This is a genomic window from Micromonospora sp. NPDC000663, assembly GCF_042898105.1.
In the GTDB taxonomy this organism is placed as follows: Bacteria; Actinomycetota; Actinomycetes; order Mycobacteriales; family Micromonosporaceae; genus Micromonospora.
Genome location: NZ_JBIAYR010000014.1, coordinates 1 through 56,141 on the forward strand (window position 1 = coordinate 1; position 56,141 = coordinate 56,141).

Sequence of the window (56,141 nt, forward strand, 5' to 3'; positions counted from 1 at the left end):
CCCGCATCCGCAGCGAACGACAACGACGCTGGGGCCAACCCGCCACCCGAGCAGCCTGACCCCAACACCGTCAACGTTCGTGGTCACGGCACTAGCACCTAGCGTCCGCGGCATGACCAGTCACACGACGCACACGCCGTTCGGCGCCCACAGCACGGCCGGTGACGTCCTCGCCGGAATCGACCTCACCGGCACGACCTCTGTCGTCACGGGTGGCTCCTCCGGCCTCGGTCTCGCCACGACCCTCGCCCTCGCCCGGGCCGGCGCTCGGGTTGTCGTACCGGCACGGCGGCCGGACGTCGCGCAGCGGGCGCTCGCCGGTGTGACAGGGGTCGAGGTCGACCAGCTCGACCTTGCCGACCTCGACTCGGTCCACGCGTTCGCCGACCGTTTCCTGAGCAGGCATCGTGCCCTGGACATCCTGATCACGGGCGCCGGAATCATGGCCTGCCCACTGACCCGTGTGGGGCCCGGGTGGGAGGCGCACTTCGCGACCAACCACCTCGGCCACCACGCGTTGACGAACCTGCTGTGGCCGGCGCTCACCACTCCCGGCGCGGCCCGTGTCGTATCGGTCAGCTCCGGGCGCAACCCGACCTGGCGTATCCGGTGGGACGACGTGCAGTTCGAGCGCGGCTACGACAAGTGGGAGGCGTACACCCAGTCGAAGTTCGCGAACATCCTGTTCGCGCGCCACCTCGACCTGCTCGGCAGGCCGCACGGGGTCCGCGCCTTCTCGGTCGACCCCGGCTGGATCCTCACCGGCCTGCAACGACACCTCGACGTCGAGGAGATGGTCGCCGCCGGCTGGATCGACACGCACGGGACGCCCCGACCGGGCCTGTTCAAGACCGCCGAGCAGGGCGCGGCGACGCAGGTGTGGGCCGCCACGTCACCGCAGCTCGCCGCGAACGGCGGCGACTACTGCGTGGACTGCCGGATCGTCGGGAGCACCCCCACCGACAGCGCTGACGCGGCCCGCCTCTGGTCGCTCTCGGCGGACCTGACGGGTCTCGACCTCATCGGCAGGGGCTGAGCGCCCTTGGCGCACCGCCAGACCGCCTGACCGTACGGAGGGCCGGCGGTCGTGGGGATCGGGGCGCCGCGCCGTCGAACGCCCGTCAGGTCCGTTTCCGGAACGGGGCGAGGGTGGCCCGGATGTGATCGGCCGCGCCCCAGTCGTCGTCGAACTGGGCGAGCACGGCGAGGTGTTGGCGCAGTTGGACGATCGGCATGCGAGCCGGCCAGTCCTCGTCGAGCGCGGTCAGCTCCGCGTAGACCTCGAAGAACCGCTGCGCCTCCGGCGGTGGCGAGGTGGACCACACGTGGGCGAGATCGACCTCGGCCCAGGTGTAGGACACGGCCGGGTCGATGAGCGCGGGCCGTCCGTCCGGTCTGGCGAGGATGTTCTGCGCCCACAGGTCGCCGTGCGTCAGACACGCCGGCCGCTCCGGCAGCAGGTCGGGCAGCCTGTGACACAGCCGCTCCAACGCGGCCCGGTCCGCGGCGTCCAGTGCCGCCTCGACGCGAGGCTGCCCGAGCCACCGGAGCAGCCGATGCTGGGCGAAGAACGCGAAGCCGTCGTCATTCCAGGTGTTGATCTGCCGGCGGCGGCCCAGCCAGTTGTCGTGGTGCCAGCCGAAGCGGGTATGCGTCGTACCCATGTGCATGCGGGCCAACTCGTGCGCGAACCGCTCCCAGAAGGCCTCGCTGCGCGGCCTGGGCTCCAGCAGGGACAGCACGAGCAGTTCGCGCTCGGCCAGGATCACCTCCGGAGTCGCCACCCTGCCCAGTTCACGCAGCGCGGCCAGCCCTTCGGCCTCCGCGACGAACACGTCGTCGCCCGGCGCCTCGGCGAAGGCCTTGACGAACACCGGCGGTGCGTCCCGTCGTGTGGCGGTGCCGGCGAGCGCCGCGAGCCCGCCCGACGCCGGCTCCACCGTGACGATCTCCCGCATCCCCGCCCGGAGCAGGCGTTCCCGCAGCAACGTGGTCGAGCGCATCAGGATGGGTCTCCTTCGCTCCGGGGTGCCAGTGGTGGCCTCGGCGGTGCCGAGAGGCGCACCGGCCGAGGAGGAGGCCACCGTATCCGGCCCACCGCCATCGTGATCACCCGACCTTGATGATCGTCTTGCCGGGCGTACGGCGGTCGCGGGCGAACGCGGCGGGCGCTTCGGCCAGTGGTCGCTCGGCACCGACGATGGGCTTGAGCCGCCCGCTCCGGACGCGCTCGGCAAGGTCGGTGAGCCGGGCGCGATCGGGTTCGACGACGAAGAAGACGGCCCGTCCGTCCCTCGGCTGCACGGTCGGTGGCGTGGCGATGGTGACGACCGTGCCGCCCGGGCGTACCAGCGCCGTCGATCGTTCGAGGATGTCCCCGCCGATGACGTCGAACACCACATCGACCTCGCCGACGTCCCGCAGGTCGTCGGCGCCCAGGTCGAGGAAGGTATGCGCGCCCAGGGCCAGCGCGAGGTCACGGTCCCCGGCTCGTCCGGCACCGATCACGTGGGCGCCCACCTCCCGAGCGAGCTGTACGGCGATCGAGCCGACCCCGCCGGTGGCGCCGTGCACGAGGACGGTCTGACCGGTGGTGAGGCGGCCGTGGTCGAAGAGCCCCTGCCAGGCGGTCAGCCCGGAGATGGGCAGCGTGGCGGCCACGGTGTGGTCGATGTCGGCCGCGAGGGGGGCCAGGTTGCGCGCCTCCACCGCTGTGTACTCGGCCAGCGACCCGTTGCGGGCCCAGTCGGTCAGCCCGAACACCCGTTGACCCACGGTGAGGCCCGTGGTTCCGTAGCCCAGCTCGGCCACGACTCCGGACAGCTCGTGCCCTGGGATGGTGGGCGTCCGGTCCCGGCCGGCCCGATCGGTCCAGGTGGCGGGCCAGTCGAGTTCGCCCGGCGTGAACCCGGCGGCGTGCACCCGGACGATGACGTCGTTCTCCGCGGCGTGGGGATACGGCATGTCGGTGAGGGCGAGACCACTGACACCCGCGTCCCGGTCTCGCACGACTATCGCCCGCATGATCAAAACCTTTCAGGAGGTACGTCGGATCGGGTCAGCTCGGCCAGGGCGAACCGGTGATGCGCTCGACAGTCGTCACCCGTCGCAGGCCGGGGATGAAGTGCTCGAGGATGTCGGAGTTCACTGTGCCGTTGGTGGTTTCGGGGCGGCCCTTCAACCCGGCGACCGTTGCTCGCAGAAACTCGTTCGTGAAATCCCCGCGCGGATGGGTGGCCAGGATCTCGGCCAGCTGATCGCTGTCCAGTCCGTCCAGGCCGAGACCGAGCACGTCGGTCAGGACACCGAGGTACGTGGTCGCGATTTCCGGGCCCATCCGGTCGGGGATGCCAGGCGTGGTGTGCAGCGCGATCGCCGTCCAGACTGTCTCGGCGGCGGCGGCGGAGAAACCCCGGTCCAGGAGGAACCGGCGCGCGTGGTCGGCGCCGTCGACCTCGAAGCGCTGCTCGACATCGGAGAAGGGCGTCAGGAGGCCGCTGTCGTGGAACATGGCCGCCAGGTAGAGCAGTTCCGGATCCGGTTTCACCCCGAGCCTGGCGGCGTGGATCAGGCCGAACAGGTAGACCCGGCGCGAGTGGTGGTAGATGAGGGAGTTGGTCGTCTCCTGGATGTGCCGTGTCGCTTCCGCGACCGCCGCTGTCTCAGGAATCTCCCACCCCGCGATGACCTCTGGCATGGTGCATGGCCCTTCCGGAAAATGCGCGGACTCTGCTTCCACGCCCATGCTGCCCACTGATCCTCGTCCGTCGCCGCCTTTGTCTGGCCGGGTTCCCCTCAGATCAGGACAGGAGGCGTGCTACCAATAGACGGTGTCCACGCCGCCTGGTTCGCCGACGCGGTCGGGGGCCGCGGTGAACGCAGGTCCGCACAGCGTGGCGATCCTGGTGTACGACGGGGTGACCCTGCTGGACGTCGCCGGCCCGGCCGAGGTGTTCAAGGAGGCGAATCGGTTCGGTGCCGACTACCGAATCACGCTGCTCTCCCCGAACGGCGCGGACGTCACGTCGAACCTCGGGATCCGGATGGCGGTCGACGGCGCCGTCGTCCCGGCACCGGCGGTCGACACGTTCCTGGTGGCCGGCTCCGACCGGTACCCGCGGGTCGGTGTCCCCGCCGACCTGGCCGACGCCGCGCGGGCTCCGGCTGCCCGTGCCGGTCGGGTCGCGTCGATCTGCACAGGCGCGTTCGTCCTCGCCGCTGCCGGCCTCCTCGACGGCAAGCGTGCCACCACGCACTGGAGGGTCGCGCACGAGCTGGCCGTCCGTTATCCGACGAGCCGCGTGGAACCGGACGCGATCTACGTTCGCGACGGTGCCACGTACACCTCGGCGGGGGTGACGGCCGGTATCGACCTGGCGCTCGCGCTCGTCGAGGAGGACCACGGGCCCGACGTGGCACGAGACGTCGCGCGCGCCCTCGTGGTGTACATGCAGCGGGCGGGCGGACAGTCCCAGTTCTCGGCGCCGTTGCAGGGACCGCCGCCCCGCTCGCCGGCGCTGCGTTCGATCATCGACCTGGTGACGGCGAACCCCCGGGCCGACCATTCGCTCGGCGAACTCGCGAAGCATCTCAACGTGAGTACCCGGCACCTCACCCGGCTCTTCCACGACGAGCTGGCCACGACACCCGCCCGGTACGTGGAGAACATTCGATTCGATCTGGCCCGGGCGTTGCTCGACCAGGGGCACACGGCAACGCAGGCCGCGACCCTCGCCGGGTTCCCCAGCTACGAGAGCCTGCGGCGGGTCTTCGCCCGTCAGTTGTCGATCAGCCCCGCCGCCTACCAGCGCCGGTTCAGCACCACCCGCCGCGCCGACCCGAGGTCCTGACCGGCGCTCACCTGTGAGCGATAACAAGGTAGGTCCAGGTGCGGTCGGCGCGGCCCGGCGACGGGGGAGCGAGGTTCGGAGCGGGAAAGCGAGCATATCGAAGGCATCGATATGGCTCGTTCGTTACGTCTTGACGAACAGCATGTTATCGCTCACTCTCGATGGAGAGGACGGCGGCGCCGGTGGCTCACCGGGCGAGCCACGCCGGCCGCACCTCGGAGCACGGCGTCCCCCTGGGCATGTGGACGTCGCCTCAGGGCTCTCCGCAGTCGCCGGCGACACCCCGCCGGACCGCGTGCGTCAGTGCGAGATGGCCAGGATGACCGTCCCGGATTCCTCGGTCCAGCGAGCGTCGGCCGCACCGAACGGCTTCTTCCGGTCCTGGGTGAAGTGGCACCTCACCACCACCGATGCAACCACTGAGAAGGAACAACATGAGACCCAAGAGAACGCTGCTGGCGACGGCGACCCTCGCGGTCGCCCTGACCGCGGGCATGACGATGGCGTTGGCCCCGACGGCCAGTGCCGGGACGACCCTCGGGGCGTCGGCCGCCGAGAAGGGCCGCTACTTCGGTGCCGCGGTCGCGACGGGCAAGCTCTCCGACAGTCAGTACGTCGGAATCCTGAACCGCGAGTTCAACAGTGTCGTGGCCGAGAACGAGATGAAGTGGGATGCCACCGAGCCGCAGCAGGGGCGGTTCAGTTATACCGGTGGTGATCGTCTGGTGAGTCATGCCCGTGCGAATGGGATGAGTGTGCGGGGTCATGCGCTGTTGTGGCATCAGCAGCAGCCGGGGTGGGCGCAGGGTTTGTCGGGTTCGGCGTTGCGGAGTGCGGCGATCAATCATGTGACGCAGGTGGCGACGCATTTTCGAGGGCAGATCTATGCCTGGGATGTGGTGAACGAGGCGTTCGCTGATGGTGGTGGTGGCGGTCGGCGTGACTCGAATCTGCAGCGGACGGGTAATGACTGGATCGAGGCGGCGTTCCGGGCGGCGCGGGCGGCGGATCCGGGTGCGAAGTTGTGTTACAACGACTACAACACCGATGGGATCAACGCGAAGTCGACGGGTATCTACAACATGGTGCGGGACTTCAAGTCTCGTGGTGTGCCGATCGACTGTGTGGGGTTCCAGTCGCATCTGGGTACGACGTTGGCTGGTGACTATCAGGCGAATCTGCAGCGGTTCGCTGATCTGGGTGTGGACGTGCAGATCACCGAGCTGGACGTGATGACCGGCTCCAACCAGGCGAACATCTTCGCCTCGGTCACCCGGGCCTGCCTGGCTGTCTCGCGCTGCACCGGCATCACCGTCTGGGGCGTGCGGGACAGCGACTCGTGGCGAGGCTCCGACAACGCGCTGCTGTTCGACAGGTCGGGTAACAAGAAGGCCGCGTACACCGCGGTCCTCAACGCCCTGAACGAGGGATCGAACCCGCCGTCGACGCCCCCGCCGGGCACCCCGGTGGACACCACCGCCTGGTACGTGCTGGTGAACAGGAACAGCGGCAAGGCGCTCGACGTGTACGAGCGGGCGACAGCTGACGGCGCGCGGATCACCCAGTGGTCCCGTAACGACGGCGCGTGGCAGCAGTGGCAGTTCGTGGACTCCGGCGGTGGCTACTACCGGCTGAAGTCCCGCAACTCGGGCAAGGTGCTGGACGTCTACAACTTCTCCACCTCCGACGGTGGCGCGATCGTCCAGTGGAGCGACGGCAACGGTACGAACCAGCAGTTCCGCATCGCCGAATCGAGCGGCGGTTACCTGCGTCTGATCAACCGCAACAGCGGCAAGGCGGTCGAGGTCCAGGGCGCGTCCACCGCCGACGGCGGGAACATCGTCCAGTACACCGACTGGGGTGGCAACAACCAGCAGTGGCAGCTGGTCCGCATCGGGTAGACCACCAGTCACCTGCGGCGCGACCGCTCGAAGTGATACCGGCAGCGGTGGCGCGGACGCACCCGTCCGCGCCACCGTCGCCACCGCCCACGGCGGCGGCACCGCAGTCGGCCAGATCGAGCCCCTATAGTCGCCAGGTGAACGTGGAACGGGTCCGGCAGGCGTACTCAGCGGTCGCGGAGCTCTACATCGGGCTGTTCGGCAGCCGCGAGCAGGTACACCCCGACGACCTCGCGTTCATCGGGCGGCATCTGGCGGGCCGGCCCGGCGCGGTGCTCGACCTGGGCTGCGGGCCCGGCCACCTCACCGACCACCTCCGTTCGCTGGGGGTCGACGCGAGGGGACTCGACATGGTCCCGGAGTTCATCGACCACGCCCGGGCGACCCACCCGGGTGGCAGGTACCAGCTCGGGACCATCGACACCCTCGACGTCGCCGACGGGTCCCTCTCCGGGCTCCTGGCCTGGTATTCACTGATCCACCTTCCGCCGCCGGACCTCGACGGCGTGCTCGCGCGGCTCCGGCGGGCTGTGGCCCCGGGCGGGACGGTGGTGATCGGTTTCTTCGACGCCGACGAGGTTGGCGCGTTCGACCACAAGGTCGTTACCGCCTATCGCTGGCCGGTCGACGAATTCTCCGCGCGGCTGGCGCGAGCCGGCTTCACCGAAGTGGAACGCCTTCAGCGGCCCGGCGATGACACTCAGCGGCCGCACGCAGTCATCGCGGCCACCGCGACCGCCTGAGGATCGCCGACGACGCCCCGCGTCCATCGACGTTTGTGGCACCCGAGTGTCGGGCAACACCACTCGCCATGACGAATGAACGAGTCAGGTCCCTCGGCGGCTACTTCATGCGACTTCTCGGGGGAGTGGCGGTCATCGTGGGCATTCTGGGTTTCTTCGCCACGTTGACCGAGGGCAATCTGGTCGGGTTGGTCCTCAGCGTCATCTTCGTCGTCGGCGGGGCCGTCGCCCTCAAGCGTTCCGGCGGGACGCGTCGCGCCAGAGAGATCGCGTGAGGTATCGCCTCAGGTGACGGCCGGTCGTCAGATCGCGCGGGTGGGACCGTCGTCCAGCATGTGGTTACGGGCCGGACGCCAGGTCCACCGGTGGCATCCTGGGCGGGGAGCACTGTCGCTCTCCCCGTGCCACTCGCACGGTGCGCCGACGATCGGAGCAACAGCCCATGGGTGGCTCACGCATTCTCGCGCTCGGTCACTACCAGCCGGCCGCCGTGCTCACGAACGACGACCTGGCGCGCATGGTCGACACCAGCGACGAGTGGATCCGCAGTCGGGTGGGGATCCGTACCCGCCACATCGCCGACAAGACCGAGTCCGTCGACCTGATGGCGACCCAGGCGGCCCGGCACGCTCTGGAGAACGCCGGCGTACGGGCCGAGGACGTCGACTACGTCCTGGTCGCCACCTGCACCGCCGAGGACCGGTCGCCCAACATCGCCGCCCGGGTGGCCGCGCGGCTGGGCCTGCCGAGTCCGGCCGCGCTTGATCTCAACGTCGCCTGCGCCGGCTTCACGCACGCCCTCGCCACCGCCGACCACGCCATCCGCGCGGGAGCGGCGCGCACGGCCGTCGTCGTCGGCGCGGAGAGACTCTCCGACTGGACGGACTGGTCGGACCGGAGCACCTGCGTGCTCATCGGTGACGGTGCGGGCGCCGCGGTCCTCACCGCCGCCGAGCAGCCGGAGGTCGGGCCCGTCGTGTGGGGCTCGGTGCCGGAGATGTCCGACGCCGTCCGCATCGAGGGACGCGACGGGACGTTCCAGCAGGCGGGGCAGACGGTCTTCAGGTGGACGACGACCGCCCTTCCGCGCATCGCCATCTCGGTCTGCGAGCGTGCCGGCATCGACCCGTCGGAACTGGCGGCGATCGTCCCGCACCAGGCCAACCTGCGCATCGTCGAGCCACTGGCCCAACGGATCGGCGCCGAGAACGCGGTGATCGCCCGGGACGTCGTCGACTCGGGCAACACCTCGGCGGCTAGCATCCCGCTGGCGCTGTCCAAGATGGTCGCGCGTGGTGAAATCCCCTCCGGGGGCTGGGTGCTGCTGTTCGGGTTCGGCGGTGGCCTGTCCTACGCCGGCCAGGTGGTGCGCTGCCCCTGATCAGCCCGGCTCCGCTCACCGCGCGCGAGCCGTGCCGCGACGCTCAGAGCTGCGCGATCACCGCTTCGGTGGCCAGGGCTATGAGGGCGTCGTCGGGGGTGGCGTCCTTCTCGTCGCGGCTGGACAGCACGACGAGGACGATCGGGGCGCGATCCGGCGGCCAGATCACGGCGATGTCGTTGCGGGTGCCGTACCCGCCGGTGCCGGTCTTGTCACCGACGATCCAGCCGTCCGGAACGCCGGCCCGGATCAGGGTGCCGCCTGTGGTGTTGCCCCTCAGCCAGCCGATGAGGGTGTCGCGGTCGGTGGGTTCGAGGGCGTCGGCGACGGCGTACGCCCGCAGGTCGTCGGCCAGTGCCGTAGGGCTGCTGGTGTCCCGCCTGTCGCCGGGCGTCGCCTCGTTGAGGCTTGTCTCGTACCGGGAAGCGTCGGTGACCGTGTCGCCGATCTTCCGCAGTTCGGCCTCGAACCGCTTCGGTCCACCCAGGTGCCGCAGCAGCAGGTTGCCGGCGGTGTTGTCGCTGTACCGGACTGCGGCGTCGGCGATGGCGCGCAACGTCATCCCGTCGGCGACGTGCCGCTCGGTGATCGGCGAGTGCGTCACCAGGTCGCTCGCCGAGTACCGCACCACCCGGTCCAGTTCCGCGTCGGTGGTCGCGTCGAGGACCTCGGCGGCGGCGAGCGCCTTGTACGTCGAGGCGTGGGCGAACCGCTCGTCGGCGCGGTAGCGCACCGTCCGACCCGTGCCTGTGTCGATGGCGTGGACGCCCAGCCGTGCCCCGTACGTCTTCTCCAGCCGGGGGAAGTCCTGGCTGCGATCGGGGGTGGGGGAGGCGCTGACCGGTGCCTCATCGCGGTCGCGTACCGGTGCCTCGGCCGGCTCGGGGACGCTGCTGCAGGCGGCCAGGGCGACCACTGCCGCCGCGGCGGCGGCCGCCGTCGTCAGACGTCCTGTCGGCCCGGCGTCGGCGCGGGAACGGAGCATGACCCGAAACCTCCATTTGTGCTGGTGGCTGACGCTCGCGGACAGGGAGACGGCGGCCATAGTATCGCCCCCGCCAGCCGGGGTACCTGTCAGTGAGACTGCTGATGGGAGCGGACATGACGAAGGTTCTGATGGTGTTGACCTCGCACGACCAGCTGGGGGACACCGGAAACAAGACTGGCTTCTGGTTGGAGGAGCTGGCGACGCCCTACTACCGCTTTCGGGACGCCGGATGGGACGTGACGCTCGCCTCACCCAAGGGTGGGCGGGCGCCCCTGGACCCCAAGAGCAGGGAGCCGGATTTCCAGACGGATGAGACCCGCCGGTTCGAGGCGGATGCCGAGGCGGAACGCCAGCTCGATTCGACGGTACGGCTCGACTCGGTGTCGGTCGAGGAGTTCGACACCGTCTTCTACCCGGGCGGCCACGGCCCGCTGTGGGATCTCGCCGAGGACGACACATCTGTCGAGCTGATCGAGCGGGTCGTCGCGGCGGGCAGGCCCATCGCGCTTGTGTGCCACGCACCGGGAGTGTTGCGGCGCTGTACGACGCCAGGTGGTGAGCCGCTGGTCGCCGGACGGCGGGTCACCGGTTTCACCGACAGCGAGGAGGAGGAGATGGGCCTGACGAAGGTCGTGCCCTTCCTCGTCGAGAGTGAGTTGACCGCCAAGGGGGCGGAGTTCTCCAAGGCCGGCAACTTCGAGCCGTACGTGGTGACCGACGGTCTGCTCGTCACCGGTCAGAACCCGGCCTCGTCGGGTCCGGCCGCGGACCAGCTGATCTCCCTGGTCGCCCGGAACGGCTGACAGCAGCGCCACCTCCATCCGGTGGGGCCACGACCAGTGGTCCCGCCGGACGGAGTCGCTGCACCTGACGACTGTGACATCTGATGTATGCGCGTGGCGCTATGCGTGTCGGCACCGCCCGCCTCTGCGGCCGCCAGCGAATCTCCTCTGAATCTTCCTGGTCACTGTGCTGCGGACGACAAGGTCCACATCGATCGATCGTTGCCTATCTCGCGACCCCGGTGTAACGTTCGCGAAACACATCGTATGTTTGTCCGTCGATGGGTGCCCAGGGCCCCACGGGGCGACGTCGTGTTGTGGCACCACCGAGCGGATCCACTGTGGCTCTCATTCCTGTCGCGCGCGCGGGGTGGCCGGATCGGTCACCGTTTGGAGGATCGATGTCAGACCTGACCCGACGGCAGGCCCTGAAGATGGGCGCGGCCGGCGCGGGCGGCGCCCTGCTGCCGCTACCGTGGACGGCGGTGGCCCGAGGTGAATCCGCGGCGCCTCCAGCGGTGCTGGCGGCCGGGGATCTGGCGCTCTGGTACGACGAGTCGGCCGGCACCGACTGGCTCCGGGCGCTACCGATCGGAAACGGCCGGCTCGGCGCCATGGTGTTCGGAAACGTCGACTCGGAGCGGCTACAGCTCAACGAGGACACCGTCTGGGCCGGCGGCCCGCACGATCCCAGCAACACCAGGGGTGCGGGAGCGCTGGCGGAGATCCGACGACTGGTCTTCGCGAACCAGTGGACCCAGGCCCAGAACCTCATCAACCAGAACATGCTCGGTAACCCGGTGGGGCAGTTGGCCTACCAGACCGTGGGCAACCTCCGGCTGACCTTTCCCACCTCGGGCTCCGCCTCGCAGTACGACAGGCAACTGGACCTGACCACCGCGACCACGTCGGTGACGTACGTGATGAACGGTGTGCGTTACCAGCGTGAGGTGTTCGCGAGCGCGCCCGACCAGGTCATCGCGATGCGCCTGACCGCCGACCGGGCCGGGTCGGTCACGTTCACCGCGACCTTCGACAGCCCGCAACGGACGTCGGTGGCCAGCCCGGACGGCACCACCATCTCGCTCGACGGCGTCTCCGGCAACCAGGAGGGGATCAACGGTTCGGTCCGCTTCCTCGCGCTGGCCAACGCCACAGTCAGCGGCGGCACCGTGTCCAGCTCCGGCGGCACACTGCGGGTCACCAACGCCACAAGCGTGACCTTGTTGATTTCCATCGGCTCCAGCTACGTCAACTACCGCAACGTCGGGGGTGACTACCAGGGTCTCGCGCGGGGGCGCCTCACCGCGGCGCGGGCGAGCAGCTACGACCAGTTGCGCGGCCGGCACGTGGCCGACTACCAGGCGCTGTTCGGTCGGGTCAGCCTGGACCTCGGCCGTACCTCCGCCGCCGACCAGCCGACCGACGTGCGGATCGCCCAGCACAACAGCGTCAACGATCCGCAGTTCTCCGCGCTGCTGTTCCAGTTCGGCAGGTACCTGTTGATCTCGTCGTCGCGGCCCGGCACCCAGCCGGCCAACCTCCAGGGCATCTGGAACGACTCGTTGACCCCGTCGTGGGACTCCAAGTACACGATCAACGCCAACCTGCCGATGAACTACTGGCTGGCCAACACGACGAACCTGTCGGAGTGTCACAGCCCGGTGTTCGACATGATCCGGGACCTCGCGGTTGCCGGCACCCGTACGGCGCAGGTGCAGTACGGCGCGGCGGGCGGCTGGGTCACCCACCACAACACCGACGCGTGGCGGGCCACCTCGGTGGTGGACGGCGCCTTCTGGGGCATGTGGCAGACCGGTGGAGCCTGGCTGAGCACCCTGATCTGGGACCACTACCTGTTCACCGGCGACATCGAGTTCCTGCGGGCGAACTATCCGGCGATGAAGGGTGCCGCGCAGTTCTTCCTCAACACCCTGGTGACCGAGCCGACCCTCGGCTATTTGGTCACGAACCCGTCGAACTCGCCGGAGCTGAGCCACCACACGGACGCCAGCGTCTGCGCCGGCCCCACGATGGACAACCAGATCCTGCGGGACCTGTTCGACGGCTGCGCCCGGGCCAGCGAGATCCTCGGCGTCGACGAGACGTTCCGCGCCCAGGCGCGCGCCAGCCGCGACAGGCTTCCCCCGATGAAGATCGGATCTCGGGGCAACATCCAGGAATGGCTCTACGACTGGGTGGAGACCGAGCGCAACCACAGGCACATCTCCCATCTGTACGGGCTGGCCCCGAGCAACCAGATCACCAAGCGGGGTACGCCACAGTTGTTCGAGGCCGCGCGCAGGACGCTGGAGCTGCGTGGCGACGACGGCACGGGCTGGTCGCTGGCCTGGAAAATCAACTTCTGGGCGCGGATGGAGGAGGGCAAGCGGGCCCACGACCTGATCCGCTACCTCGCGACCACCGCACGCCTCGCGCCCAACATGTTCGACCTGCACCCGCCGTTCCAGATCGACGGCAACTTCGGCGCCACCGCCGGCATCGCGGAGATGCTGTTGCAGAGCCACGCCGGTGAGCTGCACGTCCTGCCGGCGCTGCCGCCGGCGTGGCCGAGCGGCCGGGTGGCCGGCCTGCGCGGCCGGGGCGGGCACACGGTCGGCATCACCTGGGCCAACGGGCAGGCCACCGAGATTCTCCTGCGGCCGGACCGCGCCGGTACGGTCCGCCTGCGGTCGCGGATCCTGACCGGCACCGTCACGGTTGTCGACACCGCCGACGGCACGGCAGCCCGGACCACGCGGATCGACGGCGACCTGATCGACGTCACCGTGCAGGCCGGACGCACCTACCGGGTCACCAGTTCCGGCGCCACCACACCGACGTTGGAGCAGAGCTTCACCAACGCGGGCATCACCAACGACACCAACACGGGCGTCGGTAACTTCGACGGCAACGGGGCCACGCTCTCCGCGCAGGCGCTGGCGCAGGCCGGCGTCACCCCGGGCAGCACGGTGAGCCGCGACGGGGCCACCTTTCGCTGGCCCAACGTCAGCCCCGGAGTCGCCGACAACGCCATCGCCTCGGGCCAGTCGATAAGCGTGACAGGCACCGGTCGTACTCTCGGGTTTCTCCTGGCCGGCACGTACGGCGCGGTGTCGGGGACCGCGGCGGTGGTCTACGCCGACGGCACCCGTCAGACGTTCACCCTGAGTTCTCCCGACTGGTACGGGGGACCGAATTCCGCTGGTACGGCGGCCATCGTGACCGCGTACCAGAACCGGCCCGGCAACCAGCGTCAGGCCACGGCCGCCTGCATCTACTACGTGGGCGTGGCGTTGCAGAGCAAGGCGGTGGCCCGGGTGGAGTTGCCGAACATCAGTGCCCGACCCGCATCCGGGGTGCCGACCATGCACATCTTCGCCATCGCGATCGGCGCCTGACGGCGTCCGTACGCACCTGCCGACCACCCGGCCCCGCGCGTGTCCCGTCCGGACGCGAGCGGGACCGGATGGCGCTTGACGGGCGACGGATCCATCGGCGCGACGGGAAGATCGCACTGGTGATCCTCAACCGGTCGAACAGCGCGGTGAACAACGCGGTGATCCAGGCGCCGCAGAACGTCACCCGGGCGCAGCAGCACGCCCTGATCGTGGTCCCGCCGGGGTGGGAGCGGCACCTCTCCGTCCCACACTCCACAGCGATATTTAGTGAGGATCGTCGATATTGACGTGAGCCGTCGGCGGCGACAGGATCTTGGCACCACCCCCACCGTGATCCCGTCTGTGAGGCGTCATGACCCGTCCCCGCCTTCCGTTCCTGCGCGCAGCCGCACGCCTGGCCGCACTCGCCACGGCCACCGCCGGCGTGCTGCTCACCGTCGCCACACCCGCGAGCGCCGCCGTGCCCACCGGCCGCTACGTCGCTCTGGGTGACTCGTACACCTCCGGCCCGCTGGTTCCGACGCAGATCGACCTGAACTGCCTGCGGTCCAGCCGCAACTACCCGGCCGTGGTGGCCGCGTCGGCCGGCTCCTCGTCGTTCGCCGACGTGAGCTGCTCCGGCGCCACCACCGACGACGTCCTCTACGGCGGCAGTGGCAGTCTGGGCATCGCGCTCCCGCCGCAGCTCAACGCGGTCACGTCGAACACCGCCCTGGTCACCGTGCAGATCGGCGGCAACGACATCGGCTTCGCCGGCATCATCGGCGACTGCGCCGAGGCCAGCCTCAGCAGCCCGCTCGGGCAGCCTTGCAAGGACCGCTACACCGCCGGAGGCGTCGACCAGTTGCAGGCCCGGATCACCGCCACGGCGCCGAAGGTGACGAGCGTGCTCCAGGGGATCCGCCGGGCCGCGCCGGGCGCGCGGGTCGTGGTGCTCGGCTACCCGGCGATCGTGCCGGACAGCGGATACGGCTGCTGGCCCGTCGTCCCGATCGCCTACCAGGACGTGCCGTACCTGCGTGCCGTCGAGAAGTCGCTGAACGCGATGCTTGCCAACACCGCGGCCGCGAACGGCGCCACCTACGCCGACGTGTACACCCCGTCGATCGGCCGCGACGCGTGCAAGAGCAGCAGCACCCGGTGGGTCGAGGGACTCGTGCCGCAGAACGCGGCCGCCCCGTTCCACCCGAACGCCCGCGGTGAGCAGGGCATGGCCACCGCGCTGCTCGCCCGCCTCAACAGCTGACCGGACACGCGGTCGCCCGAGCCGGCCCCCCTCTTTCGCGAAGGCGGGCCGGCTCGGCCGCGTCGGCGCTGGTTCGGGCGATCAGGCGGGTGCGGGCAGGCTGTCCATGAACGAGCTGACCGAGAAGACGGCTCGACCCGCACCGGCCGGCCCGTAACCGGGAGGGCTGGAGAGGCCGTGGGCGTCCATCGTCGCCCGGTAGACCTCCAGCAGGCGGACGTGGTATTCCAGCGGCGCGCCCTCGGGGTTGGCCCGTCCGAGCGGCGTGGTGGGCTCCGGGCACCAGGTGGTGAACCGGGGCGTGATCCCGCGCGACATGAAGTACTCCAGCCCTTCGGCCGTGGAGTCGATCGCCTCGTCGACGCTCGTGAAGCCGTGCGGGGCGGCCATCTCGACGCCCGCCACGAAATTCGGGATCACGTTGCGCGGGCCGAACACCTCCGCGGAGTCGAGGATCCGGCGATGCCACTCCTCCCGGCCGACGTACCGCTCCTTGCCCGGGCAGTACAACTCGAACAACCGCTTGTCCCACACCTCGTAGTTGGGGTGGTAGATGCGGATCCCGTAGTCGTGGAACCGTTGCACGTCGGCTCGGGGGAGTGCCTGTGCGACGACCTTGCCGATCCACCGCCCCGGGAACCGTTCCTCGATCGCCTGCGCGTACTGGCCGTAGAAGTCCGCCTCGGCCAGCCCGCCGACGTGCGACGTGATGCTGCCGCCGGTGAGGGTGTACGCCTGCGAGACCTGCTCGGTGTCGTACCGGTCGATGATCTCCAGGGCCTCCAGCACCTCGTCGACGGGCTTGACGCCGGTGTAGGGACGACCCGCCTGCTTGTGCTGCCGCCAGTTGTGGTTGATGTCGCAGTACTGGCACTCCTCCTTCGCCCCGAAGTACTGGCAGACCCGGAACGCGGTCAGGTAGATGAGGTAGCCCCACTGGATGGTCGGGGCGACCTCCATCACCGACTTCCCGTTGGCGAGGGTGTGCCGGTAGTAGTTGGGCATCGGCGGTAGTCCGACGTCGGCGATCGGCCGTCCGTCCAGGAACAGCCGCAGCCGCCCGTCACTGTCGGTGCGGACGCGGTACGGAGAGCCGGGATTGGTCCGGACCGAGACGACCGTCCGGCGCAGCTCGTACGGCCCACCGGTGAGAACGATCTCCTCGGGCGGCCGGCGCAGCGCGGCGGTCCCCAGTTCCGGAAGCGTCCGGTGGTCGAAGGAGAAGATGAAGTACGACTTCGGCTTGACGTCGCCGTTCTCGTTGTCGGTCAACGCCGCGTCGTCGAAGGCGAGGCCGCCACGCAGCAGGTCCTCCTTGATGACCGCCTCGCGGGGCACCTGCGGGAATCGGCTCATCAGTTCTTCGACGAGGTCGGTAAGCGACGTCATGCGGGTCCTTCCGATCGGGTGTGCCGGACCGGGTGGCGCGCGGCCACCCGGTCTCGACGGCTCAGCTCTGCTTGGTCTCCCAGAAGATCTTCGAGATCTCGTCGATCTTCGCGAGCAACTGCTCCGCGACGGCCGGGTCCGCAGCCCCCTTCGCGCCGCCGGCGCCGGCGAGCTTGGTGGCCTCGTTGAAGAGACCGTGCAGGTGCGGGTACTTCTCGAAGTGCGGTGCCTTGAAGTAGTCGGTCCACAGCACCCAGAGGTGGTGCTTGACCAGCTCGGCCCGCTGCTCCTTGATGATCAGCGACCGGGTGCGGAACTCCGGGTCGTCGCTGGCCTGGTACTTCTCCGCGATCGCCTTGATCGACTCGGCCTCGATACGGGCCTGGGCCGGGTCGTAGACGCCGCAGGGGAGGTCACAGTGGGCGCTCACGACGGTGCGCGGGCTGAACAGGCGGGGCAGGTGCATCGGAATCCCTCCAACGGCGAGCAACGTGATCCACGGCGGAGGTTAAGACCTCAACCGCGCTTCATGTCAACCTCCGTCGTCGTCGGCCCGCCGCACACCGATTGTGCCGCTCCTGCTCCGGCAGCACCCGGGGGAACCGCGTGTGAGAATCGTCGCCCGTGACCGGCGTGACGCGGAGCGCCTCGTCCAGGCCGACGTCACGCGGCGAGGCGGGTGATCGCCGCGACCGACAGGTCAACGTCCGCCTCCGTGGTGGTGGCGTTCGACACCGAGATGCGCATGAGTCGCCGGCCCCGCCACGTCGTACCGCCCGCCCAGCAGGTCCCGTCCGCCTGGACCGCGGCCACCACCCGGTCGGTGCGCGGGTCGTCACCGAAGTCGACAAGCACCTGGTTGAGGACCACCTCGTTGACCACCTCGAACCCGGCCGCGGTCAGACCCTCGGCGAACCGGCCGGCCAGGGTGCAGCAGCGGTCCACCAGGGCCGCGAGCCCGTCGCGCCCCAGCTCGCGCAGGCCGGCCCAGACCGCGAACCCCCTGGCGCGGCGCGAGGACTCGGCGGTGAGCTCCGCGCCCGCCGGCACGCCACCGGAACCGACGAGGTACGCGGCGCTCAAGGACATCGCCGCCGCGTGTGAGTCGGGCCGGGCGCAGAAGGCGAAGGCGGTGTCGTACGGCAGGTTGAGCCACTTGTGGCCGTCGCAGGCCCACGAGTCGGCCAGCTCCAGCCCGTCCACGAGGTGACGGGTGGCGGGACTCGCCGCGGCCCACAGGCCGAAGGCGCCGTCGATGTGCACCCAGGCGCCGTGCCGGTGTGCCAGCTCGCAGGCTTCCCGCAACTCGTCGCAGGCGCCGGTGTTCACGTTTCCGGCCTGGAGGCACACGATGGTGGGGCCCACGGGGCCGGCCCGCAGAACGTCGCCCAGTGCCCCGGGGTCGATCGCGCCGTTCGGGCCGGCCGGCACCGGCTGCACGGCGTCCACCCCGAGGCCGAGCAGGCGCAGCGACCTGTCGATGGTGGCGTGTCGCTCCGCTCCGGCGACCACCCGGACCGGCGGCGCGCCGACCAACCCGCGTCGTTCGACGTCCCAGTCCGCGTCGGCCAACACCTGGTGTCGCGCGGCGGCGAGCCCTGCGGTGTTGGCGGCCTGTCCGCCGGTGACGAAGCCGACCGACGCGGTCGTCGGGATGGTCAGCAGCTCCTTCAGCCACGCTCCGGCGGTGGCCTCGGCCGCGATGGCGGCCGGCGAGGTGACGGCGTTGAAGGCGAGCTGGTCCCAGCCGACGGCGAGCATGTCGGCGGCGGTCGCCGCCGGTAGCGCGCCACCCACCACGAAACCGAAGTAGCGCGGGCCGGCGCTGGCGACCAGGCCGGGTTCGGCCGCGGCGAGCAGGTCCGCCACCACTTGCTGCGCCGGGGTCGGTGCGGCGGGCAGCGGACCGGAGAACGCCCGTGCCAGCGCGGCCTGGTCGGGCGGCGCGACGGGCCGGTCCGGCAGCGATCGTCGGTAGTCGGCGGCGTGGTCGGCGGCCAGGCGGAACAGCTGGGTCAGGTCCTCCATCGGCGCACCCTATCCCCGGTCGGGAGCCGGTCGACGACCACTGTCGCGGCGAGGTGTCCGTGGCCGGGCGAGGATTTGCGATGCTGTGGCGGTTCACCTGATGACATCACCCGATTCGAAGGGGGCACCGCGATGGCGAAGGTCATCTCCACGCTGTTCATCTCGGCCGACGGTGTGGCCGAGATCGACCCCGACTGGCACTTCCCGTACTTCGACGACAACATGGGCCGCGCGGTCGGCGAGGACTACGACGCCGCCGACGTCCTGCTCATCGGCCGCGAGACGTACGACAGCTTCGCCGGCGCCTGGCCGGACCGGGAGGCCGCCGGTGGGGAGGACGCGTCGTTCGCCAAGCAACTCGGCGACGTACGCAAGATCGTCGTCTCCCGCCAGCCGCTGACGTTCTCCTGGCGCAACTCGGAACTGCTAGCCGGTGACCTCGTCGACGTCGTGACCGCGCTGCGGGCCGACGCCGGCAGCAAGGGTGTCCTGATTCCCGGGTCGATCTCGGTGGTGCAGCAGCTTCTCGCCGCTGGACTGGTAGACGAGTTGCGCCTGCTGGTGCATCCTGTCGCCGCGCGCAAGGGCCGCAGGTTGTTCGACGACGGCGAGACGCCGTACCACCTGAAGGTGACCGCGACCGAGGTGTTCCCGACGGGCGTGATCCGCGTGATCTACGCGCCGACCGCGGCGCCCGGCGCGGTGAGCTACGACGAGGTCAAGGACCAGGTGCCGGCAGGAAACTGACGCCTTCGCCGTCGCCCGTCCCGGCCCGCCGGGCCCCACTCGACGGTGACGGTTCGAACCGGCCCCGCCGCTGTGCGCGACGGGGCCGGTCGGAGCTGTCCCGACGTTCGCCGTTGTCAGGCGATCGTGCAGGCCGCGCCGTTGAGGGTGAACGAACCCGGCCCGGCGGTGTTGCCGGTGTGCGTGGCCTGGAAGCCGATGGTGACCGATCCGTTCGGCGGGATGCCTGCGTTGTAGGCGACGTTGCGGGCCGTCACCTGCCCGGAGGCGGGGGAGTAGGAGGCGTTCCAGCCCGAGGTGACGCTCTGCCCGCCGGGCAGGGTGAACACCAGGGACCAGCCGTTGACGGCGCTCGCGCCGGTGTTGGTGATGGTGATGTTCTCGGTGAGCCCGGTGTTCCAGGCGTTGATGGCGACACTCACCCGGCAGGCGCCGGAAGCCGGCGGCGGCGTGGTGGGCGGCGGCGTGGTGGGCGGCGGCGTGGTGGGCGGGGGCGTCGTCGTGGGCGGGGCGGACAGGCCGAAGAACGCGACGGCCGCCGCGGCCATGCCGCTGGCCGGCAGGCTGTGCCCGGCCCCCTGGATGCTGTACGCCTCGACCTGGACGGTGCCGCTGGAGTCGGCGTACCTGCGCCGGTTCCAGTTGGCCTGCGGCGTGTCGGTGGAGGTAGGTGTCTGGCTGAGACCGAACACGTTCGTCCACTGCTCGATCGTCTCCTGAAGGAGCGAGTACGGCACGAGCGTGTCGTTGGTGCCGTGCCACAACTGCACCCGTGGGCGGGGGCCGGTGTAGCCGGGGTAGGCCTGGCGGACCGCGTCACCCCACTGCTGCGGGGTGCGGTTCATGCTGCCGCCCGTGCACTGGCTGCTGCCGGGCGGGTAGTCCGCCGCGTTGGCGAAGCAGTTGAAGGGAACGCCCATGAACGCGGCGCCGGCCTTGAACACGTCGGGGTACAGGGCAAGCATGTGGTTGGTCATCATGCCGCCGGACGAGCTGCCGGTGGCGTAGACCCGGTCGGCGTCGGCGCCGTACTGCTGCTGCGCGTACCGGATCATGGAGATGATCGACACCGGGTCGCTGCCGCCGCCGCGACGCTTGGCGGCGTCCGACCAGGTGTCGAAGCAGTTGCCGAACCCGGCCTGCTGGGTCGCGCTCGGGTAGATCACGATGAATCCGTACCTGTCGGCCTGTGCGGCGAACTCGCTGCCGGAGTAGAAGCCGGGGCCGGACCCGCCGCAGCCGTGCATGGCCACCACGACCGCCGGCCGGGCCGGACGGGTGTCCGGCACGTAGACGTGCATGCGCATCCGGCCCGGGTTGTCGCCGAAGCTGGTGACCTCGACCAGCGACGCGGCGTACGCGGGGCGGATGGTGGGAACCATCAGGCCGGCGGCCACCAGCGACACGGCGAGGCCTAGTAGTAGCAGTTTCCTTCTGATTGTCACGGGGACGACTCCTTCGATCACCTGTGCGGGCTGGGAATGGCCGCGCGTTCCGGTCGCGGGTGTGCCCGGCCGCCCGCGTGATCGCGCATCGCCTGGTACGTGTGCATGCCCTGCCGGCTCCGTACGGGATCGCGTAGCAGATAGTGTTCCCTCAGGACGGATAAGTGTCAATCGATATGCCTCGATCAAGAGGGTGGGCGGGGCCGCCGACGTTCGGTTTAGAGTCGGGACGACGTCCCCGAGTCGAGCCCGGAGGGCCTGTGGCGAGCCCGTTCGACATCGAGGAGATATATCCGGACGACGGGGAGCACTCGCTCCGGCTTCCCCGGCGCCAGGCCGGCAACTCGCCCCAGGGCGTCGCGGTGACCCTGCTCGCCGACTACACGGTGCGGACCCGCGCCGCGCTCCCGTCCGCAGCGATCGTCGCGCTGCTCGCCGAGTCGGGGGTGACCACCGCCGGCGCGCGGACCGCGATCAGCCGGCTCTCCCGTCGGGGCGTGCTGGAGGGCAGCCGGCACGGCAGGCGCAGCTCGTACCGGCTCAGTCGTGCCGCCGCCGCCAACCTCTCCGCCGGGGCACAGTGGATCCTGACCTCCACCGCCGCGACGACGTCGTGGGACGGGTGCTGGACGACTGTCGCCTTCTCGCTGCCACAGGACCGCGGCGCGCAGCGGCGGGCACTGCGCGGCCAGCTCCGGTGGCTCGGGTACGCGCCGCTGTACGACGGACTGTGGATCTCGCCGTACGAGCTGACCCCACCGGCGCGGGAACTGCTCGGTCAACTGTCGGCGGGCCGGGTCACGGTGTTCCGCGGCCGGCAGTCCGCGCTCGACACGACAAGCCAACGAGCGCCCATGGAGGCCTGGGACATCGAGGCGATCAGCGGACACTACGAGGTGTTCCTGCGGCGGTGGAGGCCCCTGGTCCCACTCGTACGGTCGGGGCGGGTCGACGGCGCCGCCGCGGTGCGGGCGCGCACCGAGGTCATGGACACCTTCCGGCGCTTTCCCATCCTCGACCCGCAGCTGCCGCTGGAACTCCTTCCGGCGGAATGGCCCCGGCGGCCGGCCCGGGAGCTGTTCGCGGCCGTCTACGACGGCCTCGCCGAGCCGGCCGAGCGGCACGTCCGAGCGGTAGTCGCGCGGTTCACCGACGGCGCGGAGCCGGGCGTGCGGGCGCACACCACCACGGACCTCGTGACGGGAGTACGCGGCGACGAGAACCCGGGACATGGCTGCCGGGACGGGACGGCCGGTTGACGATCAGCCGGCCGGCGACCGGGCATCGCGTCGGTGGCGCGCTGTGTACCTTGTGGAGACGGCGTGGCGATGGGAGGCCTGGGTGACGTTCCGCAGCGGAGATCTTTCGGCGGCAGACCGGATCGACACCACTGTCGCGCACCCGGCCCGCAGGTACAACTACCTGCTCGGTGGCAAGGACAACTTCGCCGCCGACCGGCAGTCCGGCGACGCCCTCGCGGCGGCAATGCCCACCATCCGGCTCGCCGCCGTGGAGAACCGGATGTTCCTGCACCGCACGGTGCGGTTCCTGGCGCAGCAGGGTGTCCGCCAGTTCCTCGACATCGGGACGGGCATCCCGACCGCCGACAACACGCACGAGGTCGCCCAGGCGATCGACCCGACGGCGCGGGTCGTCTACGTCGACAACGACCCGATCGTCCTCGCCCACGCCCGCGCGCTGCTCAACAGCACGCCCGAGGGCCGCACGACCTACCTCGACGCCGACCTGCGTGACCCGGAAGGGATCCTCGCCCATCCGGATCTGCGCGCCACGTTGGACCTCACCCGGCCTGTCGCGTTGATGCTGGTGGCCATCCTGCACTTCATCCGTGACGACGAGGGCCCCAGGAGCATCCTCGACCGCCTCGTCGCCGCGCTTCCGTCCGGCAGCTATGTCGTCGCCTCGCACGTGACCTGGGAATATCTGCCGCCCGAGGTGACCGCGAAACTGGAGGCGAACAACCAGGACGGCCGGTTCCAGGCCCGCGCCACCGAGCAGTTCGCGGGCCTTCTCGACGGGTTGGAGCTCGTCGAGCCCGGCATCGTCTCGGTGTCGCGGTGGCGTGCCGACGACGCGCCCCAGCCGCGGCCTTCCGTGCGGGACGTGTCGTTCAACGGCGCCGTCGCCCGGGTCAGGTGACGGGCCGCAACCGGTACGCGTTCCAGCTGTCGACCGCGCGCAGGAGGGCTCCGGCCGGCTGACCCGTCGCGCTCGCACCGCCCCTGTTCCGGCGGCGTCCGTCACCCGGGCAGGTCGGAGCCGCGCGCGGAGGCGATGACCCGCCCGCGCTCCGACTCGGGAAACCGGTCGAGCATGGCGCGCACCTCGGCGGCGCTCACGTTCGCTCCGAACAACTCGCTGCCCGGTTCGAGCCGTACCCCGTCGGCGAGAGCGCCGGCGACGACCGGGTCGAAGCCGAGAGTGTCGACGAGGGACGCCACGGCGGCGAGAGCAGCGGGGTCGTCCCCGGCGATCGCGATGGCCTTGCGGCCGGCGGCCCCGGCCGGCCGCGCCTCGTCCTCGAGATCGTGGTAGCCCATGTGGTTGAACGCCTTGACGACCCGCGCGCCGGCCAGGAACGCCTGGACGATCTCGCTCGACGACGTGCGCGGGTCGGTCAGGTCGTCGCGGATGCCGTCGACCTCCCACCAGTAGTTCATCGCGTCGACGACGAGCTTGCCGCGCAGCGCCTCGGCGGGGATCGCCCGGTACTTGCCCAGCGGCAGGGCGAGGATGACGACGTCGGCGTCGGCCACGGCGTCGGCCGATGTCGTAGCGGTCGCCCCGGGGGTGAGCACCTCGATGGTGAGGGCGATCTTCGCCGGGTCGCCGGAGCCGGCGACGAGCACCCGGTAGCCGGCGGCGAGCGCGAGCCGGGCCAGGACGGTACCCACCTTGCCGGCCCCGAGGACGGCGAGGGTCTGCGGCCGGTCGTTGACGTTCATGTCTTTCCCCTCCAGGGTGCCGGTGCGGTGGTTCAGCCGGCCAGGATGTCGCGGACCATGGGGATCACCCGGGAGCCGTAGAGCTCCACGGCACGCATCCGGGCGCTCACCGGCTGGGCTCCCGCCGTGTAGATGAGGTCGAACCGGCCGACGCCGAGGCTGCCGATGGCGCGGGCCATCCGGCGGGCCACCGTCTCCGGTGAACCGATGTAGAGCGAGCCGTGCTCCACCTCGGAGTCGAACTCCTCGCGACGGATCGGTGGCCAGCCCCGCAACGCGCCGATCCGGTTCCGCATGACCCGGTAGTGCGGCCAGAACACCTCTCTGGCCTCCTCGTCGGTGTCGGCGATGAAGCCGGGTGAGTGCATCCCGACCGGGTGCGCGGTGGTGCCGAGCTGGTCGGCCGCCCGCCGGTACAGGTCGATGTAGGGCGCGAACCGCTCCGGAGCGCCGCCGATGATGGCCAGCATGAGCGGGAAGCCGTACTGCGCGGTGCGGACGACCGACTGCGGCGAGCCGCCGACACCCACCCAGGTGGTGAGGTGCCCCGATTCGGTCTTCGGGAAGACGTCGGCGTCCTTGAGGGGCGCACGGAGAGTGCCGCTCCAGGTGACCGGCTTCTCGTCGAGGAGCTTCGCGAACAGCTCGATCTTCTCCTCGAACAGCGTGTCGTAGTCCGCCAGGTCGTAGCCGAACAGGGGGAACGACTCGGTGAACGAGCCGCGACCGAGGATCACCTCGGCCCGGCCGTCGGACAGCGCGTCGACTGTGGCGAAGCGTTGGAACACCCGGACCGGGTCGTCGGAGCTGAGCACCGTCACGCCGGACGAGAGCCGGATGCGCGAGGTACGCGAGGCGATGCCCGCCAGCACGGTCTCCGGCGTCGACACCGAATACTCCGGCCGGTGGTGCTCGCCGAGGGCGATCACGTCGACGCCGAGGTCGTCGGCCAGCACCGCCTCGTCGACGACCTGACGGATCGCCGCGGCGTGGGAGACCGGCCTACCGTTGTCGTCCTGCGGTACGTCGCCGAAGGTGTCGAGGCCGAACACGAGGTCAGACATGGGTGGGCTCCTTCGCCAACAGCTCCCGGACCCGCGGCGCGACCTCGCTGCCCAGCAGCTCGATGGTGCGCGCGCGTGCCTCGCGAGGCAGGTGCATGATGTCGTATTTGAGGTCGAATCGACTCAGTCGCAGATCACGGGCCATGGTGGCGATCTTCTGGGCGACCGTCTCCGGGGACCCGACGAACAACGCTCCGTTGTCGATTTCGGCCTGGTAGCGTGCGCGGTCCGGTTTGTAGAAGCCGCGCTCCTCGGCGAGCCGCGCCACTGTCGGCTGCCAGTACCGCCACCATGTTTCCACCGCCTCCTCGTCGGTGTCCGCGACAAGGCCGAGTGAGTGCTGCCCGATCGGCTGTACGGGGTTCCCGAACTGCTTGAGTGCCTGGAGGTAGAGGTCGACATGGCCGGCGAACCGCTGTGGCCGTCCGCCGATGATCGCGAGCATGAGCGGCAGTCCGGGGTCAGGGTCTGGTCGCCGTCGGTGGCCACCTCCCCGAACGAGTTCAGCCCCAGTTCGAAGCGTTGAGCCGTCATTGTCTCCTCCTCGGCGCTCCCGCCGGTGACCCGCGGGAAGCGGCCTTCCCTGTTGACGTGTCAATGATGCTAACCTGCCGATTGACACGTCAATTCCGTGGAGACTGACATGACCAGCGCCACACCCGACCGGCGGAGGGGACGCCAGCTGCCGACCGCGGACGAGCTACGGATCTGGCGCGACTTCATCGAGACGACCGAGGCCCTGAGCTCCCAGGTCAGCACCCGCCTCCAGGCCGACTCAGCGCTCTCGCCGGGGGACTACGTGGTGCTGCTCGCCCTCAGCGAGGCGCAGGACCGGCAGATGCGTTCCTCCGCGCTGGCGGCCCACATCGGCTGGGAGCGCAGCCGGCTCTCCCACCATCTGGCCCGGATGGAGCGCCGGGGGCTCATCCGCCGCCAGGAGTGCCCCACCGTCCCCCGTGGGTCGGAGGTGCTCCTCACCCCGGCCGGGGCGGACGCCTTCCGGAATTCCACCTTCCCGCACCTGCGCGCCATCCGGGAGTTGTTCGTCGACGCCCTGACGCCGGATCAGCTCCGCGCGGCCGGCGAGATCGCCGCGGCGCTGCGCGCCCACCTCGGCGCACGGGGCGAGGGCTGACGGCTGCGACACCCCCGGTGATGCGGTGAACGCGCACCGCGGCCCGGGTGCGGCCAGTAGCGTGGTGATCGTCGGCCGTGACTCCCGCACCCACACCAGGAGGCCGCGATGAGCCCGAAGGCCACGCCGGGCGACGCGAGCGCGATGTCGCGTATCGAGACCCTCGACGTGAAGGTCGAGGTGGTCGTCATCCCCGTGTCGGACGTCGACCGCGCGAAGCGGTTCTACGAGAGCCTCGGGTGGCGCCTCGACAAGACGCCCCCCGGCATCGTCCAGTTCACGCCGCACGGCTCCGCGTGTTCGGTGCAGTTCGGGTCGCAGCTCACGTCGGCGACGCCCGGCTCGGCAACGGCGTACCTCGTCGTGTCCGACGTCGACGCGGCCCGCGACGCCCTGCTCGCCGTCGGCGTCGAGGTCAGCGGCGTCTTCCACGTCGGCCCGGACGGGCCGGTCGACGGGCCGGATCCCGAGCGTCGCAGCTACTTCTCGCGCGCCACGTTCCGTGACCCGGACGGCAACACCTGGCTCGTGCAGGAGATCAGCACCCGGCTCCCCGGACGGATCGAGGGGGGAGTGACGTCGTACACCTCGGACACCGACCTGGCGGGCGCGCTGCGGCGCGCGGCCGCCGCCCACGGTGAGCACGAGAAGCGCACCGGTACGACTGACGACAACTGGCCCGACTGGTACGCGGCCTACATGGTGAGCGAGCAGTCGGGGGCGAAGCCGCCCGAGTGATCCGGGCCGGCGGTCAGCCGTCCTTGTCGGCGAGGTGCCACACCTCCGGCACGGGAACCCACCAGTCGTCGCTTCCCTCCGGGGCCAGCGACTCCTGGCACGGCTCGGTCAGCTTCCACCACTCCTGCGTCTGCGGGTCGGCGGCGATCCGCGCCTGGTCGGCGGCGTGGTCGTCGCCCACGTACTCGTAGTAGCCGAACAGCAGGTCGTCGTGCAGGAAGATGCTGAAGTTGCGCATGTTCGCCTGCCGCAGGGTCTCCTCAACGGCGGGCCAGACGGCGGCGTGCAGCCGAAGGTAGGTCTCCCGGTGCTCCGGCCGGAGCCGGATGACCATTGCGTGTCGTCGCATCTCACGCCTCCGCGATAGTGGACAGGGGCGTCGGCGCGCGCCCGGGCACGCCCGTCCCTGCCGGACGCCGCGACCATACCGACCCGTCCGATGGCCGTCGAGACGCGCGCAGCATATCGACGGCAATCGTTTGACGTATGACGTTGTGAGCGCTAACTTCTGACTCGCGGGTCGCGTGGGCCGCCGGGGGCCCGGATGCGCCGCAGCGCTCCACCGGGCCGGCCGCATCCCGCCCGCACCACACCCCACCGTGCTGACGCCACCATCGGACGCCGGCACACATGCCAGGGCACGCGCGTGCGTCTCGCCCGTGGGTGACCCCTACCAAAGGAGTGACCATGAAGGCCATCGGTGAGGCTCGTCCCGCCTCTCCACCGAGACGTCGCTGGCGGTCGGCGTCGGCCGCGGCGGCCGCCGCGGTCCTGACCGCCGGCACGCTCGTCGCGGTCGACGCGGCGCCCGCGGCGGCGGCGACCGTGGACACCAACGCCTCGTACGTCCTGGTGAACCGCAACAGCGGCAAGGCGTTGGACCTGTACGGCTCGGCCACCAACGACGGCGCGCGGATCACGCAGTGGACGCGCAACAACGGCGCGAACCAGCAGTGGCAGTTCGTGGACTCGGGAGGCGGCTACTACCGGCTGAAGTCCCGGCACTCGGGCAAGGTCCTCGACGTGTCCAACTTCTCCACAGCCGACGGCGGCGCCATCGTGCAGTGGTCAGACCTCAACGGCACGAACCAGCAGTTCCGGCTGGCCGACTCGGACGGCGGCTACGTCCGGCTCATCAGCAGGCACAGCGGCAAGGCCGTGGAGGTGCAGGGCGCCTCCACAGCCGACGGAGCGAACGTCGTGCAGTACTCCGACTGGAACGGCGCCAACCAGCAGTGGCAGCTCGTCCCGACCGGCAGCACCGAACCGCCGCCGCCGTCGGGTGGCAGCGGGTGCGGCAAGGCGCCGACGCTGGCCAGCGGCACGCACACGATCCAGAGCAACGGCAAGAGCCGGACGTTCATCCTGCGGGTGCCCGCGAACTACAACAACAGCAACCCGTACCGGCTGATCTTCGCGTTCCACTGGCGGGGCGGCACCATGCAGGACATCTCCTCCGGCGGCACCAGCGGGGCCGCGTGGTCCTACTACGGGCAGCAGGAGCAGTCGAACAACAGCGCGATCCTGGTCGCGCCGCAGGGATTCGGCAACGGCTGGGGCAACGCCGGCGGCGAGGACATTACCTTCGTCGACGACATGATCAGCCGGATCGAGAGCGGTCTGTGTGTCAACCCGCGGCAGCGGTTCGCCCTCGGCTTCAGCTGGGGTGGCGGCATGAGCTACGCCGTGGCCTGCGCGCGGGCCACCGTGTTCCGGGCCGTCGCGGTCATCTCCGGCGGGCAGATCAGCGGGTGCAGCGGCGGTACGCAGCCCATCGCCTACTTCGGGCTGCACGGCATCTCGGACAACGTCCTGAACATCTCCCAGGGGCGGGCGCTGCGCGACACGTTCGTCCGGAACAACGGTTGCACCGCCCAGAACCCGCCCGAGCCGGCGGCGGGCAGCCGGACGCACATCACGACCACCTACTCCGGCTGCCGGTCGGGTTATCCCGTGCAGTGGGCCGCGTACGACAACGGCCACATGCCCGGACCTGTGGACGGGACGTACGCCGAGAGCGGCATCACGACCTGGACCAAGGGTGAGATCTGGAGGTTCTTCTCGCAGTTCTCGTGACGTCGGTCGGCGTCAGGCGGCGGCGCCCGCTCCCGTGTGCCGGGGGCGGGCGCCGCCGTACCGTCCGCGACGGTCAGCGCTGGAGGCGGACCGGCTTGCCCGAACCGCTGCGGCGGACCAGCCACGCCTCGGTGATGTGGGTGAACATCGCCTCGGCGGCACCGTCCGGATCCTGTGCGGCGATGCGCTCGTAGATGCGCCGATGACCCTTGTTGGAGGCCACGCACAGGGACCGTTCGGTCCGCCCCATGTAGCGGGCGGTGTTGATGACCTGGCTCTCCAGCGCCCGTACGACGCCGCGGGCGATGCGGTTGCCCGACGCCTGCATGATCGTGTCGTGAAAGGCCCTGTCGTGCTCGTGGTAGGTGACCTGGTCGTCGACGAGTTCGTCCATCCGGTCCACCTGGGCGCGTAGCCGCTCGACGGTCTCCGCGTCGGCGAGCCGGGCGGCGACGTTCGCCATGTCGGACTCCAGCACCCGCCGGGTGACGACGAGGTCGTCGAGGATGGCGAGGCTGTCGTCCACGGCGATGGTGGCCGCCAGGACCAGCTCGTCAAGCATGTGCCAGTCCGACTCGGGAGTGACCATGGTGCCGGCGCCCTGGCGGACCTGGACCAGCCCCTTCTCCTGAAGGATCTTCACCGCCTCCCGGACGACGGTGCGGCTCACCGAGAAGGTCTCGCAGAGGATCGGCTCGGGAGGTAGCGAGGTCCCGGACGGGTGCACGCCGCGGACGATGCGCTCCACCAGTTCGGCGGTGACCGCCCTGGCGAGGTTGGCCGGTCGATGAACCCACGCCGGGGTCGCCGACGTGTTCAGGGCTGTCTCCTGCGGTGGCGTCATGTCCCCCTCCGAACTGCTCGCCATGGCACGACGTCCGGCTCAGTGTACGGCCGACTATTGACGTCACACGTCATACGAGTTACCTTCCCGTCAATATTGGCTCGCGGGACGCCCGCCGGCCACCCCACTTTCAGAGGTGACAACTGATGAGACAGCGAGCAATGTGGTCGGCCGTCCTCGTTGTGAGCCTGGCCTTGGCCGGCTGTGGAAGTGCCAGCGATTCGGGAAAGTCCACCAGTTCGGACGGCAAGCTGGTGGTGTGGGACTTCAAGTCCGGTGAGGCGTTCGCCAAATCCTATCTGGACAAGGCGAAGGCGGACTTCAAGAAGAAGCACCCGGATGTCACTGTCGAATTCGTCGCGCAGCCCTTCGACCAGTACTACACCTTGCTCGGCGCGGCCATCCAGTCCGGCAAGGGCCCGGACGTCATGATGTTCAACGGCGGCGGCCAGATCCGCGACCGGGTGGACGCGCTCGTGCCGCTCACCGACTATGTGGCCGAGGACAAGCAGCGCCTGGCCGGCTGGGACGCGTTCACCAAGGACGGCAAGATCTACGGCGGCCCGGTGACGCTGCAGGGCTATCCCATCTACTACAACAAGGGGATCTACGAGAAGGCCGGTCTCGACCCGGCGAGCCCGGCGACCACGTGGGACAGGTTCGTCGCCGACTGCGCCGCCATCGCCAAGGCCGGCGCCAAGTGCTTCGCCCTCGGCAACAAGGAGGGCGTCGGCATCCAGTTCTGGCTCTCCAGCCTGGGCTCGACCACCCTCACCGCCCAGGAGTACGACGCCTGGATCGCCGGTAAGCGCGACTGGAACTCGGCGAACGTGAAGCGGATCTTCCAGCTCTGGAAGGAGGCCGGCGACCGGAAGATGAACAGCGACGGGGCCAACTCGACGGCCATGTTCAACGACTCCTTCGCGTTCTTCCAGTCCGGCAAGGCCGCCCACGTCATGGGCCTGATGTCGGACGTCGGGCACTGGCAGGACTTCAACGAGTTCCTGACCCCGGAGAAGCTGGGCGTCATGAAGCCGCCGATCGTCACCGCCGGCACCACGCCGACTCTCCCGTACGACGGGGGCATCGGGTACGCGGTCGCCAAGTGGACGAAGGACCCGAAGGTGGCCGCCGACCTGGTGCGTTCCCTGACGTCGACCGAGGCGCTCAACGCCTTCTACTCCGGCGCGGGCGCGATCGTCGCCGACACCACAGTCGACGTGTCGCAGGCCGGTCCGGCCGCCGCCACGATCGTCGGCGAGCTCAAGAGCGGTAAGCCCGCCCTGCACGTGGCGCTCTCCTCGAAGACGCTCGACCTGATGGGACGCCTCTCCCAGCAACTGCTCAGCGGCTCGATCACCGTCGACGAGGTGGTGAAGCAACTGACCGCTTCCGACCAGGCGGGCTGAGCACGTGCCGATCGGAAACACGCACCCGTCGGTCCGTCCGGCTCCGGCCGGGCGGGCCGGCGGGCCCGCGGTCACCTCGTCCCCCCGGCGCGGCGGCACCCTCCGCCGTCGCGCCGGCGGCGGTTCCGGGACCGAGCGCCTCGCCCCCTACATCCTGGTCGCCCCGGCCGTGCTGATCATCGTCCTGCTGCGGCTCTACCCGCTGGTCCTGGGGGTCAACTTCTCCTTCACCGGCGACGGCGCGCAGAACGGGACGGCCGTCGGGTTCGGCAACTACCGGGAGCTGTTCGCCGACCCGCTGTTCCGGACCGCGCTGAGCAACGTCGGGCTGCTGGTGCTGCTGCTGCCGGTGGCGGTGGCCATCCCCGGCCTGCTCGCCACGTTCATCTACCTGCGGGTGCCCGGGCACCGCTTCTACCGCAGCGTCTACTTCTTCCCCGCCGTACTGTCCCCGGTCATCGTCGGCGCGATCTTCAATCTGCTGCTCGCCTTCGACGGTCCCCTCAACGCCGTCCTCGGGGCGGTCGGGGTCGGCCCGATCGACTGGCTCGGCGACCCGGGCGTCGCCATGTTCATGGTGGTCGGCGTGCACATCTGGGCCACCTTCGGCATGGCTCTCGTGGTGTTCCTCGCCGGGTTCGCCACCCTGGACCCCGCGCTGCTGGACGCCGCACGTGTGGACGGCGCGTCGATGCCCCAGGTCGTCTGGCACGTGATCATTCCGAGCCTCTCGCGCACCATCCAGTTCGTCTTCGTGACCACGATGATCGGGATGCTGACCTCGATGTTCGGGCTGCTCTACGTGATGACAAGCGGCGGGCCGGAGGGTGCGACGTACCTGCCGGAGTTCTACATCTGGAAGCAGCAGGGCCAGATGAACAGGCCGGCTCTCGCGTCGGCCGCGTCGACGGTCCTCTTCATGATCATGATCGTCGTGGGGCTGTTGCAGATCAAGCTGCTCGAACGCTCCGGAAAGGAGGACTGATGCCTCGCCTCCGCCTGGGACGGTGGCTGATCGCCATCCCCATGTCGCTGCTCGCCGTGGCGACGATCTACCCCCTGCTGTTCACCGCCAACGTCGCGATGAAGACCCGCCGGGACTACATCCTGGACCGGTTCGGCCTGACCGACACCCTGCGGTGGGAGAACATCGACACCGCCTGGAACAGCGTCGGCATGGGGCGCTACTTCGCCAACTCGCTGTTCGTGGTGACGTCGTCGGTGGTCCTGCTGCTGCTGCTCGGGTCGATGGCCGGTTTCGCCCTGAGCCAGCTGCGGTTCCGTGGCTCGTCGACGCTGTTCCTGGGATGCCTGGCCGGACTCTTCATCCCGTTCCAGGTGATCATGGTGCCGCTCGCCAGGATCATGTCCGACACCGCCCTTATCGACACGTACCCCGGTCTGATCCTCGTCTACGTGGCGCAGTTCCTGCCCTTCACCGTCTTTCTGATGACCAGCTACTACCGGGGCATCCCGCCGGAGATCGTCGACGCCGCCCGGATCGACGGCAGCACCGTGTACGGCGTGTACCGCAGGATCATGCTGCCCCTGGGCACCCCCGCGCTGCTGTCGGTCGGCATCCTCAACGCCCTGTTCTGCTGGAACGACGTCCTCATGGCGCTGGTCATGATGCCCTCGGCCGAGCACCGGACGCTGATGGTCGGGGTGACGTCCCTGCGCGGGCAGTACTCCGACAACATCCCCACCTTCGCCTCGGGCGTTCTGATCGCCGCGATACCCGTCCTGTTGGTCTACCTGTTCCTCCAGCGCCAGATCGCCGACGGCGTCGCCGCCGGTTCCACGAAGGGTTGACATGCGGATCACTGGATATCGGACACTCGCCACGGTCCAGGAATGGGGGCGGCCCGTCGGCGATGCCAACGGCGTCTTCGCCGACGGGGTGGTCCCGGTGTCGATCGTCATCGTCGAGACCGACGAGGGCATCTCGGGGGTCGGCCTCGGGCCGCACGTCGAGATCGAGCGGATCTTCGCAGCCGTCGAGGGTGAAGATCCGCGGGCGGTGACCACGCTGTACGAGCGCATGCTGCGGCACACCTTCAAGGCGGGCCACGCTGGCCCGGTGTTCGGCACCATCGGCGCCATCGACACGGCTCTGTGGGACATCAAGGCGCAGGCTGTCGGGGAGCCGCTGTGGCGACTGCTGGGCGGGCGCGACAGGCGCGTACCCGCCTACGCGTCCGGCCTCGACATCGGGCTCACCGACGACGAACTCGTCGCGGAGTACGAGGTCTACGCCAGCCACGGCCTGCGGGCCGCCAAACTCAAGGGTGGCCTCGACATCGAGCGCGACAGGCACCGCCTCGCCCTGGTCCGGGACGTGCTGACCGAGGCCGGGAAGGGGCTGCGGCCGGGTCTGATGCTCGATGTGAACGAGGCGTGGACCCGCAAGCAGGCGGTCCGGCACGTGGTGGAGATCGAGCGCGCCCTGGACCTGATCTGGATCGAGGAGCCGGTCCGGCGCTGGGACGCCGAGGGCCACGCGGCGGTCGGCCGGGGGATCAACGCGTCGGTCGCCACCGGGGAGAACCTCACCGGGCTCGAACAGTACCGGCCGCTGATCGCCGCCGGCGCGGTCGACATCGTCCAGATGGCTGCCGTCTGGGGCGTCACCCACTTCCTGCGGGCATCGGCGCTGGCACACGCCCACGACCTGCCGGTCAGCCCGATCGGCAACAGCCCGATCGGGCTGCTGCACGCGGCGACATCGGTCCCGAACCACCTGACCAGCGAACTTCAGGACCTGCGCCCACCGGTCGGCGTCACAGTCGACCACCACGTCGAGGACGGCGCGTTCGTTCTCGCCGACACACCCGGACTGGGAGTCCGCGTCGACGAGGAGCGGATCCGGGCGGCCAGCCGCCGCCCGCACGCGCAGACGGCCGAGAGCCCCAACGTCCGCCCGGAACGGGCCGGGCGCCGGTTGCTGGCAGGGGTCGACGGCGTCTCCGCCCGCAAGGTTCCCGTGGTGCCGCTGAACTCGCACAACGACGTGTCGTCCACCGCACGTCACTGACAACACGTGAGCTGACCACCCACCCGGTCGGGACGAACGGCGTTCCGACCGCCGAGTTGGAGGATCGATGAAGGCAGTCGTCTACCGGGGTGCACGAGACCTCAGGGTCGAGGAACGGGAACCGGAGGCACCGGGCCGCGGCCAGGTGCGTATCGAGGTGGCCTACACCGGGATCTGCGGCACCGACCTGCACATCTACCACGGAGACATGGACGCACGGGTCGGCGCGTCGGCGATCATCGGGCATGAGATGTCCGGACGGATCGCGGCAGTCGGCGAGGGCGCCACAGGCTTGACCGTCGGCCAGGCCGTCACAGTCATGCCGACCCGGCCGTGCGGGGAGTGCGCCGCCTGCCGACGCGGGCTCTCCCACATCTGCCACTCCATGAACTTCCTCGGCATCGACTCACCCGGCGCGATGCAGTCCTCCTGGACGGTGCCGACGGACCTGGTCCTGCCGCTGCCCGAGGACCTGCCCCTGGACCACGCGGCGCTCGTCGAACCGGTCGCCGTCGCGGTGCACGACGTCCGCCGGGGGAACGTGAGCGCCGACGACCAGGTGGTCGTGGTGGGCGGCGGTCCGGTCGGGGTGCTCATCGCCACCGTCGCGCGGGGTCGGGGGGCGCGTGTGCTCCTCGTCGAGCCGGACCCGTTCCGCCGCGACGTGGCGGGCAGGATCGGGGTCGAGGCGGTCGATCCGACGACGACCGACGTCGTGGCACTCGTCAACGACCGGACCGACGGCGCGGGCGCCGACGTGGCGTTCGAGGTCTCCGGCTCCGCAGGCGGTGTCGCCACCGCGGTCGACGTCCTCACCACCCGGGGCCGGCTGGTGATGGTGGCCATCCACCCCAGGCCGCGCGAGGTCAACCTGCACCGGTTCTTCTGGCGCGAACTGGAGTTGCTGGGCGCCCGCCTCTACCAGCGCGACGACGTGGTGGAGGCGATCCGGTTGGTCGCGTCCGGCGCGATCCCGGCTCGGCAGCTCATCTCCCGGGTCGAGCCCGTCGAGGCGGCCGACGCCGCGTTCACGGCGTTGGAGGGTGGCGGCGTCATGAAGGTCCTGCTCGACCTGTCGGAGGGAAACCGATGACCCTGTTCGACCTGACCGGACGGACCGCCGTGGTGACCGGCGCCCGGCGCGGGATCGGGCTCGCGATGGCCGAGGCGCTGGCCCTGGCCGGCGCCGACGTCATCGGGGTCTCCGCCCGGCTCGAAGCCGACGGCAGCGAGGTGCAACGCCTGGTGCGCGCGGCCGGCCGCCGGTTCACCGCCCTGCGGGCCGACCTCGCCGACCGGGCAGCCGTGCACCGGCTGAGCCGGGACCTCACCGCCCTCGGCCCCATCGACATCCTGGTCAACAACGGGGGCACGATCGCCCGTACGCCGGCCGTCGACCATCCGGACGAGATGTGGGACCACGTGATCGAGGTCAACCTGAGCAGCCAGTTCGTGCTGAGCCGGGAGATCGGCCGGACGATGGTGGAGCGCGGCAGCGGCAAGATCATCTTCACCGCGTCGCTGCTGAGTTTCCAGGGCGGCATCACCGTCCCGGGCTACGCGGCGTCGAAGTCGGGCATTGCCGGGCTCACCCGCGCGCTGGCGAACGAGTGGGCCGGCCGCGGGGTGAACGTCAACGCCATCGCCCCCGGCTACATCGCCACCGACAACACCCGGGCCCTGCGCGAGGACCCGGAGCGCGAACCGGCGATCCTCGCCCGGATCCCGGCGGGTCGGTGGGGTCGCGCCGACGACCTCGGTGGTGCCACGGTGTTCCTGGCGTCTGCCGCGTCGGACTACGTCAACGGGATCGTGCTGCCCGTCGACGGCGGCTGGCTCGGCAGGTGACGGGAGCGCCCCGGCCGGGACCGGCTCCGTTGCTCGGATGCCGGCCCCGACCGGGGCGCCGTCGTCAGTGCGGTTTCGTCACACCTGGGTGAACCTCCACTGCTGGTTGCTCGCGCCTTGGCAGGTCCACTGCAGGACCCGGGCGCCGTCCGCCGTGGAGGACCCGTTGACATCCAGGCAGAGGTTGCTCTGCACGTTGCGCACCGTGTAGACCCCGGCCGTCGTCGTGGCCGTGGCGGTGAACTTCTGCTGGTTGCTGTTGTTGCAGGTGGCCTGCTGGAGGAAGGCGCCCGCCGCGGTGGAGCCGCCGATCACCTCGGCGCACTTGCCGCTGTGCACCGCCTTGAGGTAGACCGCGCCACCGCCGGCGTCCACGGCCTGCCACTTCTGGTTGTTGCCCCCGGTGGCCGCCCACTGGTTGATCTGGGCGCCGTCGGCGGTGGAGACACCGCTGACGTCCATCAGCTTGCCGCTGTGCTGCGCGGTGAGCGTCCAGGTCTTGCCCGCCACGCCGGTGCCCGTGCCGGTGCCGGGAACGCCGACCCCTGCCCCGCCGAAGGTGTGCGAGTCGAGGTCGAACCAGTTGTTCGTGCTGCCCTTGAACACCATGTACAGCGTCTGCGTCCCCGCGAGGGCGGCGACACTCACCGGCGCCGTGGACTGGTAGTTGTCCCAGCCGCCGGTGCTCGGCACGGGTGTCGTGGCCAGCAGCGTTCCGGTGGGTGAACCAGCCCGCAGCTCGATCGTGCCGCCACCGGACGGCGACGACAGCCGGTAGCTGACCGTCGAGATGCCGGACAGGCTCATCGGGCTGAACGCGATCCAGTCGTTGTTGGAGATGTCACCGACGCGCTTCGTGCTCTCCGCCGCCGCCTGGTCGACGACCCGTACGCCGGACTGGCTGCTGAAGTACTCCGACTGCTTGTGCTTCGGCTGGAGGATCGCCTGCGCGGTGCCGGTGAGCGGAGCCGCGCCACCCGCACCGCCACTGTCGGTGTACCGCGCGTTCAACACGTAGAACAGGTTGGCGCCATCGGGGTGTCCGCCGAGCAGGTCGGTGGAGATGGTGCCCGAGCAACCCGGGTACTCAGTGGTCTCGTGCGCGTGGTCGTCGTGCCCGAGCGCCGGGTTGAGGAACACCTTCGAGCAGTCGACCGTCCCGCCGTCCGGATCGGTCACGCTGATCTGGTACGGCACCTTGTCACCGAAGGTGAGCATCCCGCCATTGGTCGGGGTGGTGATGGTGACCACCGGCGCGCTGTTGCCGACGGTGATCTGGACGTTGGCGAAGCCTGTCTTACCCGTGTTGTCGGTGACCTTCAACTGCGCCGTGTAGTTGCCGTTGGAGGTGTAGACGTGCGAAGGGTTGGCGGCGGTGGAGGTGGTGCCGTCGCCGAACGTCCACTGGTAGCTCAGCGTGTTGCCCGGGTCCGGGTCGGCGGTGCCCGCGCTGCTGAACTGGACGGTGAGCGGCGCGCTGCCGCTGGTCGGCGTGCCGGTGGCCTTGACGATCGGCGACCGGCCGCCCTGGATGTAGTCGATCCGGTAGAGCCCGGAGTCGCTGTTGCCGCCACCGAAGTTGGTGCCCCACTCCAGCAGGTAGAGCGAGCCGTCCTTGCCGAACTCCATGTCCATCGGCTTGTTGAAGCGCGTGTTGGGCAGGAACGGGTTGGTCCTGGTCACCGCCGTGGCGGAGTCGAAGTGCACCTCCTTGATGAAGCTGCGGGACCACTCGTAGAAGAAGTGCACGCCGTCGTAGTACGGCGGGAACTTGGTAGCGGACGGGTTCGCCGGGTCGTACCGGTAGACCGGCCCGCCCATCGGCGCGGAGCCGCCGGAGCCCAGCTCCGGGAAGGTCGGCGAGGTGCCGTACCCATACCAGATGTTCGGCGCGACGATCGGCTTGAGGCTGGTCAGGCCCGTGTTGTTGGGCGAGTTGTTGACCGGCGCGTTGCAGTTGAACTTCGCGCCGACGGCGCCCGTGTCCGGGTTGTACGGCGCGTAGGGCTGGTTGTCACCGTGGCAGAACGGCCAGCCGTAGTTGCCGGCCGACTTGATCACGTTGAGTTCGACGAGTCCCTCGGGCCCACGGTTGGTGGTGGGCGGGTTCCGGTCCGGCCCGTAGTCGGCCAGGTAGACCCAGCCGTTGGCCGGGTCGATCGAGAACCGGAACGGGTTGCGGAAGCCCATCGCGTAGATCTCCGGCCGGGTCTGCGCCGTACCCTGGGGGTAGAGGTTTCCGGTCGGGATGGTGTAGCCGCCGCTGGCCGAGGGCTTGACGCGCAGCAGCTTGCCGCGCAGGTCGTTGGTGTTGCCGGCGCTGCGGGCGGCGTCGAGGTTGGACTTGCCCGAGCGCCAGTCCAGCGGTGCGTAGCCCTGCCAGTTGGGGTCGAGGTTCGGCGGCGTGTCGTCCCCGGTGGCGATGTACAGGTTGCCGTCCGGCCCGAAGTCGATGTACCCACCGGTGTGGCCGGGCTCGGGGAACGTGCGGTCGCGGTAGGCGGGGATGTCGATGATCCGGGCCTCGCTGGACAGGTTGAGCGTGTCACCGGTCAGCGTGTAGCGCGAGACGCGGTTGACGTCGGTCGTGCTGCTCGCCGGGGAGTGGTACAGGTACACGTACCCGTTGCTGGCGAAGTTCGGATCCAACGCCATGCCGGTCAGGCCGTCCTCGCCTCCGGTGTAGACGCTGAGCGTGGCGGCGGTGACGGTGCTGTTTGTCGAGGGCTTGAAGATCTTGACCTGTCCGCCGCGCTGGACGTAGATGACACGTCCGTCAGGTGCCACGGCCAGCGCCATCGGGTCGACTGTGTTGTCGTCGAGGGTTCTCTTCTCGAAGTTGCCCCAGACCGTGCCACCGCAGTCGCCGGGGACGTTCCCGGCGGCCCACTTGACACCACCGAGGACGTGGTTGCGGAAGTTCGTCTCGCTGTACGAGTCGATGGCGTGGCCCATCGCGGTCGCCCACACCCGACCGCCGCTGACGTTGCGGCACCAGGAGATCGGGTGGTCCGGGCCCATGGCCCGGGAGCCCGGGTTGTACGTCCGCTCGTCGGCGGTCACCAGGACGTGTACGTTGCCGCGCGGGTTGGTGTCGAAGTTGTACCACTCCTCGCTGCGGTTCCAGCGGTCCGGCAGGCCTGCCGTCGACGGGTGCTGCTTGTCGGCGACGATGGCGGTGCCGGCCAGTACGCCGGGGGAGTGCTCGGGCATGTGGGCGCCACCGTTGACGGTCTGGTCCCACCACGGGTATTCGGATTCGATGCCCATGTCGGTGGCGTTGTGGACGCCTACGATGCCCTTGCCGCTGGCGAGGTAGCCCTCGACGGCCTGGCGCTGGGCGGCGGAGGTCCAGACCATGCCGGAGGTCTGGAACATGATGATGACGTCGAAGGTCGCGAGGTTGGCCGGGGTGAAGACGCTGGAGTCTTCGGTCTGCACCAGCTCGAAGTTGTTAGCCGCGGCCTGCTGCTGGAACATGGAGATCCCGGCCGGGATCGAGTCGTGCCGGTAGCCGACGGTCTTGGTGAACAGCAGGGCGCGGAAGGCCGGGGCCGCCGAGGCGGGTGGCGCGAGGCCGAGCGCCAGTAACAAACCGGCGATCATCGCGATGAGCAGTGTGTTGCGACGCATTGGCGTCTCCTAGGTCGGACGGGCAACTGCGATAGCGGCCATGGGCCCCGCGCCGCGCCAGGTTGTGCCTGGACGCGCGCGAGGGCACGACTGTGGTGGTCGGGTCCTCGTGCCGTTCGCCGAAGACGGCAGTCAAAACCGGGGGACGTCACTCAGCGTGATGAAGCTCGCGGGTTTCGTCCGATGATTCACGGGGTCAGGATGAGCCAGCAATAGGTAGCTGTCAATTAATGAAAGTCGCCGCCGTCCTGCCCAGTGGACGGCGAGCGAGATCTACCCGCCGGCGGCGGGACCGCCGACGGCTCCTACTGCGGCCCCGTCAATCAGCCCCGGTCGAGGATTGCGGACCCCTATCCAAACATCTATCTTCATACGTGTGATGTTTCGGCGATGTCAAGGGAATGTTCGTACCGCAAGAACGTAAGTATCCGTCGATGTCTACGAAAGTTCGATGTTCAGGTCCTTGACGTGACCGTAGGGTCACATCGAATCCTGCTGATGACTACTGTCTGCGAGGGCTTTCGGGATGTCAGACCCACGGCCGGCGCCGCTGCTCACCCTCAGGGGCATCGGCAAGTCCTTCCTCGGTGTACGCGTGCTCGACGGTGTCGACCTCGACGTCGCGCCGGGCGAGGTCCACGCCGTCGTCGGTGAGAACGGCGCCGGGAAGTCCACCCTCATGAAGATCGTGTCGGGCGGGTACGCCCCCGACGGGGGGACCGTGGAACTCGCCGGCGAACCACGTGTGTTCCGTGGACCGCGCGACGCCCAGCGGGCCGGCATCGGGATCATCCACCAGGAGTTCAACCTGCTGCCGGAGCGCACCGTGGCGGAGAACGTCTACCTGGGACACGAGCCGGTCCGCCGCGGGTTGGTCGACCGCCGGGAGATGCTCGACCGCACCGCTCGACTGCTCGCCTCGATCGGGGAGACCGCCCTGCCGGCCGACGCCCGGGTGGGACGCCTCGGGGTCGCGCAGCAGCAGGTCGTCGAGATCGCCAAGGCACTCGCCCTGGACGCGCGTCTGCTCATCATGGACGAACCGACCGCGGCGTTGGCCGACCACGAGGTCGAGCTGCTCTACGGGCTGGTGCGCCGGCTCCAGGAGCGGGGGATCGGCCTGCTGTACGTCTCGCACCGGCTCACCGAGGTCTTCGACCTGTCCACCCGGATCACGGTCCTCAAGGACGGTCGCCGGGTCACCACTGAGGACACCGCCGCGACCACCGCCGACGAGCTGGTACGGCACATGGTCGGCCGGGAGCTGTCCAGCTACTACCCCGACCGGGCCGCGCCCGACGACATCGGCCCGGTACGGCTCAGCGTCCGCGACGCGGGAAACCGGAAGCTGCGCGACGTCGGCCTCCAGCTGCGCGCCGGCGAGGTGCTCGGCATCGGCGGCCTCCAGGGCTCCGGGCGCTCGGCTCTGGCCCGCGCGCTCTTCGGCGTCTCCCCGTTCACGACCGGCGACGTCACGCTCGACGGCCGACCGGTCCGGCTCCGTTCTCCGCGCACCGCGATGCGGGCCGGCATCGCCTACGTCACCGAGGATCGCAAGGGCGAGGGGATCGTGCCCCGGCAGTCGGTGCTCGACAACGCGCTGCTCGCCAGCCGGGCCGTCTTCGCGGCCCGGTCCGGTCACGCCGCCCGCACCGCACGGGTACGGGACCTGCTCGCCGCCGTGGAGATCCGCGGCGCCGGTGACGACCAGGAGATCCGCTTCCTCTCCGGCGGCAACCAGCAGAAGGTCGTCCTGGCCCGGTGGCTCGCGCTCGACCCACGGATCCTGCTCTTCGACGAACCGACCCGCGGCATCGACGTGGGAGCGAAGTCGGCCATCCACGACCTCGTCCGCCGTCTGGCCCGAGACGGCGCGGCCGTGCTGATGATCTCGTCCGATCTGCCCGAGCTGCTGGGGATGAGCGACCGCATCGTCGTCATGCGCGACGGCCGGATCGCCGGCGAACTGCCCGCCGGCGCGAGCGAGGAGGACGTCATGGCCCTTGCCGTCGGCACCGTAATGGAGATAGCTCTGTGAGTGCCCTGTCGCTGCTGCCGGCCCGACGCCCCGTGCCGGGCGTGTTCGTGGCCCTGACCCTCACTCTCGCCATCGGCTGGCTGGTCGTCCTTGTCGACGGTGGTCAACTGTTCAACCAGTCCACGACGGTGAGCCTCCTGCACGTCGCCGCCGGCCTCGGTCTCGTCGCGGTGGGTCAGACCCTTGTCATCCTCGGCGGTTCGCTCGACCTCTCCGTGGCGTACGTGATCAGCCTCAGCACCCTCGTCGCGGCCGAGACGATGAACGGCAGCGACGGCGCGCTGCTGCCGGCGATTCTCCTGGCGCTCGGGGTCAGCGCGGCTGTCGGGCTGCTCAACGGGCTTCTGGTCACGAAATTCCGGGTCAACGCGTTCATCGCCACCCTCGGCGTCGGGCTGCTGCTCAAGGGTTACCTCGACAGCGGCTACGACGGCCCCGCCGGCACCACCTCGCCGACGCTGGTGCAGACCCTGGGCTACCAGCGGATCGGTCCGGTGCCGTTGTCGTTCCTGCTGCTGGTCGCCGTGACCGGGGCGGCCTGGTTCGCGCTCTCGCGGACCCGCTTCGGCCACCACCTGGTCGCTGTCGGCGGTGACCCGGAGGTCGCCCGGCTCTCCGGCGTCCGCAACGACCGGGTTCTCGTCGCCGCCCACGTGCTGTGCTCGCTGTGTGCCGGGCTCGCCGGCATCTACCTCGCCAGTCGGCTCGGCTCGGGCGCCCCCCGGGTGGGCACCGAGGGCCTGTACGACCTGGAGTCGATAGCCGCTGTGGTGATCGGCGGCACCGCCCTCGCCGGTGGGCGCGGTGGTGTCGTCGGCACCGTCGGAGGCGTGCTGCTGCTCGCCAGCATCGACGCCATCTTCAACCAGCTCGAGGCCGACGCCTTCTTCAAGCAGGTGATCCGGGGCGCCATCATCATCGCCGCGGTCGCCGTCTACGCCCGCCGGGCCATGCGAAAGGCGGCCTAGCCATGCAGACCGTCCAGCCCCGTACGCTGCCGCTGCGGGTGCCCCGGCTCCGGCCTGGTGGTGTCCTGCCGATCCTCGCGATCCTCGCGGTGCTGCTGGTGCTCGTCGGCATCCGGCAGCCCGACTTCCTGGCCCCGTCGTCGCTGATGTCGTTCCTCGGTCGGTCAGCGCCGATCATCCTGCTCGCCGCCGGCCAGTACTTTGTGATCGTCTCCGGCGAGTTCGACCTCTCCGTCGGCTCGCTGGTCACCGCACAGGTGGTCGTGGCCGCCCGGCTGATCGACGGCGATCCGGCGCGTACCTGGCCGGTGGTCCTGCTGCTGCTCGCCTTCGGGGCGGTGGTCGGGCTGGTCAACGGCCTGATCACGACGCGACTGCGGGTGCCGTCGTTCATCACCACCCTCGGCATGTTCCTGATCCTCGTCGGCGCCGTCTACCTGTGGTCCGACGGTGCTCCGAAGGGTCAGCTCTCCGAGGAGTTCCGGCGGTTCGGCAGGCGTGCCGTCGAGGACGTGCCGGTGCTCGGTCGCCTGCCGTACGCCCTGCTGGTCCTGCTGGTCCTCGCGGCCCTCGCAGTGCTGCTCATGCGGTCCGACTTCGGCCGGACGCTCGTCGCCGTCGGCGACAACCCGCGCACCGCCGAGCTGAGCGGGGTACGCGTCTGGCGTACCCGGACCATCGCCTTCATCCTCAGCGGGCTCGCGGCGGCCGTGGCGGCGATCCTCCTGGGTGGCTACAGCGGCGTCTCGTTCCAGGCCGGCGCGGGCCTGGAGTTCGGCGCGATCACCGCGGTCGTCCTCGGCGGTGTGGCCCTGGGTGGGGGTCGCGGCTCCGTCGTCGGCGCGATGCTCGGCGCGCTGACCCTCGAACTGCTGTTCGCCCTCATGAATTTCTACGGCGTCTCCGGCGCCCTCAGGTCGACCGTTCAGGGCGCGATCATCCTGCTCGCCGTGGCGGTCTCGGCAACCCGTTCTTCGTCGAGATAAGAGGAAACCATAGTGCGACGTTCCATGGCGGCTCTGGCCGCCGTCACCCTGCTGTCCCTCGCGGCGTGCGCCACTGACGAGCCGGCGGCGGGCCCCTCGGGCAGCGCCTCCGCCGCCGCCGGGTCGGGCACCGGGGACCAGTCGAAGTTCTTCGTGCAGGCCGACTACGACGCCGAGCTCGCGTTGCTCGACGCGGCCCCGACCGGCCCGGCCGACAAGCCGTGGGAGCAGGTGCTCAACCCGACGATGGTGGACACCGCCAAGTTCAAGAAGAACGGCCCGCACAAGGTCTGCTTCTCGAACGCGGCGCTGAACAACCCGTGGCGGCAGGTCGGGTTCAAGACCATGCAGGCCGAGGTCGAGGCGCAGAAGAGTCGCATCAAGGAGTTCGTGCACGTCGACGCCGAAGGCAAGGACCAGAAGCAGATCGCGGACATCAACGATCTGCTCGGCAAGGGCTGCGACGCGCTCATCGTCTCGCCGAACACCACCGCCACCCTCACCCCGGCCGTCGAGGCGGCCTGCCAGGCGGGGCTGCCGGTCGTCGTCTTCGACCGTGGTGTCAACACGAAGTGCCCCGTGACGTTCATCAACCCGATCGGCGGCTACGGCTTCGGTCACGTCGGGGCCGAGTTCGTCAGCCAGAAGATGAAGCCCGGCGGCAAGGTCCTGGCCCTGCGGATCCTGCCCGGTGTCGACGTCCTGGAGACCCGCTGGTCGGCGGCGAAGGTGGCGTTCGACAAGGCGAAGGTCGACGTCGTCGGCGTCGAGTTCACCGACGGCGACCCCGCCAAGACCAAGAAGATCGTCGACGACTACATCCAGCGGTACGGCACCATCGACGGCATCTGGATGGACGCCGGAGCCGTCGCCGTCGCCGCCGTCGAGGCGTTCCAGGACGCGGGCAAGCCCGTCCCGCCGATCAACGGCGAGGACCAGCTCGACTTCCTGAAGATCTGGAAGGACAAGAACCTCACCGCCATCGCGCCTACCTACCCGACCTACCAGTGGCGTACGCCGATCATCGCCGCGCTGCGGATCCTCGACGGCGAGCAGGTCTCCAACCCCTGGAAGCTGCCCCAGCCGACCATCACCCAGGACAACCTGGACCGGTACCTCGACCCGAACATGCCGCCGCTGCACTACGCGATGTGCGGCTGCACCGACCTGCCCGGTTACCCGCAGCGCTGGAAGTAGGTTCCGGTGTACGCCATCGGCGTCAACCCATGGGTGTGGGCCTCGCCTGTCGATGACGAGGCCCTCGCCGAGCTGATTCCCCGGATCGCGTCGTTCGGCTTCGACGCGGTCGAGCTGCCGATCGAGCAGCCCGGGGACTGGGACCCGATCCGTACCCGGGACCTGCTGGCCGCGCACGGTCTCGTCGCGGCCGGGGTCTGCGCGGTCACCCCGCCGGGCCGGGACCTGGTGGACGCCGCCCCGGCCGTCGTCGAGTCGACAGTCGCGTACCTCATGGGGTGTGTGGCGAGCGCGGCGGCCGTCGGGGCACCGTGCGTCGGCGGTCCCGTGTACGCCTCGGTCGGCCGCACCTGGCGGATGTCGCCAGCGGCTCGCGCGGCCTGCTACGCGGACTTCCGGCGGGCTCTGGCGCCGGTCGCCGAGCAAGCCGGCGAGCTGGGCGTGAGTATCGGTGTCGAGGCGTTGAACCGTTACGAGACGAGCGTCGTCAACACCGTCGAACAGACCGTCGAGATGATCGACGGGCTGCCGTCGAACGTCGGCATCATGATCGACACGTACCACATGAACATCGAGGAGTCCGATCCCTACGCGGCCCTCGCCGTCGCCGGCGGGCACATCAAGCACGTCCAGGTCAGCGGCACCGACCGCGGTGCTCCCGGCACCGACCACTTCGACTGGCCCCGCTTCTTCACCTTCCTGTGCAACACCGGCTACCGGGGCTCCGTCTGCATCGAGTCGTTCACGGCGGAGAACGAGACCATCGCCACCGCCGCGTCGATCTGGCGACCGTTGGCACCCTCGCAGGACCGTCTCGCCACCGACGGTCTGCGCCACCTGCGGGAGGTGCTCGCCTGATCCGCCGCCGTGCTCGGAACCCGCGCCGTCCAGGCGCCGCGCCCCCCTCACGTCAGGAGAACCCTCCCGTGCCCGTCCCGTCCATCGCAACGCCACGCCGGTTGCTGGCCGGCGTGGCCGCGACAGCGTTGACCGCGCTGGTCGCGGTGACCGCCTCGGCGTCCCCGGCCCAGGCGGCGACCACCACCCTCTACGCGTCACCCTCCGGCACCGGCACCACCTGCTCGGCCAGCCAGCCGTGTTCGCTGACCGCCGCGCAGACCGCGGTGCGGGCGGTCAACAGCGCGATGTCCGGTGACATCGTCGTGGAGTTGGCGAACGGCGCGTACCGACTCTCGTCGCCGCTGCGGTTCACCGCTACCGACTCGGGCACCAACGGCTATCAGGTGATCTGGCGGGCGGCCTCCGGCGCACGTCCGACCATCACCGGCGCCCGGGCCGTCACCGGCTGGTCGCTCGTCGACTCCGGGAAGAACATCTGGCGTGCCAACGTTCCCGCCGGGCTCGACTCCCGTCAGCTCTACGTCAACGGGGCAGTCGCCACGCGGGCGCGCACCGCCGTGAACCGGTCCGACTTCACCTTCACCACGAGCGGCATGCGGTTCAGCACCAGCGCGCTCAGCTACCTCAACAACCTGGGCAACCAGAACCGCGTCGAGGTGGAGAGCGTCGGCTCGTTCACCGACAGGTACTCGCCTGTGCAGAGCATCAGCGGGAACTTCCTCACCATGCAGCAGCCCGCGTGGAACAACAACACGTTCGGCTTCGACACGCTCTCCAGCCCGCACCGGGCCGGGCCGTTCTACGTGACCAACGCGTACGAGTTCCTGGACTCGCCGGGGGAGTGGTATCTGAACCCGGGCAACGGCCAGCTCAACTACATCCCGCTCGCGGGGCAGAACATGAGCACCGTCAGCGTCGAGCTGCCGCAGTTGCAGTCCCTGGTCGCCATCGGCGGCACCTACGACGCGCCGGCGCACCACATCTCGTTCAGCGGCATCACCTTCACGGGCACCAGCTGGCTCGGCCCGAGCAGCAGCAACGGCTTCGCCGACCAGCAGACCGGCGCCCACATCACCGGCACCTGGTCCCGCCCGTCCGACGCGCTGACGTCCTGCCAGGCCGGCTGCCCGCAGTTCGAGGCCACCAGGCCGAACTGGAACCAGATGCCCGCCGCCGTGCAGGTCTCCGCCGCCAACACCATCACCTTCGGCGACTCCCAGTTCGTCAACCTGGGGCAGACGGCCATCGGGATCGGTAACGACGCCAACGCCCACGCCAGCGGCGTCGGCCTGGGGGCCAGCAACATCACTGTCACCCGCTCCGAGATCGCCCGTAACTCGGCCGGCGGCATCGTCGTCGGCGGCGTACGTGCCGACGCCCACCACCCCAGCGACCAGCGGATGGCCAACCGCAACATCACCATCAGCAACAACCGGGTGCACGATCTCGGGCTGGAGTACCGGGGCGTGGTCTCGATCCTGACCACCTACGTGAACACCGCGCTGGTCTCGCACAACGAGGTCTACAACATGCCGTACACCGGCCTGTCTGTCGGCTACGGCTGGGGCGCCAACGACGCCGGCGGCAGCCAGCACTACGCGAACCGGGGGCTGTACAACTACCAGCCCCGCTACACGACGGCCACCACCGCGGCGAACAACCAGGTGATCGGCAACTACGTGCACGACGTCATGCAGCAGATGACCGACGGCGGGTGCATCTACACGCTCTCGGCGAACCCGGGCGGGACGATCAACGAGAACCACTGCCTGCGTACCAACGGCTGGTTCGGGCTCTACTTCGACGAGGGCTCCCGCTACTACACCGCCCGCAACAACGTGTTCTCCTCCACCGGCACCTGGGCCACCGCCAACTACTGGTACGCGGAGAACATGGGCAACTTCACCGTCACCAACAACTGGGCGACGAACAACAGCACGAACGTGACCAACGGCGACCGCGGCAACGTGGTAAACGGCAACGTGACGGTCAGCAACGGGAGCTGGCCGGCCGGCGCGCAGACGGTGATCAACGCGGCTGGTGTGCAGAGCGGGGGCAGCACCAACCCGCAGAACGTGCAGCTCGTGGGCGTCCAGTCGGGTCGCTGTGCCGAGATCGGCGGGTCCAGCACGACGAACGGCACGCAGGCCCAGATCTGGGACTGCATCAGCGGCGCCACCAACCAGCGGTGGACCGTCACCGCCAGCCGGCAGCTCGTGGTCTACGGCACCAAGTGCCTGGACGCCTCCGGCCAGGGCATCAGCAACGGCACCGCTGTGGTCATCTGGGACTGCAACGGCCAGGCCAATCAGCAGTGGACCATCAACGCCAACGGCACGATCACCGGGGTGCAGTCGGGCCTGTGTCTGGACGCGAACGGCGCCGGGACGGCGAACGGCACCAAACTGATCCTCTGGTCCTGCAACGGCGGCGCGAACCAGCAGTGGCAGCTGCGCAGCTGAGGTAGGAGCCGGAGACCGGCAGGTCCGGGCTCGGGGGGCGCACCCCGGCCCGGACCTGTCCGCTTAGCGCCCGCCGTTCGCCCGCGTCGGGTCCAGGACCAGCCCGGTCGAGGCCTGGTACCGCACGGGAACGGGGTCGGTGAGCCCCCCGGCGGCGATGGCGGTGACCGCGCGTGCGTCGAACCCCAGGCATGGCGGTCCGCGCCGACGTCCTCGCACCGAGCGCCGCGGCGCTCAGTAGGACCTCGGCGGCGAGAGCGGCGCCGCCCACCATGGCGGGGCCGCTGTACGGAGGTGCTGCGTCAGGTGCTCAACGGGCCCTCTTCGTCGGCCGCTTACGCGGCGGCGTCAACAGGTCGGCGATCGCCCCGATGGCGGACGGCACCAGACTGTAGTACGCCCAGACGCCGCGCTTGTCACGTTCGAGCAGGCCGGCCTCGGTGAGGATCCGGAGGTGATGGCTCACGGTCGGCTGGGAGAGGCCCAGCGGCGCGGTGAGGTCACTCACCGAGGCTTCGCCCTCCGGAGCGGACTGGATCAGGCTGAGAAGTCGCAGCCGAGCCGGGTCGGCGAGTGCCTTGAGCACCCCCGCCAGTCGCTCGGCGTCGACGCGCTTGATCGGCTCGCCGACCAGCGGCGAGATAGCAGGCATATCGGTTTTCGCAGCTCCCACGTATCCCATCGTCCCACCAACACCAGGGATAGACGGGTGGAACCGCCACGAGTACCTCGAAGGCGTCATCGGGTGGTGTCCACGTCGGCCACCGGACGCGCACGGGCAACGTACTCGTCGTCACGGATCGGAACGCGAGACCTGTAGCATGCGGCGGACGACGGGCGGTGGCCGGAGCGCGTTCCGGCACGACTCGCCGCGACCGTGCCGAACCGGCGGTCGCGGCGCCGGTGCGGCCGGGGTCGCAGTGAGAGAGGAACCTGCTCGGCGTGTTCCAGGAACCGGACCGGAGTCAGATGACCGGCGGAGAGCCACTCAACGGGACGCGCCGCGGCGCGTCGGACACCCCCACGCCGGAGGCGTGGGACGCGGAACTCGCCCGGGCGGTACGGCGGGTCGCCGTGGTCCGTACGGGGTTCTACGTCGTCGTCCTGCTTGTCGCCCTCGGTGGCCAGGTGTCCGGGGCGATGGAACGGCTCGACATGCCCTGGTACGTCGCGCTCCCCGCCGTCGGCGCGCTGGAGCTGGGCGGTGTCGTGGTGCTGGCGAACGCCGACCTGCGGCGCCGGCTCGGCGAACAGGCGATCCTGTCCCGCGTGCTGTCGGCAGCCATCGCCGTCGCCGCCGTGGCCTTCAACTGGCTCGCGCACAGCAACCATCTCGAGGGCGGCTTCTACGCCGGCATGTCCCTGCTCGGCTATCTGGTCTGGCTGATGAACACCGGGAACCAGCGGCGGGACCGGCTGCGCGCCAGGCGGCAGCTGCCGCCCACGACACCGGCGTACGAGCCGGTCGGGCACTGGTTGCGGCACCCGTGGCTGACCCGCCGTGCCCGCTCGCTGGCCAAGGCCGACCCGGGCCTCGGGCTGTACGCGTCGCTCGACGCGGCCCGTGCGCAGATCCGCGCGGAACGGCGGCAGGCCGCGCTCAGCAAGGTGCTGCACCGCAAGATCACCCGAGCGTTGGACGCCACCACAGCCGACATCGCAGTGGCGGTGTACGACCTCGACGAGATCGCCAGGCGGCTGGCCGAGCACGCGGACTACGACGGGCTGACGGCGCTGATCGCCGCCGATCTGGCACCCGCGCGGGTGCTGGCCGGAAACCTGCCGACGAATCGCCGCCGGCGACTGTGGCGTCGCTCGGTCCAACCGGACCCGGTCGCGCTGGCGTCGGCCGTGCGGTTGCTCGCCGACGCCCCGGAGCGGTTGCTCCCCGCCGTCCCCGAGCCAGCCGTGGTCGCGGCCCCTGAGCCCGTCACGCCCCCGGTCGACGCCGGCCGGGACGGGCCGCCGGCCGACCTGTTCGAGCGTCCCACGACCATCGAGCGGGTCGGCGACGGCGCCGATCGACCGACGGCACGGCGTTCCCGGGCGACACCGGACCGTGGCGGCCAGCCGGCGACCCGACCGGAGAACCCGGACCGGGCCGCCTCGACCGGCGATCAGCCCGACCCGCCCCGCGCCTCGGACTGGGCCGCGCTGCACGCGGAACTCGCCCCGCTCCTGCCGGCCGCCGCGCCGCGCCGAACGACACGCACCACGCCGGACCGATCGGATGCCAGCCGGCTGGAGGTGCCGCCCACCACGGACGCGGGGGTCGCCGCCACAGCGCCCGCCGCCACAGCGCCCGCCGCCACAGCGCCGGCTGCGGCGAACCGTAGCGCCACACCGACGGCGCGAACCGCGACCGGACGGGCCCGGGTGGCCCGCGTCGCCGACCCGGTGGGGGAGCCGGGACCGCTCGCCGCGCACACCCGGGAACTGCCCCTGGTGGTCGGTCGGGATCTGCCGGACCTCGTGGACGCCGCGGCGAACCGCGTCACGCCACCCACCGCGTCGTCCGACCCGGCGCAGCGTGGCACCGAGCAACGACCGGCGCCGCGACCCCGGCAGCGCCGGCGCGACGACGCGGATCCGCGACCGGCCTCGGAGACCCCTCGTCGCCGCGCGAGCACCCAGTCGGCCGAGGCCGGCCGAGCCTGACACGCGGTCGGTGCGAAGGCGGGCAGGTGTGAGCGGAGGACCCGAGGGGTAGGGACAAAAGCCACGACGGCCGCTCCTGCGAGATGCTGCCAGACATCTGACGGGTGGTCGCCGGCCCGTGGCCCCGACCTGCCGGCGCACGCCGGCCGACAAGGACTTCCGCGATGACGCAGCCGAGTTTGGATCCCGCCGACGCGCTCGCCGAGTTGGGCCGGGTCAGGCTTGACGAGACCAGCCTCGACGACATGTTGAGCCGCACCGCCGAGCTGGCCAGCCGGAGCGTTCCCGGTGCCAGGGAGGTGTCGGTGACGCTCGTACGTGGTCGGGCCGGTTGGACGGCGGCATGCACCGGTGACCTCGCGCGTGAACTGGACGAGTGGCAGTACGAGCAGAACCAGGGCCCGTGCCTGGACGCCTCCGCCAGCGGCGACACCATCTCGGTGCCGGACATGGTCGCCGAGCAGCGCTGGCCGACCTGGGCGGCCGTCGCCCGCACCGCGGGAGCCGGGAGTTCGCTGTCGATCGGTCTGCCGATCCAGCAGTCGGTGGTGGGTGCGCTGAACGTCTACGGTGCCGCACCGAACGCCTTCGACCCGTCGGCGATCGCCGTCGCGGAGGGCTTCGCCGCGTACGCGGCGGTGGCGCTGGCCAACGCGCACCTGTACGACAGCGCCGCCACGCTCGCCGAGCAGATGCGGGAGGCGATGCGGAACCGGGCGGCGATCGAGCAGGCGAAGGGGATCATCATGGGTGAGCGCCGGTGCTCGCCGGAGGAGGCGTTCGCGCTGCTGTCGAAGATCTCCCAGGACACCAACCGTAAGGTGCGCGACGTCGCTGAGGCGCTCGTCGCGAGGGCGGCGCGGGGCGCCCGGGTATGAGGGCGAGCCCGGACCGGCGATCCGATGACCTGTCGGAGGCGCTGCTCGCCCTCGCCAGCCTGCCCGACGACTCCGCGGCGCTGCCGGGGCACCTCAGCACGATTGTCCGGCTGAGCGCGTCGGTGGTCGGTCCGGTCGACTACGCCTCGGTGACCGTGTCGGACGGACGCGGGGACCGTACCCCCGCCTCCAGCAGCTCCGTGGCCGAGGCCGTCGACGCGGCCCAGTACTCGGACGAGGCCGGCCCCTGCCTGCTGGCGCTGCGCTCGGGCGAGACGGTGGGCGTACCCGATGTGGTCGGCGCGGTGGTGTGGCCCGGCTTCCGGGACGTGGCCTGGCGGTACGGGATCCGCGCCTCACTGTCGATCCCGCTCTTCGCCGGCAGCGGCGTTCCGGTCGCCGGGCTGAATCTCTACGCCCGTGAGGCCGCCGGCATGCGGCTGCTGATCCGAAGGGTCCAGGCCTGTTACGAGACGTCGTCCACCTCGGCGCGACCTCTGATGGATGCCGGAAGCGAACAGCTCCTGGCGGGTCTGGCGGGCGCGCTGCAGGCCCGTGACCTCGTCCAACGGGCGCTCGGGGTACTGATCGAACGGGACAACGTCCCGGCGGGGACGGCCTACCGGCGGCTCGTCGAGGAGGCCGGATCCGGCGGGTCGTTGACGGGTGCGGCGACCGCCATTCTCCGTCAGTACGCGCATTGACGCGGGTGTGGTGACGGCGAAGGGCCGACCGTGCGGGAGCACGGGCGGCCCTTCGCCGGATGGCCTCGGGTCAGCTGTCCGAGGGCCTGCGCACGGCGTCACGGACGCGGTCGATGACGGCGAGCGCCGGACCGGCGGCCAGGTTGCCCGTCGCCGACTGGGTGCTGGGATGCGGCCGGGTCGGCGCGGTCTTCTCCGCCGCCCGGACGGCGGCGGCGAGGCTCCGCAGCCGCTCGGCCGGAACGTGCTGGCGTAGCAGGGGGAACTCGTAGCGTTCCTCGTAGCGGGCGTGGGTGAGGACCGCGTCGCGCAGCAGGATGATGCCTGTGTCGAAGCCGTCGGCGTCCACACCGCCCGCGATCAACGTCCGCAGTGTCTCCTTCGCCTGCCGCTCCTCCTCGAGCCGGTCGTCGACCATGGCGTCGCCGCCACCGCCCGGCAGGCCACGCGAGAGCGGATGGATGACCTCCTCCTCGGCGGTCTCGTGCGCGGCGAGCAGCTTCACCAGGTCGTCGAAGGCGTCGCGGCGGGTGTCGCCGGTGCTGCCGATGACCAGCAGGAAGAGCTGCTCGACCTGAGCGTGCTGGGCGAGCAGGAGGTCCACCACGTCCTCCTCGGGACCCGGCGTGGCAGGGATGCCGGTCTCAGGCATGGCTGCCTCCCGTGGGACGCAGCGACTCGACCGGGTGCGGCCCCTCGGTCTCGATGCGGTACTCGTCGCCGAAGCGCTCCCGGTGCATGTCGATGACCTGCTCGCTGGGCGGCTTCTGGCCGTCGTGCAGCTGCTGCTGCATCCACTCGAAGCGCTCGTGGGCCTCCCGGACGTAACCCTCACCGAGCTTGTTCACGTCGATCTGGGTGGCCAGCAGGTGCCGCAGATAGTCCTTGTTGGGCTCGAACGTCAGCGGCTCCGGCAGTCCGGCGCTGCCGACGATCTCCTCGGGTTCCCGGCCGTCGTGCCGGCGCAGCAGGTCGGCGGCCTGTTGGAGGTGGGCCAGCTCCATCTGCAGGTGCAGCTCCCAGACCGCCTTGATCCGGCTGTCGCTCTCCTGCTCGAGGAACGAGTAGTAGAGCCAGCACTCGTTGTACTCGTGGGTGAGCAGCCGCTCCCACCAGTTCTCGCCCGGGTCCAGCAGCGACTCGTAGTGGGTGACGTGCTCCTGCTCGATCAGGCTGATCTCCTGGTAGAGCTGGCGTGCGATCGGCTCCATGTACTGCGGGCCGACGTTCATGTAGTAGAACATCACCTGCTGCTCCGCCGAGAGGATCGTCAGCGCGTGCAGCTTGGAACGCGGGTCCACCGAGTTGCGGTCGTACGGGGTGCGGACCTCGTCGAAGGGGTGCCGGTGCTCGACGATGGTCGGTCGCCCCGGCATGACCTCGGTGAGACCGTTGACGATCTTCTCCGCCTTGCGTCGCTCGACCATCTCGTAGAGGTTGGCGTAGCGGTACAGGTGGTCGAAGTCCTCGAGTACGCCGAACTCGTACGCCTGCTTCAGGTACGGGTCCGGCTCGTGCCGGGCCACCCAGGCGGTGAGGTCGACTGCCACCTGCTCGTAGCCGAGCGTTGTCTCCAGGACACTGGCGACACCGGGGAGCAGCCAGTTCACCACCCGCTGTTGCTGGCTCTCCACGTACCGGACGTAGGCGAGCTGCCGGCGGACCTCCTGGTCCGGACAGTTGCGGGCGAACTGGTGCTGGAAGTTGATCGCCTCGACCTCGATGCCGTTCATGGTGATGATCCGGCAGCGGGTGTACGGGTCGACGGCCTCGGGGTCGATGGGCTCGACGTTCAGCTCGCGCCAGTTGCGGATCTGGCTCTCCAGTGGGATTCCCTTGTGATCCAGTGGATTGAACATGTCTCTCCTCTATCTGGGGGAATACGGGCGCTGTCCGGCCGCGCGGTTCGAGGACGGTCGCGCCGGTGGGCGGCGGGCAAGCCGTAGGACGACGTCAGGGGGCGCGGCGCCGCCCGGTCTGGGGGCGCCGTCGAGGTCCAGGTGACGCATGACCCCGGCCGCGCCGAGGACGCGGAGCACGAACGGTGAGGGGTCACGTAGCGTGAGCCGGGCTCCGGTCGAGGTGACGAGTTGGCGTGCCTGGAGCAGGGCGGTGACGCCGTGTGCGCCGAGGAATCGAACCGCCGACAGGTCCACCGCGATCAGGGGTACGGGCGACTGGCACAGGAACTCCACCAACTCGGTGAACAGGTGGGAGTTGCTCATGTCGATCTCACCGGCGACGGTGATCAGACTGGTGGAGTCGTCGCGGCTCCAGGCCAGGGACATGATCGGCGCGTGCAGGCCCGGTGGCAGCTGCCGGCGATCGGGGAATGGGTCCGTCACATGCTGTCTCCGCCCTCGACGAGGGTGGCCCACCTACCGGGCGTGGTGCCGAGGCAGGGGTGACCACTGGAGGGCGCATGTCTTGACCCGTCACTCACCCTACCCGCCTTCTCCGGAGGTGAAACAGCCGGTCGTCGGGGCGGCGTGTCGCCGACGGAGGCGCGTACCCCGGCCGGGGTGATTAGCTGTGTGGATGACGACCCCGGTCTCCCTCGGTACGTGGCCGACCCCCCTGGAGGCCGCGCCGCGCCTCGCCGCCCGGGTGGGGCTGGCAGAGTTGTGGTTCAAGCGCGACGACCTCAGTGGGCTCGGCGGAGGTGGCAACAAGGTCCGCAAGTTGCGGTACACCTGCGCGGAGGCGGTGGCCGTCGGTGCCACCACGGTGATCACCTCGGGTGGGCCGCAGAGCAACCACGCGCGGCTGACCGCCGCGGCGGCCGCGCGGCTGGGCCTGGCCTGCGTGCTGGTGCTCGCCGGCCCGCCCGCTCCGCACCGGCGCGGAAACCTGCTCCTCGACGAGCTGGCCGGTGCGGAGATCGTCTGGTGCGGGGACCGCCCGCTCGCCGAGGTGGTGGCGGTCGAGGCCCAGAGGCGGTCGGCGTACGTCGTCCCGTTAGGCGGCAGCTCGCCCGCATCGGTCCAGGGGTACGTGGACTGCGGCCGGGAGTTGCGCGCCCAGGTGCCGGACATCGACGGGGTCGAGGTCGTGGTGGCGGTCGCCTCCGGCGGCATGATGGCCGGGCTGGTCCGTGAACTGGGCGCCGAGCGGGTGATCGGCGTGGACACCGGTGCGGTACCCGACCCCCGTGCCGCCGTCGCCGGGCTGCTCGACGGCCAGGTCGAGCCGGCCGCGTTGCGCATCGACGGATCACAGGTGGGCGCGGGTTACGGCACGTTCACCGACTCCGTGCGGGCGGCCCTGTACGCGACCGCCCGCGAGGAGGGCGTGTTCCTGGACCCGACGTACACGGGTCGGGCGATGGCGGCGTTGCTGGAAGGCAGCTTCCCGCACGGCGACCGGGTCGTCTTCGTGCACAGCGGTGGACTGCCGGGACTCTTCGGTCATGCCGAGGTCGGGGACCTCACTCCGCCCAGTCCGACTCCTCGATGACCCGGACGAAGTCGATGTGGCGGTAACCGGGCACGCGGTGCTCGAGTACGTCGCCGTTGACCGTCCCGAACGTGGTGTCCGGTCGGTGCCGGAACCCGTCGGCGAACGCGTCGACGATGGCGCGCTTGAAGTGCGGCCGTGGGTGCGCCGCCACCACCGCGGCGATGTCGGCGGGGGACAGCTTCCGGTAGCCGATGCCGAGCACGTCCGTCTCGACGCCCGCGCTGACGAGGGCGACCTCGGGCTCCAGCCGGTGCGGCACCTCGGGCGTGGTGTGCAGGGCGA

51 protein-coding genes (1 of these 51 running past the window's edge) are annotated in these 56,141 nt (G+C 70.1%); 32 read left to right on the top strand and 19 right to left on the bottom strand.

Annotated features, from left to right (window positions below):
• Positions 1-112: 112 nt before the first annotated feature.
• A complete protein-coding gene (locus tag ACFY1S_RS27560) occupies positions 113-1,036 on the top strand; it encodes an oxidoreductase (RefSeq protein ID WP_387123590.1) in 924 nt (307 codons plus the stop codon).
• Positions 1,037-1,121: 85 nt separating this feature from the next.
• On the opposite strand, the gene ACFY1S_RS27565 is transcribed toward ACFY1S_RS27560, so the two are convergent.
• From ACFY1S_RS27565 to ACFY1S_RS27575, 3 genes are all read right to left on the bottom strand, one after another.
• The gene (locus tag ACFY1S_RS27565; protein ID WP_387123592.1) at positions 1,122-2,003 is read right to left on the bottom strand and encodes a fructosamine kinase family protein; all 882 of its coding nucleotides are present in this window, start codon (positions 2,001-2,003) and stop codon (positions 1,122-1,124) included.
• A gap of 106 nt (positions 2,004-2,109) precedes the next feature.
• Positions 2,110-3,024, bottom strand: a complete 915-nt coding sequence (locus ACFY1S_RS27570) for an NADP-dependent oxidoreductase (protein WP_387123594.1) — start codon at positions 3,022-3,024, stop codon at positions 2,110-2,112.
• 34 nt (positions 3,025-3,058) lie between these two features.
• Positions 3,059-3,697: an HD domain-containing protein gene (locus tag ACFY1S_RS27575; protein ID WP_387123596.1), complete on the bottom strand. Its 639-nt coding sequence runs from the start codon at positions 3,695-3,697 to the stop codon at positions 3,059-3,061.
• 175 nt (positions 3,698-3,872) lie between these two features.
• On the opposite strand from ACFY1S_RS27575, the gene ACFY1S_RS27580 reads away from it, so the two are divergent.
• The 5 genes from ACFY1S_RS27580 (at position 3,873) to ACFY1S_RS27600 (ending at position 8,875) form a co-directional block, all read left to right on the top strand.
• Positions 3,873-4,850 carry a GlxA family transcriptional regulator gene (locus tag ACFY1S_RS27580; RefSeq protein ID WP_387123598.1) on the top strand — a complete coding sequence of 326 codons (978 nt, stop codon included), beginning with the start codon at positions 3,873-3,875 and terminating at the stop codon, positions 4,848-4,850.
• 434 nt (positions 4,851-5,284) lie between these two features.
• Complete coding sequence (locus tag ACFY1S_RS27585; protein WP_387123600.1) at positions 5,285-6,751, top strand: endo-1,4-beta-xylanase; 1,467 nt, start codon at positions 5,285-5,287, stop codon at positions 6,749-6,751.
• Positions 6,752-6,888: 137 nt separating this feature from the next.
• Complete coding sequence (locus ACFY1S_RS27590) at positions 6,889-7,494, top strand: class I SAM-dependent methyltransferase (protein ID WP_387123602.1); 606 nt, start codon at positions 6,889-6,891, stop codon at positions 7,492-7,494.
• Positions 7,495-7,562: 68 nt separating this feature from the next.
• Positions 7,563-7,769, top strand: a complete 207-nt coding sequence (locus ACFY1S_RS27595; protein ID WP_387123604.1) for a hypothetical protein — start codon at positions 7,563-7,565, stop codon at positions 7,767-7,769.
• Between the two features lie 167 nt (positions 7,770-7,936).
• Entirely contained in the window at positions 7,937-8,875 is a 939-nt protein-coding gene (locus ACFY1S_RS27600) for a beta-ketoacyl-ACP synthase III (RefSeq protein ID WP_387123606.1), read from the top strand.
• A gap of 43 nt (positions 8,876-8,918) precedes the next feature.
• Here the strand turns inward: ACFY1S_RS27600 and bla are convergent, their stop codons facing one another.
• Entirely contained in the window at positions 8,919-9,860 is a 942-nt protein-coding gene (bla, locus tag ACFY1S_RS27605; protein WP_387123608.1) for a class A beta-lactamase, read from the bottom strand.
• A 116-nt stretch (positions 9,861-9,976) separates the two neighbouring features.
• Here bla and ACFY1S_RS27610 point away from each other — a divergent pair, with 116 nt between their 5' ends.
• The 4 genes from ACFY1S_RS27610 (at position 9,977) to ACFY1S_RS27625 (ending at position 15,292) form a co-directional block, all read left to right on the top strand.
• A complete protein-coding gene (locus tag ACFY1S_RS27610) occupies positions 9,977-10,666 on the top strand; it encodes a type 1 glutamine amidotransferase domain-containing protein (protein ID WP_387123610.1) in 690 nt (229 codons plus the stop codon).
• A 380-nt stretch (positions 10,667-11,046) separates the two neighbouring features.
• Positions 11,047-14,046, top strand: coding sequence for a glycoside hydrolase N-terminal domain-containing protein (locus ACFY1S_RS27615; protein WP_387123612.1), 3,000 nt, complete (start codon positions 11,047-11,049; stop codon positions 14,044-14,046).
• Positions 14,047-14,114: 68 nt separating this feature from the next.
• A complete protein-coding gene (locus ACFY1S_RS27620) occupies positions 14,115-14,333 on the top strand; it encodes a hypothetical protein (RefSeq protein WP_387123614.1) in 219 nt (72 codons plus the stop codon).
• 65 nt (positions 14,334-14,398) lie between these two features.
• The gene (locus ACFY1S_RS27625; protein WP_387123615.1) at positions 14,399-15,292 is read left to right on the top strand and encodes an SGNH/GDSL hydrolase family protein; all 894 of its coding nucleotides are present in this window, start codon (positions 14,399-14,401) and stop codon (positions 15,290-15,292) included.
• 81 nt (positions 15,293-15,373) lie between these two features.
• Here ACFY1S_RS27625 and ACFY1S_RS27630 read toward each other — a convergent pair whose 3' ends face one another.
• From ACFY1S_RS27630 to ACFY1S_RS27640, 3 genes are all read right to left on the bottom strand, one after another.
• Positions 15,374-16,681 carry a radical SAM protein gene (locus tag ACFY1S_RS27630; protein WP_387123617.1) on the bottom strand — a complete coding sequence of 436 codons (1,308 nt, stop codon included), beginning with the start codon at positions 16,679-16,681 and terminating at the stop codon, positions 15,374-15,376.
• A gap of 61 nt (positions 16,682-16,742) precedes the next feature.
• The gene (gene sodN, locus ACFY1S_RS27635; protein ID WP_364363396.1) at positions 16,743-17,147 is read right to left on the bottom strand and encodes a superoxide dismutase, Ni; all 405 of its coding nucleotides are present in this window, start codon (positions 17,145-17,147) and stop codon (positions 16,743-16,745) included.
• Between the two features lie 197 nt (positions 17,148-17,344).
• Positions 17,345-18,709: a pyridoxal phosphate-dependent decarboxylase family protein gene (locus ACFY1S_RS27640; protein ID WP_387123619.1), complete on the bottom strand. Its 1,365-nt coding sequence runs from the start codon at positions 18,707-18,709 to the stop codon at positions 17,345-17,347.
• Between the two features lie 132 nt (positions 18,710-18,841).
• On the opposite strand from ACFY1S_RS27640, the gene ACFY1S_RS27645 reads away from it, so the two are divergent.
• Positions 18,842-19,456, top strand: coding sequence for a dihydrofolate reductase family protein (locus tag ACFY1S_RS27645; protein ID WP_387123621.1), 615 nt, complete (start codon positions 18,842-18,844; stop codon positions 19,454-19,456).
• Positions 19,457-19,572: 116 nt separating this feature from the next.
• On the opposite strand, the gene ACFY1S_RS27650 is transcribed toward ACFY1S_RS27645, so the two are convergent.
• Complete coding sequence (locus ACFY1S_RS27650) at positions 19,573-20,901, bottom strand: PHB depolymerase family esterase (RefSeq protein ID WP_387123623.1); 1,329 nt, start codon at positions 20,899-20,901, stop codon at positions 19,573-19,575.
• A 260-nt stretch (positions 20,902-21,161) separates the two neighbouring features.
• On the opposite strand from ACFY1S_RS27650, the gene ACFY1S_RS27655 reads away from it, so the two are divergent.
• Together ACFY1S_RS27655 and ACFY1S_RS27660 are read left to right on the top strand one after the other, a co-directional pair.
• Complete coding sequence (locus ACFY1S_RS27655; protein ID WP_387123625.1) at positions 21,162-22,160, top strand: PaaX family transcriptional regulator C-terminal domain-containing protein; 999 nt, start codon at positions 21,162-21,164, stop codon at positions 22,158-22,160.
• Positions 22,161-22,242: 82 nt separating this feature from the next.
• Positions 22,243-23,061 (top strand): SAM-dependent methyltransferase, encoded by an 819-nt coding sequence (locus ACFY1S_RS27660; protein ID WP_387123627.1) that lies wholly within the window; start codon positions 22,243-22,245, stop codon positions 23,059-23,061.
• Positions 23,062-23,162: 101 nt separating this feature from the next.
• On the opposite strand, the gene ACFY1S_RS27665 is transcribed toward ACFY1S_RS27660, so the two are convergent.
• From ACFY1S_RS27665 to ACFY1S_RS27675, 3 genes are read right to left on the bottom strand one after another with little or no spacing between them, the layout of a single operon-like run.
• Complete coding sequence (locus ACFY1S_RS27665) at positions 23,163-23,867, bottom strand: NADPH-dependent F420 reductase (protein WP_387123629.1); 705 nt, start codon at positions 23,865-23,867, stop codon at positions 23,163-23,165.
• 32 nt (positions 23,868-23,899) lie between these two features.
• Complete coding sequence (locus ACFY1S_RS27670) at positions 23,900-24,931, bottom strand: LLM class flavin-dependent oxidoreductase (protein WP_387123631.1); 1,032 nt, start codon at positions 24,929-24,931, stop codon at positions 23,900-23,902.
• Positions 24,924-25,376, bottom strand: a complete 453-nt coding sequence (locus ACFY1S_RS27675) for an LLM class flavin-dependent oxidoreductase (protein WP_387123633.1) — start codon at positions 25,374-25,376, stop codon at positions 24,924-24,926. Before ACFY1S_RS27675 ends, ACFY1S_RS27670 begins: the two co-directional genes overlap by 8 nt.
• Positions 25,377-25,574: 198 nt before the next feature.
• Between ACFY1S_RS27675 and ACFY1S_RS27680 the strand changes: the two genes are divergently transcribed.
• Positions 25,575-26,066, top strand: coding sequence for a MarR family winged helix-turn-helix transcriptional regulator (locus ACFY1S_RS27680; protein ID WP_387123635.1), 492 nt, complete (start codon positions 25,575-25,577; stop codon positions 26,064-26,066).
• Positions 26,067-26,174: 108 nt separating this feature from the next.
• The gene (locus ACFY1S_RS27685; RefSeq protein WP_387123637.1) at positions 26,175-26,804 is read left to right on the top strand and encodes a VOC family protein; all 630 of its coding nucleotides are present in this window, start codon (positions 26,175-26,177) and stop codon (positions 26,802-26,804) included.
• A 13-nt stretch (positions 26,805-26,817) separates the two neighbouring features.
• Here the strand turns inward: ACFY1S_RS27685 and ACFY1S_RS27690 are convergent, their stop codons facing one another.
• Positions 26,818-27,153 carry an L-rhamnose mutarotase gene (locus tag ACFY1S_RS27690; RefSeq protein ID WP_364363430.1) on the bottom strand — a complete coding sequence of 112 codons (336 nt, stop codon included), beginning with the start codon at positions 27,151-27,153 and terminating at the stop codon, positions 26,818-26,820.
• Between the two features lie 338 nt (positions 27,154-27,491).
• Between ACFY1S_RS27690 and ACFY1S_RS27695 the strand changes: the two genes are divergently transcribed.
• A complete protein-coding gene (locus tag ACFY1S_RS27695) occupies positions 27,492-28,880 on the top strand; it encodes an RICIN domain-containing protein (protein ID WP_387123640.1) in 1,389 nt (462 codons plus the stop codon).
• Positions 28,881-28,953: 73 nt separating this feature from the next.
• Here the strand turns inward: ACFY1S_RS27695 and ACFY1S_RS27700 are convergent, their stop codons facing one another.
• Complete coding sequence (locus ACFY1S_RS27700) at positions 28,954-29,748, bottom strand: FadR/GntR family transcriptional regulator (RefSeq protein ID WP_387123642.1); 795 nt, start codon at positions 29,746-29,748, stop codon at positions 28,954-28,956.
• A 122-nt stretch (positions 29,749-29,870) separates the two neighbouring features.
• On the opposite strand from ACFY1S_RS27700, the gene ACFY1S_RS27705 reads away from it, so the two are divergent.
• From ACFY1S_RS27705 to ACFY1S_RS27730, 6 genes are all read left to right on the top strand, one after another.
• Complete coding sequence (locus ACFY1S_RS27705) at positions 29,871-31,133, top strand: ABC transporter substrate-binding protein (RefSeq protein WP_387123644.1); 1,263 nt, start codon at positions 29,871-29,873, stop codon at positions 31,131-31,133.
• 4 nt (positions 31,134-31,137) lie between these two features.
• On the top strand, positions 31,138-32,118 hold the full coding sequence (locus ACFY1S_RS27710) for a carbohydrate ABC transporter permease (RefSeq protein WP_387123646.1): 981 nt from the start codon (positions 31,138-31,140) through the stop codon (positions 32,116-32,118).
• A complete protein-coding gene (locus ACFY1S_RS27715) occupies positions 32,118-32,945 on the top strand; it encodes a carbohydrate ABC transporter permease (RefSeq protein ID WP_387123648.1) in 828 nt (275 codons plus the stop codon). Before ACFY1S_RS27710 ends, ACFY1S_RS27715 begins: the two co-directional genes overlap by 1 nt.
• Position 32,946: 1 nt before the next feature.
• Entirely contained in the window at positions 32,947-34,167 is a 1,221-nt protein-coding gene (locus tag ACFY1S_RS27720; RefSeq protein ID WP_387123650.1) for a mandelate racemase/muconate lactonizing enzyme family protein, read from the top strand.
• A gap of 67 nt (positions 34,168-34,234) precedes the next feature.
• Positions 34,235-35,260 (top strand): zinc-binding dehydrogenase, encoded by a 1,026-nt coding sequence (locus ACFY1S_RS27725; protein WP_387123652.1) that lies wholly within the window; start codon positions 34,235-34,237, stop codon positions 35,258-35,260.
• Positions 35,257-36,015: an SDR family oxidoreductase gene (locus ACFY1S_RS27730; protein WP_387123654.1), complete on the top strand. Its 759-nt coding sequence runs from the start codon at positions 35,257-35,259 to the stop codon at positions 36,013-36,015. The genes ACFY1S_RS27725 and ACFY1S_RS27730 overlap by 4 nt, the downstream gene beginning before the upstream one ends.
• A 78-nt stretch (positions 36,016-36,093) precedes the next feature.
• On the opposite strand, the gene ACFY1S_RS27735 is transcribed toward ACFY1S_RS27730, so the two are convergent.
• Positions 36,094-39,648, bottom strand: a complete 3,555-nt coding sequence (locus ACFY1S_RS27735) for a ThuA domain-containing protein (RefSeq protein WP_387123656.1) — start codon at positions 39,646-39,648, stop codon at positions 36,094-36,096.
• Positions 39,649-40,174: 526 nt separating this feature from the next.
• Between ACFY1S_RS27735 and ACFY1S_RS27740 the strand changes: the two genes are divergently transcribed.
• The 6 genes from ACFY1S_RS27740 to ACFY1S_RS27765 all read left to right on the top strand — a co-directional run bounded on the left by ACFY1S_RS27740 (position 40,175) and on the right by ACFY1S_RS27765 (position 48,160).
• Positions 40,175-41,686 (top strand): sugar ABC transporter ATP-binding protein, encoded by a 1,512-nt coding sequence (locus ACFY1S_RS27740; protein WP_387123658.1) that lies wholly within the window; start codon positions 40,175-40,177, stop codon positions 41,684-41,686.
• The gene (locus ACFY1S_RS27745; RefSeq protein WP_387123660.1) at positions 41,683-42,654 is read left to right on the top strand and encodes an ABC transporter permease; all 972 of its coding nucleotides are present in this window, start codon (positions 41,683-41,685) and stop codon (positions 42,652-42,654) included. The genes ACFY1S_RS27740 and ACFY1S_RS27745 overlap by 4 nt, the downstream gene beginning before the upstream one ends.
• Before the next feature lie 2 nt (positions 42,655-42,656).
• Positions 42,657-43,640, top strand: a complete 984-nt coding sequence (locus ACFY1S_RS27750; RefSeq protein WP_387123662.1) for an ABC transporter permease — start codon at positions 42,657-42,659, stop codon at positions 43,638-43,640.
• Positions 43,641-43,652: 12 nt separating this feature from the next.
• Positions 43,653-44,837: an ABC transporter substrate-binding protein gene (locus tag ACFY1S_RS27755; protein ID WP_387123664.1), complete on the top strand. Its 1,185-nt coding sequence runs from the start codon at positions 43,653-43,655 to the stop codon at positions 44,835-44,837.
• A 6-nt stretch (positions 44,838-44,843) separates the two neighbouring features.
• Positions 44,844-45,695, top strand: a complete 852-nt coding sequence (locus ACFY1S_RS27760) for a sugar phosphate isomerase/epimerase family protein (protein ID WP_387123666.1) — start codon at positions 44,844-44,846, stop codon at positions 45,693-45,695.
• Between the two features lie 68 nt (positions 45,696-45,763).
• The gene (locus ACFY1S_RS27765) at positions 45,764-48,160 is read left to right on the top strand and encodes a ricin-type beta-trefoil lectin domain protein (RefSeq protein WP_387123668.1); all 2,397 of its coding nucleotides are present in this window, start codon (positions 45,764-45,766) and stop codon (positions 48,158-48,160) included.
• 310 nt (positions 48,161-48,470) lie between these two features.
• Here ACFY1S_RS27765 and ACFY1S_RS27770 read toward each other — a convergent pair whose 3' ends face one another.
• Complete coding sequence (locus ACFY1S_RS27770) at positions 48,471-48,842, bottom strand: metalloregulator ArsR/SmtB family transcription factor (protein ID WP_364363476.1); 372 nt, start codon at positions 48,840-48,842, stop codon at positions 48,471-48,473.
• A gap of 260 nt (positions 48,843-49,102) precedes the next feature.
• Between ACFY1S_RS27770 and ACFY1S_RS27775 the strand changes: the two genes are divergently transcribed.
• From ACFY1S_RS27775 to ACFY1S_RS27785, 3 genes are all read left to right on the top strand, one after another.
• A complete protein-coding gene (locus ACFY1S_RS27775; RefSeq protein ID WP_387123670.1) occupies positions 49,103-50,818 on the top strand; it encodes a hypothetical protein in 1,716 nt (571 codons plus the stop codon).
• Positions 50,819-50,982: 164 nt separating this feature from the next.
• On the top strand, positions 50,983-51,696 hold the full coding sequence (locus ACFY1S_RS27780) for a GAF and ANTAR domain-containing protein (protein WP_387123672.1): 714 nt from the start codon (positions 50,983-50,985) through the stop codon (positions 51,694-51,696).
• Entirely contained in the window at positions 51,693-52,400 is a 708-nt protein-coding gene (locus tag ACFY1S_RS27785) for a GAF and ANTAR domain-containing protein (RefSeq protein WP_387123674.1), read from the top strand. The genes ACFY1S_RS27780 and ACFY1S_RS27785 overlap by 4 nt, the downstream gene beginning before the upstream one ends.
• A gap of 70 nt (positions 52,401-52,470) precedes the next feature.
• Here the strand turns inward: ACFY1S_RS27785 and ACFY1S_RS27790 are convergent, their stop codons facing one another.
• Genes ACFY1S_RS27790 through ACFY1S_RS27800 form a run of 3 tightly spaced genes read right to left on the bottom strand, consistent with a single transcriptional unit; the run spans position 52,471 to position 54,745 of the window.
• Entirely contained in the window at positions 52,471-53,052 is a 582-nt protein-coding gene (locus tag ACFY1S_RS27790; RefSeq protein WP_387123676.1) for a hemerythrin domain-containing protein, read from the bottom strand.
• Positions 53,045-54,259: a hypothetical protein gene (locus tag ACFY1S_RS27795; protein WP_364363489.1), complete on the bottom strand. Its 1,215-nt coding sequence runs from the start codon at positions 54,257-54,259 to the stop codon at positions 53,045-53,047. Before ACFY1S_RS27795 ends, ACFY1S_RS27790 begins: the two co-directional genes overlap by 8 nt.
• A 9-nt stretch (positions 54,260-54,268) precedes the next feature.
• Positions 54,269-54,745 (bottom strand): STAS domain-containing protein, encoded by a 477-nt coding sequence (locus ACFY1S_RS27800; protein ID WP_387123678.1) that lies wholly within the window; start codon positions 54,743-54,745, stop codon positions 54,269-54,271.
• A gap of 193 nt (positions 54,746-54,938) precedes the next feature.
• On the opposite strand from ACFY1S_RS27800, the gene ACFY1S_RS27805 reads away from it, so the two are divergent.
• A complete protein-coding gene (locus tag ACFY1S_RS27805) occupies positions 54,939-55,856 on the top strand; it encodes a pyridoxal-phosphate dependent enzyme (RefSeq protein ID WP_387123680.1) in 918 nt (305 codons plus the stop codon).
• On the opposite strand, the gene ACFY1S_RS27810 is transcribed toward ACFY1S_RS27805, so the two are convergent.
• Positions 55,828-56,141, bottom strand: partial view of an HD domain-containing protein gene (locus ACFY1S_RS27810; RefSeq protein WP_387123682.1) — the 3' portion only. It continues 325 nt past the right edge of the window; 314 of the gene's 639 nt are visible here — the last part of the coding sequence; its start codon lies beyond the right edge, outside the window; the stop codon is at positions 55,828-55,830. The genes ACFY1S_RS27805 and ACFY1S_RS27810 overlap by 29 nt on opposite strands.

Excerpts from the sequence above, each read along its gene's own strand:
- ACFY1S_RS27560 (WP_387123590.1), top strand. The coding sequence starts at position 113 with ATGACCAGTCACACGACGCACACGCCGTTCGGCGCCCACAGCACGGCC.
- ACFY1S_RS27565 (WP_387123592.1), bottom strand. The coding sequence starts at position 2,003 with ATGCGCTCGACCACGTTGCTGCGGGAACGCCTGCTCCGGGCGGGGATG.
- ACFY1S_RS27570 (WP_387123594.1), bottom strand. The coding sequence starts at position 3,024 with ATGCGGGCGATAGTCGTGCGAGACCGGGACGCGGGTGTCAGTGGTCTC.
- ACFY1S_RS27575 (WP_387123596.1), bottom strand. The coding sequence starts at position 3,697 with ATGCCAGAGGTCATCGCGGGGTGGGAGATTCCTGAGACAGCGGCGGTC.
- ACFY1S_RS27585 (WP_387123600.1), top strand. The coding sequence starts at position 5,285 with ATGAGACCCAAGAGAACGCTGCTGGCGACGGCGACCCTCGCGGTCGCC.
- ACFY1S_RS27595 (WP_387123604.1), top strand. The coding sequence starts at position 7,563 with ATGACGAATGAACGAGTCAGGTCCCTCGGCGGCTACTTCATGCGACTT.
- ACFY1S_RS27600 (WP_387123606.1), top strand. The coding sequence starts at position 7,937 with ATGGGTGGCTCACGCATTCTCGCGCTCGGTCACTACCAGCCGGCCGCC.
- bla (WP_387123608.1), bottom strand. The coding sequence starts at position 9,860 with ATGCTCCGTTCCCGCGCCGACGCCGGGCCGACAGGACGTCTGACGACG.
- ACFY1S_RS27610 (WP_387123610.1), top strand. The coding sequence starts at position 9,977 with ATGACGAAGGTTCTGATGGTGTTGACCTCGCACGACCAGCTGGGGGAC.
- ACFY1S_RS27615 (WP_387123612.1), top strand. The coding sequence starts at position 11,047 with ATGTCAGACCTGACCCGACGGCAGGCCCTGAAGATGGGCGCGGCCGGC.
- ACFY1S_RS27620 (WP_387123614.1), top strand. The coding sequence starts at position 14,115 with ATGGCGCTTGACGGGCGACGGATCCATCGGCGCGACGGGAAGATCGCA.
- ACFY1S_RS27625 (WP_387123615.1), top strand. The coding sequence starts at position 14,399 with ATGACCCGTCCCCGCCTTCCGTTCCTGCGCGCAGCCGCACGCCTGGCC.
- ACFY1S_RS27630 (WP_387123617.1), bottom strand. The coding sequence starts at position 16,681 with ATGACGTCGCTTACCGACCTCGTCGAAGAACTGATGAGCCGATTCCCG.
- sodN (WP_364363396.1), bottom strand. The coding sequence starts at position 17,147 with ATGCACCTGCCCCGCCTGTTCAGCCCGCGCACCGTCGTGAGCGCCCAC.
- ACFY1S_RS27640 (WP_387123619.1), bottom strand. The coding sequence starts at position 18,709 with ATGGAGGACCTGACCCAGCTGTTCCGCCTGGCCGCCGACCACGCCGCC.
- ACFY1S_RS27645 (WP_387123621.1), top strand. The coding sequence starts at position 18,842 with ATGGCGAAGGTCATCTCCACGCTGTTCATCTCGGCCGACGGTGTGGCC.
- ACFY1S_RS27665 (WP_387123629.1), bottom strand. The coding sequence starts at position 23,867 with ATGAACGTCAACGACCGGCCGCAGACCCTCGCCGTCCTCGGGGCCGGC.
- ACFY1S_RS27670 (WP_387123631.1), bottom strand. The coding sequence starts at position 24,931 with ATGTCTGACCTCGTGTTCGGCCTCGACACCTTCGGCGACGTACCGCAG.
- ACFY1S_RS27675 (WP_387123633.1), bottom strand. The coding sequence starts at position 25,376 with ATGCTCGCGATCATCGGCGGACGGCCACAGCGGTTCGCCGGCCATGTC.
- ACFY1S_RS27680 (WP_387123635.1), top strand. The coding sequence starts at position 25,575 with ATGACCAGCGCCACACCCGACCGGCGGAGGGGACGCCAGCTGCCGACC.
- ACFY1S_RS27685 (WP_387123637.1), top strand. The coding sequence starts at position 26,175 with ATGAGCCCGAAGGCCACGCCGGGCGACGCGAGCGCGATGTCGCGTATC.
- ACFY1S_RS27690 (WP_364363430.1), bottom strand. The coding sequence starts at position 27,153 with ATGCGACGACACGCAATGGTCATCCGGCTCCGGCCGGAGCACCGGGAG.
- ACFY1S_RS27695 (WP_387123640.1), top strand. The coding sequence starts at position 27,492 with ATGAAGGCCATCGGTGAGGCTCGTCCCGCCTCTCCACCGAGACGTCGC.
- ACFY1S_RS27700 (WP_387123642.1), bottom strand. The coding sequence starts at position 29,748 with ATGGCGAGCAGTTCGGAGGGGGACATGACGCCACCGCAGGAGACAGCC.
- ACFY1S_RS27705 (WP_387123644.1), top strand. The coding sequence starts at position 29,871 with ATGAGACAGCGAGCAATGTGGTCGGCCGTCCTCGTTGTGAGCCTGGCC.
- ACFY1S_RS27715 (WP_387123648.1), top strand. The coding sequence starts at position 32,118 with ATGCCTCGCCTCCGCCTGGGACGGTGGCTGATCGCCATCCCCATGTCG.
- ACFY1S_RS27720 (WP_387123650.1), top strand. The coding sequence starts at position 32,947 with ATGCGGATCACTGGATATCGGACACTCGCCACGGTCCAGGAATGGGGG.
- ACFY1S_RS27725 (WP_387123652.1), top strand. The coding sequence starts at position 34,235 with ATGAAGGCAGTCGTCTACCGGGGTGCACGAGACCTCAGGGTCGAGGAA.
- ACFY1S_RS27730 (WP_387123654.1), top strand. The coding sequence starts at position 35,257 with ATGACCCTGTTCGACCTGACCGGACGGACCGCCGTGGTGACCGGCGCC.
- ACFY1S_RS27735 (WP_387123656.1), bottom strand. The coding sequence starts at position 39,648 with ATGCGTCGCAACACACTGCTCATCGCGATGATCGCCGGTTTGTTACTG.
- ACFY1S_RS27740 (WP_387123658.1), top strand. The coding sequence starts at position 40,175 with ATGTCAGACCCACGGCCGGCGCCGCTGCTCACCCTCAGGGGCATCGGC.
- ACFY1S_RS27750 (WP_387123662.1), top strand. The coding sequence starts at position 42,657 with ATGCAGACCGTCCAGCCCCGTACGCTGCCGCTGCGGGTGCCCCGGCTC.
- ACFY1S_RS27770 (WP_364363476.1), bottom strand. The coding sequence starts at position 48,842 with ATGGGATACGTGGGAGCTGCGAAAACCGATATGCCTGCTATCTCGCCG.
- ACFY1S_RS27780 (WP_387123672.1), top strand. The coding sequence starts at position 50,983 with ATGACGCAGCCGAGTTTGGATCCCGCCGACGCGCTCGCCGAGTTGGGC.
- ACFY1S_RS27785 (WP_387123674.1), top strand. The coding sequence starts at position 51,693 with ATGAGGGCGAGCCCGGACCGGCGATCCGATGACCTGTCGGAGGCGCTG.
- ACFY1S_RS27790 (WP_387123676.1), bottom strand. The coding sequence starts at position 53,052 with ATGCCTGAGACCGGCATCCCTGCCACGCCGGGTCCCGAGGAGGACGTG.
- ACFY1S_RS27795 (WP_364363489.1), bottom strand. The coding sequence starts at position 54,259 with ATGTTCAATCCACTGGATCACAAGGGAATCCCACTGGAGAGCCAGATC.
- ACFY1S_RS27805 (WP_387123680.1), top strand. The coding sequence starts at position 54,939 with ATGACGACCCCGGTCTCCCTCGGTACGTGGCCGACCCCCCTGGAGGCC.